Annotated in this window: 49 protein-coding genes (1 of these 49 only partly in view); 31 read left to right on the forward strand and 18 right to left on the reverse strand. The window is 67.7% G+C overall.

The features are described 5' to 3' along the window. Positions 1-1,585 (reverse strand): TonB-dependent receptor plug domain-containing protein (locus V2S85_RS16525; RefSeq protein ID WP_330703940.1); only part of this gene is annotated, 1,585 nt, incomplete at its 3' end. A 197-nt stretch (positions 1,586-1,782) separates the two neighbouring features. On the opposite strand from V2S85_RS16525, the gene V2S85_RS16530 reads away from it, so the two are divergent. The 4 genes from V2S85_RS16530 to V2S85_RS16545 all read left to right on the forward strand — a co-directional run bounded on the left by V2S85_RS16530 (position 1,783) and on the right by V2S85_RS16545 (position 6,400). Further along, positions 1,783-2,631 (forward strand): AraC family transcriptional regulator, encoded by an 849-nt coding sequence (locus V2S85_RS16530; protein WP_330703941.1) that lies wholly within the window; start codon positions 1,783-1,785, stop codon positions 2,629-2,631. A gap of 139 nt (positions 2,632-2,770) precedes the next feature. Then, positions 2,771-4,819, forward strand: coding sequence for a TonB-dependent receptor (locus V2S85_RS16535; RefSeq protein ID WP_330703942.1), 2,049 nt, complete (start codon positions 2,771-2,773; stop codon positions 4,817-4,819). Next, positions 4,816-6,033 carry an MFS transporter gene (locus tag V2S85_RS16540; RefSeq protein ID WP_330703943.1) on the forward strand — a complete coding sequence of 406 codons (1,218 nt, stop codon included), beginning with the start codon at positions 4,816-4,818 and terminating at the stop codon, positions 6,031-6,033. The genes V2S85_RS16535 and V2S85_RS16540 overlap by 4 nt, the downstream gene beginning before the upstream one ends. Further along, a complete protein-coding gene (locus V2S85_RS16545) occupies positions 6,020-6,400 on the forward strand; it encodes a nuclear transport factor 2 family protein (protein WP_330703944.1) in 381 nt (126 codons plus the stop codon). Before V2S85_RS16540 ends, V2S85_RS16545 begins: the two co-directional genes overlap by 14 nt. Positions 6,401-6,487: 87 nt before the next feature. On the opposite strand, the gene V2S85_RS16550 is transcribed toward V2S85_RS16545, so the two are convergent. Both V2S85_RS16550 and V2S85_RS16555 read right to left on the reverse strand, forming a co-directional pair. Beyond that, positions 6,488-7,405 carry a GGDEF domain-containing protein gene (locus tag V2S85_RS16550; protein ID WP_330703945.1) on the reverse strand — a complete coding sequence of 306 codons (918 nt, stop codon included), beginning with the start codon at positions 7,403-7,405 and terminating at the stop codon, positions 6,488-6,490. A 301-nt stretch (positions 7,406-7,706) separates the two neighbouring features. Further along, a complete protein-coding gene (locus tag V2S85_RS16555; protein WP_330703946.1) occupies positions 7,707-8,384 on the reverse strand; it encodes a helix-turn-helix domain-containing protein in 678 nt (225 codons plus the stop codon). Positions 8,385-8,635: 251 nt separating this feature from the next. On the opposite strand from V2S85_RS16555, the gene cobA reads away from it, so the two are divergent. The 5 genes from cobA to V2S85_RS16580 are packed head-to-tail and all read left to right on the forward strand — an operon-like array spanning position 8,636 to position 12,628. Continuing rightward, on the forward strand, positions 8,636-9,427 hold the full coding sequence (gene cobA, locus V2S85_RS16560) for a uroporphyrinogen-III C-methyltransferase (RefSeq protein ID WP_330703947.1): 792 nt from the start codon (positions 8,636-8,638) through the stop codon (positions 9,425-9,427). Continuing rightward, positions 9,424-9,720: a DUF2849 domain-containing protein gene (locus V2S85_RS16565; protein ID WP_069707433.1), complete on the forward strand. Its 297-nt coding sequence runs from the start codon at positions 9,424-9,426 to the stop codon at positions 9,718-9,720. Before cobA ends, V2S85_RS16565 begins: the two co-directional genes overlap by 4 nt. Continuing rightward, complete coding sequence (locus V2S85_RS16570) at positions 9,720-11,354, forward strand: nitrite/sulfite reductase (RefSeq protein WP_330703948.1); 1,635 nt, start codon at positions 9,720-9,722, stop codon at positions 11,352-11,354. The genes V2S85_RS16565 and V2S85_RS16570 overlap by 1 nt, the downstream gene beginning before the upstream one ends. Next, the gene (locus V2S85_RS16575; protein ID WP_330703949.1) at positions 11,347-11,781 is read left to right on the forward strand and encodes a DUF934 domain-containing protein; all 435 of its coding nucleotides are present in this window, start codon (positions 11,347-11,349) and stop codon (positions 11,779-11,781) included. Before V2S85_RS16570 ends, V2S85_RS16575 begins: the two co-directional genes overlap by 8 nt. A 28-nt stretch (positions 11,782-11,809) precedes the next feature. Further along, positions 11,810-12,628: a phosphoadenylyl-sulfate reductase gene (locus V2S85_RS16580; RefSeq protein WP_330703950.1), complete on the forward strand. Its 819-nt coding sequence runs from the start codon at positions 11,810-11,812 to the stop codon at positions 12,626-12,628. Between the two features lie 42 nt (positions 12,629-12,670). Here the strand turns inward: V2S85_RS16580 and V2S85_RS16585 are convergent, their stop codons facing one another. Beyond that, positions 12,671-13,288 carry a hypothetical protein gene (locus tag V2S85_RS16585; protein WP_330703951.1) on the reverse strand — a complete coding sequence of 206 codons (618 nt, stop codon included), beginning with the start codon at positions 13,286-13,288 and terminating at the stop codon, positions 12,671-12,673. Positions 13,289-13,506: 218 nt separating this feature from the next. On the opposite strand from V2S85_RS16585, the gene V2S85_RS16590 reads away from it, so the two are divergent. Continuing rightward, positions 13,507-14,721 carry an MFS transporter gene (locus V2S85_RS16590; protein ID WP_330703952.1) on the forward strand — a complete coding sequence of 405 codons (1,215 nt, stop codon included), beginning with the start codon at positions 13,507-13,509 and terminating at the stop codon, positions 14,719-14,721. Between the two features lie 16 nt (positions 14,722-14,737). On the opposite strand, the gene V2S85_RS16595 is transcribed toward V2S85_RS16590, so the two are convergent. Continuing rightward, entirely contained in the window at positions 14,738-15,286 is a 549-nt protein-coding gene (locus V2S85_RS16595) for a riboflavin biosynthesis protein RibD (protein ID WP_330703953.1), read from the reverse strand. Between the two features lie 188 nt (positions 15,287-15,474). After that, positions 15,475-19,125, reverse strand: coding sequence for a trifunctional transcriptional regulator/proline dehydrogenase/L-glutamate gamma-semialdehyde dehydrogenase (gene putA / locus V2S85_RS16600; protein WP_330703954.1), 3,651 nt, complete (start codon positions 19,123-19,125; stop codon positions 15,475-15,477). A gap of 98 nt (positions 19,126-19,223) precedes the next feature. On the opposite strand from putA, the gene V2S85_RS16605 reads away from it, so the two are divergent. Both V2S85_RS16605 and V2S85_RS16610 read left to right on the forward strand, forming a co-directional pair. Continuing rightward, positions 19,224-19,694 carry an Lrp/AsnC family transcriptional regulator gene (locus V2S85_RS16605; protein ID WP_330703955.1) on the forward strand — a complete coding sequence of 157 codons (471 nt, stop codon included), beginning with the start codon at positions 19,224-19,226 and terminating at the stop codon, positions 19,692-19,694. An 89-nt stretch (positions 19,695-19,783) separates the two neighbouring features. Further along, on the forward strand, positions 19,784-20,593 hold the full coding sequence (locus V2S85_RS16610; protein ID WP_330703956.1) for an SDR family NAD(P)-dependent oxidoreductase: 810 nt from the start codon (positions 19,784-19,786) through the stop codon (positions 20,591-20,593). Between the two features lie 21 nt (positions 20,594-20,614). Here V2S85_RS16610 and V2S85_RS16615 read toward each other — a convergent pair whose 3' ends face one another. Continuing rightward, a complete protein-coding gene (locus V2S85_RS16615; RefSeq protein WP_330703957.1) occupies positions 20,615-21,931 on the reverse strand; it encodes an NAD(P)/FAD-dependent oxidoreductase in 1,317 nt (438 codons plus the stop codon). A 171-nt stretch (positions 21,932-22,102) separates the two neighbouring features. Here V2S85_RS16615 and V2S85_RS16620 point away from each other — a divergent pair, with 171 nt between their 5' ends. The 10 genes from V2S85_RS16620 (at position 22,103) to V2S85_RS16665 (ending at position 32,916) form a co-directional block, all read left to right on the forward strand. Beyond that, a complete protein-coding gene (locus V2S85_RS16620; RefSeq protein WP_330703958.1) occupies positions 22,103-24,532 on the forward strand; it encodes a glucose/quinate/shikimate family membrane-bound PQQ-dependent dehydrogenase in 2,430 nt (809 codons plus the stop codon). A 107-nt stretch (positions 24,533-24,639) separates the two neighbouring features. Continuing rightward, entirely contained in the window at positions 24,640-26,004 is a 1,365-nt protein-coding gene (locus V2S85_RS16625) for a carbohydrate porin (RefSeq protein ID WP_330703959.1), read from the forward strand. A gap of 54 nt (positions 26,005-26,058) precedes the next feature. Next, the gene (locus tag V2S85_RS16630; RefSeq protein ID WP_330703960.1) at positions 26,059-26,676 is read left to right on the forward strand and encodes a TetR/AcrR family transcriptional regulator; all 618 of its coding nucleotides are present in this window, start codon (positions 26,059-26,061) and stop codon (positions 26,674-26,676) included. Between the two features lie 189 nt (positions 26,677-26,865). Then, positions 26,866-27,369 carry a sigma-70 family RNA polymerase sigma factor gene (locus V2S85_RS16635; RefSeq protein ID WP_419198209.1) on the forward strand — a complete coding sequence of 168 codons (504 nt, stop codon included), beginning with the start codon at positions 26,866-26,868 and terminating at the stop codon, positions 27,367-27,369. Next, complete coding sequence (locus V2S85_RS16640) at positions 27,359-28,000, forward strand: NrsF family protein (protein WP_330703962.1); 642 nt, start codon at positions 27,359-27,361, stop codon at positions 27,998-28,000. Before V2S85_RS16635 ends, V2S85_RS16640 begins: the two co-directional genes overlap by 11 nt. 115 nt (positions 28,001-28,115) lie before the next feature. Next, on the forward strand, positions 28,116-28,601 hold the full coding sequence (locus tag V2S85_RS16645) for a hypothetical protein (RefSeq protein ID WP_330703963.1): 486 nt from the start codon (positions 28,116-28,118) through the stop codon (positions 28,599-28,601). Between the two features lie 107 nt (positions 28,602-28,708). Further along, positions 28,709-30,721: a TonB-dependent receptor plug domain-containing protein gene (locus V2S85_RS16650; protein ID WP_330703964.1), complete on the forward strand. Its 2,013-nt coding sequence runs from the start codon at positions 28,709-28,711 to the stop codon at positions 30,719-30,721. Between the two features lie 16 nt (positions 30,722-30,737). Further along, positions 30,738-31,565, forward strand: coding sequence for a TonB family protein (locus V2S85_RS16655; RefSeq protein ID WP_330703965.1), 828 nt, complete (start codon positions 30,738-30,740; stop codon positions 31,563-31,565). 29 nt (positions 31,566-31,594) lie between these two features. Continuing rightward, positions 31,595-32,410 (forward strand): DUF4198 domain-containing protein, encoded by an 816-nt coding sequence (locus V2S85_RS16660; RefSeq protein ID WP_330703966.1) that lies wholly within the window; start codon positions 31,595-31,597, stop codon positions 32,408-32,410. Between the two features lie 26 nt (positions 32,411-32,436). Beyond that, positions 32,437-32,916, forward strand: a complete 480-nt coding sequence (locus tag V2S85_RS16665; protein WP_330703967.1) for an EF-hand domain-containing protein — start codon at positions 32,437-32,439, stop codon at positions 32,914-32,916. 49 nt (positions 32,917-32,965) lie between these two features. Here V2S85_RS16665 and V2S85_RS16670 read toward each other — a convergent pair whose 3' ends face one another. The 6 genes from V2S85_RS16670 to fdhD form a co-directional block, all read right to left on the reverse strand. Then, positions 32,966-33,331, reverse strand: coding sequence for an EthD domain-containing protein (locus V2S85_RS16670; protein WP_330703968.1), 366 nt, complete (start codon positions 33,329-33,331; stop codon positions 32,966-32,968). Positions 33,332-33,406: 75 nt separating this feature from the next. Further along, a complete protein-coding gene (locus V2S85_RS16675) occupies positions 33,407-35,074 on the reverse strand; it encodes a flotillin family protein (RefSeq protein ID WP_330703969.1) in 1,668 nt (555 codons plus the stop codon). 187 nt (positions 35,075-35,261) lie between these two features. Further along, positions 35,262-35,885: a YqiJ family protein gene (locus V2S85_RS16680; RefSeq protein WP_330704043.1), complete on the reverse strand. Its 624-nt coding sequence runs from the start codon at positions 35,883-35,885 to the stop codon at positions 35,262-35,264. Positions 35,886-35,902: 17 nt separating this feature from the next. After that, positions 35,903-36,601 carry a hypothetical protein gene (locus V2S85_RS16685; RefSeq protein WP_330703970.1) on the reverse strand — a complete coding sequence of 233 codons (699 nt, stop codon included), beginning with the start codon at positions 36,599-36,601 and terminating at the stop codon, positions 35,903-35,905. A 6-nt stretch (positions 36,602-36,607) separates the two neighbouring features. Then, positions 36,608-37,828: a toxic anion resistance protein gene (locus tag V2S85_RS16690; RefSeq protein ID WP_330703971.1), complete on the reverse strand. Its 1,221-nt coding sequence runs from the start codon at positions 37,826-37,828 to the stop codon at positions 36,608-36,610. 37 nt (positions 37,829-37,865) lie between these two features. Continuing rightward, positions 37,866-38,738, reverse strand: coding sequence for a formate dehydrogenase accessory sulfurtransferase FdhD (gene fdhD / locus V2S85_RS16695; protein WP_330703972.1), 873 nt, complete (start codon positions 38,736-38,738; stop codon positions 37,866-37,868). Between the two features lie 444 nt (positions 38,739-39,182). On the opposite strand from fdhD, the gene accD reads away from it, so the two are divergent. The 9 genes from accD to V2S85_RS16740 all read left to right on the forward strand — a co-directional run bounded on the left by accD (position 39,183) and on the right by V2S85_RS16740 (position 49,819). Continuing rightward, positions 39,183-40,031 carry an acetyl-CoA carboxylase, carboxyltransferase subunit beta gene (accD, locus tag V2S85_RS16700; RefSeq protein WP_330703973.1) on the forward strand — a complete coding sequence of 283 codons (849 nt, stop codon included), beginning with the start codon at positions 39,183-39,185 and terminating at the stop codon, positions 40,029-40,031. Continuing rightward, entirely contained in the window at positions 40,028-40,489 is a 462-nt protein-coding gene (accB, locus tag V2S85_RS16705) for an acetyl-CoA carboxylase biotin carboxyl carrier protein (protein ID WP_069707424.1), read from the forward strand. The genes accD and accB overlap by 4 nt, the downstream gene beginning before the upstream one ends. Before the next feature lie 13 nt (positions 40,490-40,502). Then, positions 40,503-41,855, forward strand: a complete 1,353-nt coding sequence (accC, locus tag V2S85_RS16710; RefSeq protein WP_330703974.1) for an acetyl-CoA carboxylase biotin carboxylase subunit — start codon at positions 40,503-40,505, stop codon at positions 41,853-41,855. 194 nt (positions 41,856-42,049) lie between these two features. Continuing rightward, positions 42,050-42,997 carry an acetyl-CoA carboxylase carboxyltransferase subunit alpha gene (locus V2S85_RS16715; RefSeq protein ID WP_330704044.1) on the forward strand — a complete coding sequence of 316 codons (948 nt, stop codon included), beginning with the start codon at positions 42,050-42,052 and terminating at the stop codon, positions 42,995-42,997. A gap of 343 nt (positions 42,998-43,340) precedes the next feature. Further along, on the forward strand, positions 43,341-45,968 hold the full coding sequence (locus V2S85_RS16720; protein ID WP_330703975.1) for a DUF1592 domain-containing protein: 2,628 nt from the start codon (positions 43,341-43,343) through the stop codon (positions 45,966-45,968). Then, positions 45,965-47,302 carry a DUF1552 domain-containing protein gene (locus V2S85_RS16725; protein ID WP_330703976.1) on the forward strand — a complete coding sequence of 446 codons (1,338 nt, stop codon included), beginning with the start codon at positions 45,965-45,967 and terminating at the stop codon, positions 47,300-47,302. The genes V2S85_RS16720 and V2S85_RS16725 overlap by 4 nt, the downstream gene beginning before the upstream one ends. Continuing rightward, entirely contained in the window at positions 47,295-48,617 is a 1,323-nt protein-coding gene (locus tag V2S85_RS16730) for an ankyrin repeat domain-containing protein (RefSeq protein ID WP_330703977.1), read from the forward strand. The genes V2S85_RS16725 and V2S85_RS16730 overlap by 8 nt, the downstream gene beginning before the upstream one ends. A gap of 30 nt (positions 48,618-48,647) precedes the next feature. Then, a complete protein-coding gene (locus V2S85_RS16735) occupies positions 48,648-49,124 on the forward strand; it encodes a cytochrome c (RefSeq protein ID WP_330703978.1) in 477 nt (158 codons plus the stop codon). A gap of 8 nt (positions 49,125-49,132) precedes the next feature. Then, positions 49,133-49,819, forward strand: coding sequence for a cytochrome b/b6 domain-containing protein (locus tag V2S85_RS16740; RefSeq protein WP_330703979.1), 687 nt, complete (start codon positions 49,133-49,135; stop codon positions 49,817-49,819). A 132-nt stretch (positions 49,820-49,951) separates the two neighbouring features. On the opposite strand, the gene V2S85_RS16745 is transcribed toward V2S85_RS16740, so the two are convergent. The 5 genes from V2S85_RS16745 to V2S85_RS16765 form a co-directional block, all read right to left on the reverse strand. Then, positions 49,952-51,337 (reverse strand): nucleobase:cation symporter-2 family protein, encoded by a 1,386-nt coding sequence (locus V2S85_RS16745; RefSeq protein WP_330703980.1) that lies wholly within the window; start codon positions 51,335-51,337, stop codon positions 49,952-49,954. A gap of 13 nt (positions 51,338-51,350) precedes the next feature. Then, a complete protein-coding gene (locus V2S85_RS16750; protein WP_330703981.1) occupies positions 51,351-52,706 on the reverse strand; it encodes an 8-oxoguanine deaminase in 1,356 nt (451 codons plus the stop codon). After that, the gene (locus V2S85_RS16755) at positions 52,703-53,809 is read right to left on the reverse strand and encodes a purine nucleoside permease (RefSeq protein ID WP_330703982.1); all 1,107 of its coding nucleotides are present in this window, start codon (positions 53,807-53,809) and stop codon (positions 52,703-52,705) included. Before V2S85_RS16755 ends, V2S85_RS16750 begins: the two co-directional genes overlap by 4 nt. 57 nt (positions 53,810-53,866) lie before the next feature. After that, positions 53,867-56,335 carry a TonB-dependent siderophore receptor gene (locus tag V2S85_RS16760; RefSeq protein ID WP_330703983.1) on the reverse strand — a complete coding sequence of 823 codons (2,469 nt, stop codon included), beginning with the start codon at positions 56,333-56,335 and terminating at the stop codon, positions 53,867-53,869. A 143-nt stretch (positions 56,336-56,478) separates the two neighbouring features. Then, positions 56,479-57,339: the 3' portion of an adenosine deaminase gene (locus V2S85_RS16765; RefSeq protein WP_330703984.1), read on the reverse strand. Its footprint extends 672 nt past the window's final position; 861 of the gene's 1,533 nt are visible here — the last part of the coding sequence; its start codon lies beyond the right edge, outside the window; its stop codon occupies positions 56,479-56,481.

The following is a 57,339-nucleotide window of genomic DNA, read 5'->3' on the forward strand; positions in this document are numbered from 1 at the left end:
GCTCCAGCCAGGTATCCTGGTGCTGCTTGTTGAAGATGTAGTTCAGCGCCGCCGGATCGGTGATCTCCCCCAGCGGGTTGATGGCGACGCAGCTCTTGCCGCTCAGGCTCTCGTACAGCGCCGCCTGCGCGACCGTGGTGGCGTTCAGGTTCGGGTTGCCGGTGGTCCCGTTGCAACCGTAGACCGCCTTGTAGAGCGCCGAGGTCACGAGGCCGGTGGTGTTGAGGCTCTGGTGGAAGCGGCCGTGCGTCCAGGCGACCTCGTAGTCGAGCCAGTCGGTGACCTTGCCCTTGGCGCCCAGCACGAAGCGGCGCACTTCGTTGGTCTGCGAACCCTGGCTGCCGCCCGTCTCGTCGAGGATGCGCCCGACCGTCACGTTGGTCCCCGAATAGAGCGGCTGCAGTTCGGTCGGCAGGCTGGAGACCGGCACGATCAGGCTGGTCGTGAAGTAGGCCGCCTTGGAATAGGGCTGGTGGGTGCGGCCGTAATTGCCCTCGGCATAGAGAGTGAGGCCGTCAGACACCTCGTATTCGCCGCGCAGGTAAGCGACCTGCCGGTCGTTCGCGACCGAGAGCGGGAAGGCGCTGTAGGGCGTGTAGCCCCGGTTAGCGGTGCTTCCGGTCATCACCGCCGCGATGCCGGAGCCATAGACGGTCCCTTGCGCGAAGCTGCTCGCGCTCCCACTGGCATCGAAGTTGTAGAGCTGCCCGTCGCTGGCGCGGGTGGTAATGAGGCCATAGGGCGTGACGTTGGCGTATTCGACCCCGGAGGCGAAGACCTGCGCCGGGTTGGTGCCCCCACGCTGCGCGGCCGAGAGCGCGAGCAGGCCCGGTTCGTTCGACGTGTAGCCACGCGAGTAAATGTTGCCCACACCGCTCGACTTCGCGGCATCCACGCCGAACACGATATGCCCGCGCCCGTCGCCGAACGCGAAGCCGCCCGCCAGGCTGCCCGCATACGTGGCGCCGTCGCCCTCTTCGGTGATGCCGGTCTGGATCGAGCCGGTCAGCTCGGTCATCTTGTTGCGCAGCACGAAGTTGGCGACACCGGCCACCGCGTCCGAGCCATAGGCAGCCGAGGCGCCGCCGGTGACGACGTCCACCCGCTCGACCAGTCCCACCGGGATCATGTTGGAATCGAAGGTGGCGTTGATGTTGGTGCCGACCGTGCGCTTGCCATTGATGAGCACCAGCGTGCGCAGCGGATCGAGACCGCGCAAGTCGAGCAGCGACTGCACGCCGCCCTGCTGGTCCGCCACGCTGCCGCTGCCGGTCGCCGATCGGGTCACGCGGAAGGCGGGTAGCTGGTTGACGACGTCGGCGATCTGCACCGGCGCGCGCTGGGCGATATCGTCGGCGGTCAGCGTCTGCACCGGCGTCGGCGCCGAGAAGTTGGAATTGGACAGGCGCGAGCCGGTGACGATGATGTCCTTGATCGGCGCTTCATCGGCCTGCTGCGCCGGTGCGGCCTCCTCGACCGGGACGGACTGCGCCAAGGCCATCGTCGGCGCGAACGCCATTGCGGCCACCCCCGACATCAACCGCCACGCCAGCCGCTCACGCGAAACGCCAACCAAGGACGCCATCATATCGTCTCCCATCGTCTTCTTGTCTGTTATTCAGGCTATGCAGACGATGTTTGCCCGCTCGCGGCGGCGGGCGGTACTGTTTCCCGCGCCATACCAGCTAAACGCCCAGCGGACGGGATGCCGTATCGATCGAAATTGCAATTGCGACTTATTATCACTAATGCCTCCCGAGGTTCGCATTCTGGAGGCAGGCGATGCAGGTCAACATTCACTCCGCCGGTGTCGCACTTTCTCAGGTGGTCGTACCGGCCGTCGCCGGCGTGGAGTGGCGTTCGGAAGCGACGCCCGGGCTCAGCCTGGGTCTCCTGTCGCAGGGAGACCTCGACTTCCGGCTGCCCGCGGCCCGCTTCAGACGCTTCCGGGGGCCGCTCGGGTTTCTCCTTCGCACCGAGGAGCCGCTGCCGGTGGAACACATGGTCCATTCGAATGGCGACTTGTCCTGCACCCACCTGCATGTCCCGCTCGACACGATCACCGCGAGCCTAGGGACGGGCAAGGCCCTCGACGACTTTCGCATGATGCTGGAAGACCGTGCGAGACTCGACTGCCGGCTCTGGCGCGCAACACCTGGCGCACTGGCCCTTTCCCGTGAGCTTCAACTATGTCCCTATGCCGGGGCCGTTCGGCAGATCTATCTGCATGGCAAGGCCTTCGAGTTCCTCGCCTTCGCGCTCGACGCACTTCAGGAACATGCTCCGGCGCGCTCCGGCGGACTTACCGGCTCGGACGTCGAGCGCCTGCACGCCGCGCGCGACATCCTGCTGGAAGAGTTCGCCGATCCGCCAACACTGGGCGCACTGGCGACCCGCTGCGGCATGAGCGTGACCCGCCTCACCGCGGGATTCCGCCGCCTGTTCGGAAACAGCGTCACCGCCTTTCTGCAGGAACACCGGCTTCAGATCGCCTATGACGGCCTGACCGCCGGACGTATGAACGTATCGCAGGCTGCCTATGCCAGTGGCTATCAGCTCAGTTCGTTCTCTACGATCTTCCTGCGCCGGTTTGGCGTGCGGCCGAGCGCCCTGCGCAAGCGCCACCTCTGACCGCGCCGATCGCGCAAGCCTTCGGGCCGATCGCACAAACCTGCCGCATTGAGCCGTGCCGGCCCCCGGAGGATAGCGTTTGGCACCGAACCTGGAGCCCCAAGACATGTCGTCCCGTCACTTGCCCCCGATTTCGCCGATGACCCTCCACAGCACGGCAGCCCGCGCCGCAGTGGCCGTCACGCTGGCCCTTGCCCTTCCGTCCACCGCCGCCTGGGCCGAAGACGCGGAAGCGCCGGGCTCGGGCCCGATCATCGTGACCGGCAAGGTCGAGGACGTACTGCCGCAGCAACCGGCATCACGCACGCGCATCCAGGCCGACACCATCGAGCAGGCCCGCATCCAGACCGTCCAGGACGTCGCGGCCCTGCTGCCCAATACCCTGCTGGCAGACCAGGGCTCGCCGCGTTTCTCGATCAACACCATGCGCGGCATCGGCAACACCATCCGCAACGACTATTTCAACAGCACCATCGGGCTCTACGTCGATGGCGTGCCGTTGCCGAGCGCGGAGTTCAGCCGCCGCCTCGTGGATGTCGAGAGCATCGATGTCCAGCGCGGCCCTTCCGGAACCACACAGGGGCGCTTCAGCCTCGGCGGCACCATCAACGTGCGCACGAAGCAGCCGACCAACGATTTCGAAGGCGCGATCGAAGGTACCGTCGGCAACCAGGACCAGTTGGGACTGGGCGCCAGCCTGAGCGGCCCGATCGTCAAGGATGCGCTCTACGCCCGCGCCTATGCCGATTACTCGCAAGTCGACGGGTTCATCGACGATGCCGCCGGCAAGAATATCGACGGCCGCAAGAGCTTCAGCACCGGCGGATCGCTGCGCTTCGAGCGCGACCCGTCGCTGCGCGTGACGATTGCCGGGGACTACCAGCGCGATCACGTCGGTGCCTATGCCTTCCTGCCTTACGACGACTACCGCACGCGCGACCTCGCGATCGATGCGCCGAACGACGAACTGCGCCATTCGGGCGGCCTCAGCGGAACGATCGACTACGACATGGGCGGCGCGCGGCTCACTTCCGTCACGGCATGGCGCAAGTACTCGGTCCGCGCCCGGCAGGATCTCGCCTATAGCCCGGACGTGGTGACTTACGGCGGCGGGCACACCGACAGCGACGAGGACGGCTGGCAGGTGAGCCAGGAACTGCGCCTGTCCTCGTCGCAGGACGCCGGGCGGCTGCTGAAGTGGACGATCGGCGCCTATTACCAGTACGACCGGGTCGTCTACGACTACCTGTTCGACATGCCGGCGTTCGGCGCGGCGAGCAACTACGTCTCGCGCTACGATCGCGAGGAGATCGCCGGTTTCGGCGAGATCACCCTGGCGTTGCCGCAAGGCCTCGACCTGACCGCCGGGCTGCGCGTGGCGCACGACACCGACAAGCTCGATGCCAACACCCCGTTCAAGGGCAGCACCGACGCGACGATGCTCACCCCGCGCTTCCAGGCCAGCTGGCACATCGACGCGGAGCGGATGATCTACGCCTCGGCGACGCGCGGGGCGCGCAGTGGCGGCTTCTCGCGCCTCGCCAGCAGTCCGGGAGCGTTCGACCCGGAGTATCTGTGGCAGTACGAAGCAGGCCTGCGCAGCACCTGGCTAGACCGCAAACTGGCCCTGAACGCCACCCTGTTCCGCATCGACTGGACCGACCAGCAGATCACCCAGATCGTCTCCACCGGCGAAAGCCGGACCACCAATGCGGGCAAGTCGCGTAGCCAGGGCGTGGAATTCGAGGCGGTCGCATTCCCCATCCCCGGGCTGGAACTGTCCGGGCGGCTGGGCTTCATCAAAGCCGAGTACGACCGCTACATCGACGCCAGCGGCGTCGACCTTTCCGGCAACCGCATGGTCAACACGCCCTCGATGACGGCCGGGGCCAGCCTCCAGTACCGCACGCCGATCGGCGGCGAGGCGGTGCTGGTGACGCGCTGGGACTACGAGCGGGTCGGCTCGCACTATTTCGACGCAGGGAACAGCCTGCACCAGTCGGCCTACGATCTCGTCAATGCCCGCGTGGGCGTCGAACTGGGCCGGGTGTCGGCCTCGCTGTTCGCGCGCAATCTCTTCGACAAGAAGTACCGCGCTTATGGATTCACCGATAGCTTCGGCTACGATGTCGCCATCGTCGGCCAGCGGCGCCTGGTGGGTGCGACGGTAAAGGTCGCGTTTCAGTGAGCGGGCCAATAGCGGGGCGACCGCGGCTGCTGGCGGGCCTCGGCCTGCTGTACCTGACCCAGGGCCTGCCGATGGGACTGGCCTTCGAGGCCCTCCCGGCGCTCATGAGGCAGGGCGGCCACACACCCGCGACGATCGGTTTCGTCGGGCTGGCGATCCTGCCATGGGCGCTGCGCTTCCTGTGGTCCCCATGGATCGACCGACGAACTTCCGGGCGCGGTCGCGTCTGGCTGGCGGCGATGCAATTCGTCACCGCAGGCCTCTACGCGGCCGTGGCGGCGGCGGGGCATGGAGCCGCCGCCGGTTTCCTCGCCCTGTGCCTGGTCTGCCTCGCCAGCCTGGTTTCGGCCACTCAGAACACAGTGACCGACGCCTATGTCGTACGCGCCCTGCCCCGCGATCTGCTGGGCTGGGTCAACGGGCTGCAGGTCGGCGGCTTTTCTCTCGGCATGCTGCTGGGCGGGGGGCTGGTGCTCGTGACTTACGGCAGCGCGGGTTGGCTCGCGGCCTGGTTGCTGCCCGCAGCCGTGGCCCTCGCCGCCATACCCTTGCTTCCGCGCCAGGGCGAAGCACAGCGCGATGAGCGCGAACGGCAGCGGGGCATCGGCCTCGTCGCCTTCCTCAAGCGCCCCGGCGCCGCGGTCATGCTGTCGCTGGCAGCGACGTTCTACTTCGGCCGGGCATTCGTGGGGGACATGATGAGCGTCGTGCTGGTCGATGCCGGGATGGACATCGCGACCATCGGATCGCTGCGCATCGCTTCCACCGGGGCGATGGCGGCGGGAGCGCTCGTGCTGGCCGGGCCGCTGTTCGCCCGCGTGGAAGTGCGGCGCGCCGCGCCCGTCGCCGGGCTGGGCTGGGCCGCGACGCTGCTCGCCTGGGCCTTGCTGCAGGCCGGGACGATAGCGCCTTCGGCGGCCTTCGTGCTGTCGGTGCTCGACGGACTGCTGGGCGGTATCACTTACGCGGGGTTCCTCACCGTGTTCATGGGATGGGCTTCGCGCAGGCAGGCCGGGACGGACGTGACGACGTTGATGTGTACCGAGAGCCTCAGCAACATCGGTGCGACCATGCTGGGCGGTATCTTCGCCGGGATCGTTGAATTTTCAGTAACTTACCAGATATCGGCGATGCTGATGGGCGGCGCCATGTGCTGGGCCACGTTCGCCTTGCACCGGCAGCGCAGGGTGGAGGCGAGCCATGCCGAGGCGTGAGCGGGTGGAGGGGCTGATCGCCCTGGTGGAGGCCGGCAGGCTGATCGAGGGCCTGGAGAATTTCTATCACGAGGACTGCGTGATGCAGGAAAATTGCGACCCGCCGCGCGTCGGCCTGCACACCAGCCTGGAGCGGCAGCGCCGCAACATCGAGCTGGGGGCCGCGATCGAGGAAATCCGCGCCGCTCAGGTACTTATCGACGGCGAGCAGGTCGCGATCGAATGGCATGCGCAGTGGTCCCTGCCCGACGGCAGCAGCTACCGGGTGGAGGAAGTGGCCCTGCAGCGGTGGCGCGGCGAACATATCGCGGCCGAGCGGTTCTTCTACGATCCCAGGCCACTGGGCCATCTTGCCGAGGTCCATTGAGGCTGCACCGCGTGCACTCAACGGCACCTAACAGCACCACAACACCCCCTCAACCCGTCCGCAAGTCGCCATCGCGCGCCGCTGCGGTCAGCCGACGGCGAGGCGGACGGGCTTCTCCATCTCCAGCCGGTTGCGCCCCTTGGCCTTGGCCACGAACAGCGCCATCTCGGCGCGCTCGATCGTCGAATCGAGGCTGGTGTCGATCCGCGCCACGCTGGCGCTGGCGGTCATCGCGAAGCTGCCGTCGCCCACCGTCTGCTTCAGTTCGGCGAGCGTCGTCACCACCCGGCGGCAGATGCCCTCCGCCTCGGCCGGGGTGACGCGCGGCAGGATCACCGCGAAGCGCTCCGAGCCGATGCGCGAGATGATGTCCTCGGTCCGCAGCATCTCGCGCAGCAGGTCGGCGAAGACCGTCAGCACCTCGTCCCCGGTGCCCTGGCCGTACTGCATGTTGATGGTGCGGAAGAAGTCGATGCTGAACAGCGCCAGGCAACCGTCCATCGTCGCCTGCAGCATGTGCTCCAGCATCGAGATGAACGCGGTGCGGTTGGTCAGCCCGGTCAGCGGATCGGTATAGGTGGCGGTGAACAGCCGCTCGTTCAGCGAGCGCAGTTCGTCGACGTTGCGCATCACGCCCAGCACCCCGTAAGGCGCGCCGTCATGCCGCATCAGCGCGCGCAGGCGGATCTCGAACCAGCGCTTGCGCTCGTCGCGGGTGAGCGCGGGGAACTCGATCCAGTCGATATCCTCGCCGGCCATGGCGCGGGCGTGGGCACGGGAGATCTGCTGCTTGGCCTCCGGAGCCACGAGGTCGAGCAAGTGCGGCCCGCAGATCCCCCCAGCAAGCCCGGACTCCTTGCCGGCGGCATCCCGGTGCCCGAGATCGGCGATGCCCGGCGTCGCATGGACTATGAAACCCTTGGGATCGGTCTTCAGGATCACGTCCGTCGTGCTCTCGGCCAGCATCCCGTAGAGGACCGAGCTTTCCTGGAATGTGAAGTTCATGCCCATGCCGACTGCGTCCCGGTACTGCTTCGACCCACCCTTCGGCGCCCCGGAAGGACACCGCGAATCTGGCCTGCAATCCTTTGAGTAAAACACTCCGACCGTAAAATTAATATCGTTAACCATAGATATTTTGTTAACTACAAATTCTTGTTATTTCGGTTAACTAACTCAACAAACTTGGAGCAATTGATTTATATTCGTTTACCACTTAAATTGTCATCATAGAACAGGAAACGCATGGCCGCACACTTCGGTTGCAGTCATTCCTATATTAACGATGACTTGATGGCGCCCCGCGTTACAGCTCGATCATGATCCGCACTTTGTCGGGCGTGGTCTCCACGGCCGCCGCGATCTGTTCGCGGCATCGCCCGATCAGCTCGGTAAGCCCGGGCACCGTGCGGCTCGGCCGCAGTTCGGCGACTTCCACGCCGAGCGCCTCGGCGATGGCGTCGATGCGTTCCTCGATGGGGCGCGCGCGGCCCTGCTCCCAGGCCCAGACCGTCGGCTTGCTGACCCCGAGCCGGCTGGCGAGTTCGCCCTGCGTGAGCCCGCGCAGCTTGCGCAGCCGGTGCAGCCGCTCGCCCAGGCTCTCGCCGCCGATCGCCCCCGGTCCGGCCGGCGAAGGCGCGGCGGAAATCCCCAGTTCGGTCTGCACCGCGCTGCGCAACTGTGCGGCGCGCAGCGTCGCGCTGGGAATCGGTGTCTCGAAGGCGCAGCCGTAGAGCTTGTCGCTCGCCCACACGACCCGCGCCCGCGACTGCGGCGCCTCGGGCAGGTCGAGGTCGAGCGTCTCGCCGATTTCCAGCTCCACCCGGCTTTCGAGCAGGACGCCGGTCGCGGAGAAATTGTGGAGCGTGACCTGGGTTTCGACGCCCGATTCCAGTGCCCCATGCGTCTCCAGCAGCAATCGGCGACGCTCCGCGCGGGGGCGCCCTGCGGCATCGGTCGCTTCAAAATGGGCCGCAATGGGCATCGCACCACCTCCGTTGGTGAAGCAAACGTCCACTGGTTAGGTTAAGATTCGGTTAGGAGCCGGACTAATGAAGCTCCGGGCGGGCACGTAACTTTCTGCGAACCCGCCTGCCGGCACGCCCGTCTGGCCACCTGGCCGCCTACCAGCGTGTCACCGGAACGCTCGAACCGAGCCGCGTAAAGATCGCCTTACCCCCCGCAAAGCCATTCTGGCTGGCATCGCCGGCCGCCAGAGCCCATCTGCGCCGAACCATGGCACAGAATCGCGCATCCCATCCCCGTCGCACGGGAACGGTCCATCTCGTCGGCGCCGGCCCCGGCGATCCCGACCTGCTGACCCTGCGCGCCGCGCGCCTGCTGATGAGCGCATCGCTGGTGGTCCACGACGGTCTCGTCGATCCCGCGGTCCTGGCGATGGCCCGGCCTACCGCGAAGCTGGTCTCGGTCGCCAAGGCCCGCTCGCGTCACACCATGAAGCAGGAGGACATCAACGCCCTGCTGGTGCGCGAGGCGCTGGCCGGCAACGATGTCGTGCGCCTCAAGGGCGGCGATCCCTTCGTGTTCGGGCGCGGCGGCGAAGAGGCCGAAGCCTGCCACGCGGCGGGCGTCCCGGTCGAGGTCGTGCCCGGCATCTCCTCGGCGCTGGGCGCTTCGGCCGCTGCGCAGATCCCGCTCACTCACCGCGACCATGCCTCGATCGTCAGCTTCGTGGCGGGCCAGTGCAAGGGCCTGTCCGAGCAGGACTGGTCCGGCCTTGCCGGCAAGGGCCGCACGCTGGTGATCTTCATGGGCATCGCCACCGCCGCGCAGATTTCCGAAAAGCTCATCGCCGACGGCCTCGCCCCCGACGTGCCCGTGGCAATTATCGAGAAGGCCACCCGCGCCGACATGCGGGTTCTGCGCGCGCCGCTGGCCGGTCTTGCGCATCTTGTCGAAAGTCAGAAGGTGCAAAGCCCCGCGCTTATCGTTATCGGCTCGGTCGCCGCCAACCATGACTCGGCGGACAACACCATTCGCGCCCTGGCGCTGGAGGCAATGCAGTGAAAATCCTGACGGGCAACGACCTGAAGAGCGGGGCCGTGGTCTGGTGGACCGGCCATGGCTGGTCGCTCGACGTGAACGACAGCGCCGATGTCGGCGACAACGGGGCTGCGATCATCGCACGGGAAGAGGGCGTGCAGAACGTTTTCGCAGCCTATGTCGTCGATGGCGAGAAGACCGATGAAGGCGTGCGCCCCGCGCACATCAAGGAGCGCATTCGCGCCTTCGGGCCGACCGTACGCCTCGACCTGACGCTGAAGCCGTCCGACCCCGCCGCTCTGAACTGGGTGATCTGATGTACAAGTACGACGAATACGACCAGCAGATGGTCGATGTGCGGGTCGAGGAATTCCGCGACCAGGTGCGCCGCCGCGTCTCTGGGGAACTGACCGAGGACCAGTTCAAGCCGCTGCGCCTGCAGAACGGTCTGTACCTCCAGCTCCACGCCTACATGCTGCGCGTGGCGGTGCCATACGGTACGCTGAGCGGCGCTCAGATGCACCTTCTGGGTGACATCGCGGACAAGTACGACCGCGGCTACGGCCATTTCACCACCCGCCAGAACATCCAGTACAACTGGATCAAGCTGGAAGAGACGCCCGACATCCTCGCCGAACTGGCGAAGGTGGAGATGCACGCGATCCAGACCAGCGGCAACTGCATCCGCAACATCAGCTCGGACCAGTTCGCCGGTGCCGCCGCCGACGAGATCATCGATCCGCGTCCTTATGCGGAACTGCTGCGCCAGTGGTCCAGCTTCCACCCGGAATTCCTGGTACTGCCGCGCAAGTTCAAGATCTGCGTGATCGCCTCCGAGACCGACCGCGCGGCGATGCGCCTGCACGACATCGGCATCAAGATGGTGCGTAACGACGCCGGAGAGATCGGCGCGCAGTTCTACGCCGGTGGCGGCATGGGCCGCACCCCGATGATCGCGCCGCTGATCCGCGAGTTCGTGCCGCTGGACCAGCTGATCACCTTCTCCGAAGCGTGCCTGCGCGTCTACAATCGCTACGGCCGCCGCGACAACAAGTACAAGGCGCGCATCAAGATCCTCGTCCATGAACTGGGCCGCGACGAATATGTCCGCCAGGTCGAGGAGGAGTTCGCGCACCTGCTCACCCAGCCGATCGAGCCGCCGCTCGCCGAACTGGAGCGGATCAAGGCACACTTCGTCGATCCCGCCTTCGAAACGGGCCTGTCCGACGATCTGGACCTCACCGATCCCGACTTCCGCCTCTGGGTGGAGCGTAACACCACCGCGCACAAGGTTCCGGGCTACGTCATCGCGACGATCAGCCTCAAGCCTGTCGGCGGCATCCCCGGCGATGCCTCGGCCGACCAGATCCGCCTGATGGCGAAGCTGGGCACCGAATACTCGTTCGACGAGCTGCGCGTCACGCATGCCCAGAACATCGTCCTGCCGCACGTCAGGAAGGCCGACCTCTACACCGTCTGGCAGGCGCTCGACGAAGCGGGCCTCGCCACTGCCAACCTCGACACCGTGGGCGACATTATCGCCTGCCCCGGCCTCGACTACTGCAGCCTTGCCAACGCCCGCTCGATCCCGGTCGCGCAGAAGATCTCCGAGCGCTTCGGTTCGGCGCAGAAGCAGGCCGAGATCGGGGAGCTGAAGCTCAAGATCTCGGGCTGCATCAACGCCTGCGGCCACCACCACGCGGGCCACATCGGCATCCTCGGCGTCGACAAGAAGGGTCTGGAAAACTACCAGCTCCTGTTCGGCGGCAGCGAGGGCGCGGACACCTCGCTCGCCAAGATCATCGGCCCCGGCTTCACCGAGGACGGCGTGGTCGACGCGATCGAAAAGGCCACCGAAGTCTACCTCGCCAACAAGCAGGGCGAGGAGCGCTTCCTCGACACCTATCGCCGCATCGGCATGGACCCGTTCAAGGAGGCCATCTATGGTTGACGTCCAGTTCCGCTTCCGTGACGACGAGGCCGTCAATGACCCCGCCGTCACCGTGGATGCGTTCTCCGAACAGTCGAACGCCACCGCCGTGCGCATCGAGCCGGGCGAGGACGCCCGCGCGCTGCTGCCCTACCTCGACCGGATCGCGCTGGTGGAAGTCAACTTCCCGGCGTGGACCGACGGGCGCGGCTACTCCGCCGCCCGCATCCTGCGTGAAGCCGGTTATGCCGGCGAACTGCGCGGCGTGGGCGATCTTGTGATCGACATGCTGCACCACATGCGCCGCTGCGGCTTCGATGCCTTCGCGCCCGACAAGGCGCTCAATACCACCGATGCGAAGAACACCTTCGAGCGGTGGGACAACGTATACCAGGCCACCGCGATCGACGGCAGGCAGGCCATCTGGGCCAAGCGCCACCCGGCGTAAGCCCCGAAGGGCCAGAAGGGATATCCCTATGTTCCGTACCGAAGCTGAAAACGAAGACCGTATCAGGGACCGCATCGACACTTCCGCCCGGTTCACCGAGGCGGACGCGGTGCGTCTCAACCGCCTGTTTCGCGGCACCGACACGAGCGAGATGCTCGAGACGCTGCTGAAGGAGCGAATGGCGGGCGATGTGGGAATCGTTTCCAGCTTCGGCGCGGAAAGCGCGGTACTGCTCCACCTCGTCGCGAGCGTGGACCCTAGCGTGCCGGTACTGTTCCTGGAAACGGGCAAGCACTTCCCCGAGACGCTGGCCTATCGCGACACCCTGATCGCGCGCCTCGGCCTGACCAACCTGATCAACCTGACGCCCGACGAAGCCGAGATCGCCAAGAAGGACGAGAACGGGTTGCGCTGGTCGTGGGATCCCGACGGCTGCTGCGAGATCCGCAAGGTCAAGCCGCTGGCCAAGGCGCTGGCGCACTACGATGCGTCTTTCACCGGCCGCAAGTCGTTCCAGAACGCGACCCGCTCGCACCTGCCGCGCTTCGAGATCGACACGACGGACGCGCAGGGCCGCCTGAAGATCAACCCGCTGATCGACTGGTCGGCCGAGCGTCTGGCCGCCTACATCGCGGAGCACGAACTGCCCGCGCACCCGCTGGTGGCTGAAGGCTATCCCTCGATCGGCTGCATGCCCTGCACCAGCAAGGTCGCGCCGGGCGAAGACCCGCGCTCTGGCCGCTGGAAGGGCTGGGACAAGACCGAATGCGGCATCCACGTCCCCGGCAGCGAGGACAAGGGCGGCCCCGCGAGCGAACTGCCCCCGGGCTTCGATCCGGTGTTCTGATCCGCGCGCGGTCCCGGACCTGTTCCGGGACTACGCCCGGGCTCACGCCGGATGCGGCATCTTCCTGGGCACGTAGCCCAGCCGCGACATCTCGTGCGGGAGGAAGCCGTGGTCGGTCACCCACAGCGAATCGCGCCTGAGGTCCGGGTCCGACAGCCCCGGAATATAGAGCTGCTTCAACCCGAGCTGCGCCGCAGCCTGCCCATCGAGGTAATCCGTACCCTTGCCCCCCGTCGCCGGCGCCCCCGGCCCTTCGTAGGCCAGCAGCGGACGGATCACCCGGCCCTGGACCACCGTGGTCATCGCCCCCCAGTCGAGCGGCACGCAGCACAGCTGGCGCATCGCCATCGGCACCGAGATCGCGTTGGCATCGGCGTATTTCTCGACGATCCGGTATTGCTCGAACTCCAGCCACCACTCGCCCGCCGCCACCTGATCGACGAACACCGACGAGCCGAAGCGCACCAGCACCGTGCCGAGCCCCAGCTGACGCAGTTGCGGATCGACGATGCCGCCATTGGTAATCATCGCCATCTCGTAGCCCTGGTCGGAGACCACGACATCGGTATAGCGCCGTTCCGGATTGATGCTGGACTTGTATCCGGTCGCCCGGACGCGCGTTTCAGGACGATTGAACCAGTGCTCGTTCGCGAACGACATAGACGTCTTCTCCCATGATCCCGTTGGCCGTCGGCGCAGATCATATTGCTGATCTTGCGTATATTTCCGCGAAGGAAAAATGACGAAGACAGTCATTCGCGCTTCCAGCGATTCTCGGATGGGCGCGTTGGGTGCAAAAATTTCACCACTGCATTGCAGCATTTGCACCATCGGACGGGTGGCTAATTTCCGCCGACATTTCTATTTTGCAATGCAACATGACCCAAGCCCCCATTCCGACTTCCGTGGTGCAGACCCGCGTCACGCATCCTGCGCTCGTCACGCTCGCGCTCGCCATGGGCGCCTTCGCCATCGGCACCACCGAGTTCGCGGCGATGAGCCTCGTCCCGTTCTTCGCCCGCGACCTGGGCCTGACCGAGCCCGAGGCGGGCCATGCGATCAGCGCCTATGCGCTGGGCGTGGTGGTCGGCGCGCCGGTGATCGCGGTGCTCGCCGCCAAGATCGAGCGCCGCCGCCTGCTGATCGGGCTGATGGCGCTGTTCGCCATCGGCAACGGCATCTCGGCGATGGCCGCGAGCTACCCCCTGCTACTGCTGTGCCGGTTCGTGAGCGGACTGCCGCACGGCGCCTATTTCGGCATCGCCGCGCTCGTCGCCGCCTCGATGGTGCCCGCCAACAAGCGCGCGCAGTCGGTGGCGATGGTCATGTCGGGGCTGACCGTGGCGACGATCATCGGCGTGCCGGTCGCCAACTGGCTGGGCCAGGCGCTCGGCTGGCGCAGCGGCTTCGCGGTCGTCTCCGGCCTGGCGATCATCACGATGGTGCTGGTCGCGCTCTACGCGCCGCATCAGCCTGCCGACGAGAGCGCCAGCCCCTTGCGCGAACTGGGCGCACTGCGCCGCCCGCAGGTGCTGCTGACGCTGCTGACCGGCGCGATCGGCTTCGGCGGGCTCTTTTGCGTCTATACTTACGTCGCCTCGACGATGATCGAGGTCACACACGTCTCCGAGAAATGGGTGCCCGCGGTGCTGGCGGTGTTCGGTGTCGGCATGACCGTGGGCAACCTGTTCTGGGCCTGGGTCGCCGACCGCGCGCAGACCCGCGCCGCGATCGCCGCGCTGCTGTTCAGCGCCGCCTCGCTGGCGCTGTTCTCGCTGATGGCGGGCAATGTCTGGACGCTGTCCCTGGTGGTGCTGCTGATCGGCTTCAGCGGCGGCCTCGGCACCATCCTGCAGACGCGGCTGATGGACGTGGCGGGCGATGCGCAGGCCCTGGCGGCCGCCGCGCATCACAGCGCCTTCAACACCGCCAATGCGATCGGCCCGTGGCTGGGCGGCATGGCGATCGCGGCAGGCTGGGGGCTGACCTCGACCGGCTGGATCGGCGCCACGCTGGCGCTGGGCGGCCTTGCGGTGTTCCTGATAACGGTATCGCTCCACAAGCGCGATACGCTGCAGGCGTGCCCCGCCTGAACGCTCGGGCTGGGGGTCAGGCGTCCAGCCGGCGCTCCAGGTGCATGTGGACGGCATCGGCCGTGGTATCGAGTTCGGACACGAAGTAGTCCGCCACGGCGCTGCCTTCCTCGAACAGCGGGGTGCCCTGCCCCAGCGTGCGCGAGACGACGCGCAGCCATATCTCGGGCGCCTCGCCGGAGCGCAGCGCGGCCTTGACCGCGCCCGCCTCGCCCACCACCAGCACGGCCTTGTCACCGGCCGCGAGCCGGGCGGCGGCGAAGGCTTCCCCATATGTCGTCAGGAAGTGGAACTGGCCGCGCGGCGGCACGCCAAGCGGCGCATCGGCAACCACGAAGACCGGCGCCTCGGCCGGATAGGCCTGCGCGATCCAGCCGGCGTCGTCGGACAATTCCAGCGCCCGCCGGCTCATCACCACGGCCCCGCAGGCATGTTCCACGCGGCCCGAGAGGCCGGCCGAACCGCCCGAACCACGAAGCTCGGCGGCGGAAAGCACGCTGCGTCCGCGCGCATCGGCCCAGAAGCCATCGAGGCTGGCGGCCGCATCGACGATCAATCTGCCCATTTTTCCTACTCCCGCCTCCATTCTAATCGAATGCGGTGTGGCCGCAACGAACCAAAGCTTGCACTTTGGGTCGGGTTTCACGGATTCGGGCGGATTGTTGCCCGGATGCGACAGCAGGAGCCGCGCCGTCCGAAAGCGGCGCGACTTTAGGTGAAATTCCAGAGCCTTGGGCCGCTGCCACGCGGCGCCTAGCCGATCATCATCAGGCTCGCGTTGCCGCCGGCCGCCGTCGTGTTCACCGAAACCGAGACTTCCTCCAGCAGCCAGGCGCAATTCGCCCCCGGAACGGCGCCGTCCCAGACATGCACCGGGACGATCGGACCGGGCAGCCCCGCCACCGAGTCGCAGGCTGCCAATACCGCATCCGCGCCGTGCTCGCCCGGCTCGACAAGACAGGCGGCGAAGGGCTCGGCGGGATCGGCGCGCAGGCTGGCGACGATCGCATCGGGCAGGCCGGCGGGCAGGTCCATGCCCTCCACGCTCGCACGGTTGCCGGTCGCCAGCACGGCGGCGATCTGCCCCAGCAGCCCGGCGCGCGTCGCCGGACGCAGCAGGACGTGGCCGCGCGGATGCAGGGCATAGACGTTGCGCTCACCCACCGGGCCGGGCATCAGCATCTCGGTGCCCAGCGCCGAGCACTGGCCCAGCGCGCGCGCTTCGGCGGCGGCCGCCGCTTCTCCCTGCGCGTCCAGCCATTGCGCGAAGACGGTCAGCGCCGCCGGCGCCTTGCCGCTCGCGTCCAGCACTTCGGGCGCACGGCGTACGAGGCGGCCAAGGTAGAGCGGCCCGCCCGCCTTGGGCCCGGTGCCGGAGAGCCCGCGCCCGCCGAAGGGCTGCACGCCGACGATGGCGCCGATGGTGTTGCGGTTGACATAGAGGTTGCCCGCCCTCACCGCGCCGGTCACTTGCGCCACCGTCTCGTCGAGCCGGGTGTGCAGGCCGAAAGTGAGGCCATAGCCGGTGGCGTTGATGCTCTCGACCAGCTTGCCGAGATCGGCCCGCCGGAAGCGCACGACATGCAGGACCGGTCCGAACACCTCGCGTTCGAGCTGGTCGATCCCGGCGATCTCGATGATCGTGGGGGCCACGAAGGTACCGTGCGCCGCGTCCTCTGCCACGCCCGGCTCCACGCGCTCGACGCGGCAGCCTTTGGCCCGCATCGCCTCGACGTGGCGCTCGATATGGCCTTGTGCCTCGGCGGTGATGACCGGGCCGATGTCGACGGCGAGGCGCTCGGGATTGCCGACCTTCAGTTCGGCCAGCGCGCCCTTGAGCATGGCCAGCGTCCGGTCGGCGACGTCTTCCTGCAGGCACAGGACGCGCAGCGCCGAACAGCGCTGGCCGGCGCTGTCGAAGGCGGAGGCGATGACGTCGGCCACCACCTGTTCGGCCAGCGCCGAGCTGTCGACGATCATCGCGTTCTGGCCGCCGGTCTCGGCGATCAGCGGGATCGGCCGGCCCTCGGGCGAAAGGCGGCTCGAAAGCTGGCGCTGGATCATTCGTGCGACTTCGGTGGAGCCGGTGAACATCACCGCCGCCACTTGCGGCGCGGCGACCAGCGCGGCGCCCAGCTCTCCCGCCCCCGGCATGAACTGCAACGCGTCGGCGGGAATGCCCGCCGCATGAAGGATGCGCACCGCTTCGGCGGCGATCAGCGGGGTTTCCTCGGCCGGCTTGGCGAGCACCGGGTTGCCCGCGACCAGCGCAGCGGCCACCTGCCCGGCGAAGATCGCCAGCGGGAAGTTCCAGGGGCTGATGCAGACCACCGGGCCGAGCGGCACCTGCCCGGGCCCGAACGTGTCCCGCGCCTGTTGCGCATAATACCGCAGGAAGTCGATCGCCTCGCGCACTTCGGCGATGGCGTTGGCGGCCGATTTCCCGGCCTCGCGCATGGCAAGGCCCATCAGCGCGCCGATGCCGTCCTGCATCAGGTCGGCGGCGCGTTCCAGCATCGCCGCGCGCTGCGCCACCGGCACCGCGCCCCAGTCCGAAGCGGCGGCGCGGGCGACCGCGGCGGCGGCGTCTTCGGGCGCGGCCTCGATCACGGTGCCGACGACGTCGCGGTGATCGGCGGGGTTGCGCACCGGCAGGCCGGGGCCCTCGACCCGTTCGGGCATCGCGCGCCAGTCCACCGAGGCGGAATCCTGCAGCGCCTGCGCCAGATCGGCCAGCGCGATCTCGTCGGTCAGGTCGATCCCGTCCGAGTTGCGACGGTCGGGGTAGAGCCCGGACGGCAGCGCGATCAGATCGTGCCGCGCGCCCGGACGCTGCCCGGAATCAGCCATGGCGCGGACCATCTCGACGGGGTCCGCTACCATGGTGTCCACCGAAATCGCGGGGTCGGCGATCCGGTTGACGAAAGAGGAATTGGCGCCGTTCTCCAGCAGGCGGCGCACGAGGTAGGCCAGCAGCGTCTCGTGCGTGCCGACCGGCGCATAGATGCGGCACGGGCGGTCGAGCTTGTCCTTGCCGACGACCTGCGAATAGAGCGGCTCGCCCATGCCATGCAGGCACTGGAACTCGTACTGGCCGACCGCGAAGTCCTTGCCCAGGATCCTCGGGGCAAGCTCGTAGATCGTCGCCAGCGACTGCGCGTTGTGCGTCGCGAACTGCGGGAACACCGCGTCCGGCGCGGACAGCAGCTTGCGGGCGCAGGCGACGTAGGAAACGTCGGTGTGGACCTTGCGGGTATAGACCGGGAAATCGGCGAGGCCGTCCACTTGCGCGCGCTTGATCTCGGCGTCCCAGTAGGCGCCCTTGACCAGCCGCACCATGATCCGCCGCCCGGCGCGGCGTGCCAGATCGACGATCCAGTCGATCACGAAGGGGCAGCGCTTGCCATAAGCCTGGATCACGAAGCCCAGCCCGTCCCAGCCCGCCAGATCGGGATCGAGCGCCAGGCCCTCCAGCAGATCGAGCGAAAGTTCGAGGCGGTCGGCTTCCTCGGCATCGATGTTGAAGCCGATGTCGTAGCCCTTCGCCATCAGCGCGAGGGCCTTCACCGCGGGCAGCAGCTCGCCCATCACACGGTCCGCCTGCGCGCGGGCATAGCGCGGATGCAGCGCGGAAAGCTTGATCGAGATGCCCGGGCCCTCATAGATGCCCTTGGCCGCCGACGCCTTGCCGATGGCGTGGATCGCGTTCTCGTAGTCGGCGTAGTAGCGGCGCGCATCGGCGGCGGTGGTCGCCGCCTCGCCCAGCATGTCGTAGCTGTAGCGGAAGCCCTTCGCCTCCAGCTCCTTCGCACGCTTGACTGCCTCGCCGATGGTCTCGCCGGTGACGAACTGCTCGCCCATCATGCGCATCGCAAGGTCCACGCCGCGCCGGATCACCGGCTCGCCCGCGCGCGCCACCAGGCGGGTCAGCGCCGCGCCGAGGCCCTTGTCGTCCACCGAGCCGACCAGCTTGCCGGTCACCACCAGCCCCCAGGTCGCGGCATTGACGAACAGCGACTTGCCACCGCCGAGGTGCGCGTTCCAGTCGCCGTCCGCGATCTTGTCGCGGATCAGGGCGTCGCGGGTGGCGTTGTCGGGGATGCGCAGCAGCGCTTCGGCAAGGCACATCAGCGCCACGCCTTCCTGGCTGGACAATGCGTATTCCTGCACCAGCCCCTCAACGCCAGTGCCCTTGTGATTGGCCCGCAGCGTGGTGACGAGCGCACTCGCGGTCTGCCGTACCCGCGCCTTGAGATCCGCATCCAGCGTCGCCGCATCGAGCAGCGGGGCAAGGCACTCGGCCTCGTCGCGGCGGCGGGCATCGGCGATGGCGCGGCGCAGCGGGGTCATCGGGCTCACGGCGGGGGCGAACCGGGCGAAGGGCGAAAGGGCGGGCGTGGTCATGGGATGATGCTAACCGATTCTCGCTTGTCGATCCGACTTTTGAGAGGCACAGAATAATCCGGTTCGACTTATTTCATGAACAGATTTGGGCACATCGCATGGCAAAGATCGATATTCCGGTCGAACTGGATGAACTGGACCGCAAGATCATCGCGGTTCTGCGGTCCGACGGGCGGATTACCGTCACCGATCTCGCCAAGGCCGTCGGAATGTCGAAGACGCCGTGCCAGGTGCGGTTGCGGCGGCTGACGACAAGCGGGGTGATCCGGGGTTTTCGTGCGGTGGTCGATCCCGCCAGCCTCGGGCTCGACCATGTCGCCTTCGCCGAGGTCAAGCTGTCCGACACCCGCGAGAGCGCGCTGAACGAGTTCAACCGCGCCGTGCGCCGCATTCCCGAGGTGGAGGAATGCCACATGATCGCCAGCAGCTTCGACTACCTGCTCAAGGTGCGCACCGCCGATATCCGCCGCTACCGCGAGGTGCTGGGGGAGAAGATCTCCAGCCTGCCGCATGTCGCCAGCACCTCCACCTTCGTGGCGATGGAAACGGTGAAGGACGCCAGCAGCTGACCGCCTTGGCGATGACATGTGCGCCGGTCTGTCGTTCGGCCGCCCACCGGGCTAGCACCTGAATGAACAGAGCACGTCCAGGAGAGAGCATGACCGCCGGAACCGTCGTCATCACCGGAGCCGCAGGCGGCATGGGCCGCCCCGCCGCGCAGCGCTTCGCCGCGCAGGGCCGTCCGCTCCTGCTGTGCGACCTCGACGCCGGACGGCTCGAAGCGCTGGCCGAAGAACTGCGCCCCGCCGCCGGGACAGTGGACATCCTCGCCGCCGACATCGCCGCCGGGGACTTTCCCGCCCGCATCGTCGCCGCGCTGGACGGCGCCCCGATCTCGGCGCTGGTCCACACCGCCGGGCTCTCGCCGACGATGAGCGACGGCGCGCGCATCTTCTCGGTCAACTACGATGCGACCGAAAGGCTGGTCGCGGGGCTGCTGCCGCACTTCGCCGAAGGGGCATGCGCGGTGCTGATCTCCTCGGTCTCCGCCTACATGCTGGGCGATCCGGCGCTGCTGGAGGCGATCCGCGCGTTCGTGACCACCGGCGAGCGCGGCGGCATCGCCGGCTACATGGACCATCCGGGCATGGCCTATGCGATCTCCAAGCGCGCGGTGATCGGCATCGTCGAGCGCGATGCCCCCCTCTTCGGCGAAAGAGGCCTGCGCATCGCCTCGATCGCGCCGGGCTTCATCGCGACACCCATGGGCAATGCCGAAGCGGAGGCGAACGAACAGTTGCGCGGCCTGATCGGCATGGTTCCCCAGCAGCGCATGGGCCAGGGCGACGAGATCTCCTCGGTCGCGGAATTCCTGTGCTCGCCCGCTGCCTCCTATGTCAGCGGGGTCGATATCCGCGTCGATGGCGGGATCATCGGCCTGCTCAACACCAAAGGCAGCGCGCGGTGAGTTGACTCGCCGGCTTCGCGCTCAATGCAGCTTGAGGCGCGGCCTGACGACGCGGTTGGCGTGACCCACCGCGATCAGCGCCGTGCCCTTGATCCAGCCGTGGATCGCCAGCAGATGCATTCGATAGAGCGACAGGTAGATCATCCGCGCCAGCCGCCCTTCCACCGCCATGCGCCCGCCGACCAGGTTACCCATCAGCGTGCCCACGGTCGAGAACCGGCTGAGCGAGACCAGCGAGCCGCGATCGCGGTAGTCGAACGCGCGTAGCGGGCGCCCGGCCATGATCCGCTTGAGGTTGTCGAACGCGGTCGTCGCCATCTGGTGCGCGGCCTGCGCGCGGGGCGGGACCGGGCGCTCGCGGCCGGGCAGGAGGCAATGGGCGCAGTCGCCCAGCGCGAAGATCCGGGGATCGCTGGCGCTCTGCAAGGTCGGCGTCACCACGACCTGGCCCGAGCGCGCGATCTCCAGCCCGTCGAGCCCCTGCGGGATCGGCCGCGCCTTCACCCCGGCGGCCCAGACCTGCAGGTCGGCGGCGATCAGTTCGCCATCCCCGGTCATCATGCCGTCCGGCCTGCTCTCCACCACCGGCGTCGCGGTGCGGACGCTGACGCCCAGCTTGCGCAGTTCCTCCGTCGCCGCCGCGGCAAGGCTTTCGGGCAAGGCGGGCAGGATGCGCGGCCCGGCCTCGACCAGGGTGACCTCGAGTCGGCTGCGGTCGAAGACTTCCAGCCCGTAGTGGCCGAGGGCGTCCGCCGCGTTGAACAGTTCCGCCGCCAGTTCCACCCCGGTGGCGCCGCCGCCGACGATCGCCACCCGCACCCGCGCATCGCTGGCGGCATCGGCCGACATCGCGCGCGAAACCCGCAGGCACTGGTCCAGCAACCGGTCGCGGAAGCGATCGGCATCGGCCCGCCGGTCAAGGAAGATGCAGTTGTCCGCCACCCCCGGCGTGCCGAAGTCGTTGGTCACCGAACCATAGGCCAGCACGAGGTAATCGTAGCGCAGTTCCTGCGCGCCGACCACCTCGCGCCCGCGATCGTCGCAGATCGGCGCGAGTCGGATACGCTGCGCGGCCCGGTCGATGCCCGCCAGGGAGCCCTTGAAATAGCGATAGCCCCACTTGTGGCAGTGCCCGCGATAACCCACCTCGTCGAGGTTCGCGTCGAGCGATCCGGCGGCCACTTCATGCAGCAGCGGCTTCCAGATATGCGTGCGATTCTCGTCCACCAGGATGATGTCGTGCTGCTTGCGGCCATAGTGCGCGCCCAGCCGGGTGGCGAGTTCAAGGCCGGCGGCGCCGCCACCGACGATCACAATCTGGGTCTTCTGCGTCTTCACGTCTGGTCCTCGATCCGGGGCATCTTGCCCTGCGACAGGTTATGTACTAACTGGTACACACGTTGAGCGGTCCTGTCACCGCCCTGATTTCCGTTGATCCAGGCCGGGCCCGAGTCGTGCGCGATCGCTTTGCACGCCAGGACCGGTGAGAAAAAAAGCAGGAGAAGCCGCGTGTCCGGCACAATTCAAGCGAGCAGTCTGCCGAGCCGGATATGGCTGGCGGTGCTCGGCATCGTCATCTTCGCCGCGGGCCTGTTCTTCGTGATCGCCGGCGCCCGGCTGGTCAGCCTTGGCGGCAGCGTCTACTTCCTGCTCGCCGGCCTGGCCCTGGCCGCTTCCGGCTTCCTGATCGCGCGCCGGCGCCCGGCGGGCGGGATGCTGTTTGGCGCCGTGTTCGCGGCGACCGTGCTGTGGGCGCTGTGGGAAGTCGGCTTCGCGTTCTGGCCCCTGATCTCGCGCCTGCTGGCGCTGGGCGTGGGGATGAGCGTGGTGGCGCTCTCGCTGCCGCTGATGCGCCGCGCGCAGGGCCTCGCCCCGGCATGGCGCCCGGCATTGGCCGTCGCCGCCGTCGTCGGTCTCGGCTCCGCCGCCGGTTTCGCCGCGATGTTCGTGCCGCACCCCACCGTCCCCTTCGCCGGGACCGAGGCCGCGCTGTTCCCCGTCGATCCGGCGCATGAGCAGAAGGACTGGCAGGCCTACGGCAATACCGCCGGCGGCAACCGCTTCGTCGCGCTCGACCAGATCACCCGCGACAACGTGAAGAACCTGCAGGTCGCCTGGACCTACCGCACCGGCGACGTCGCCGAGAGCGACGGCAATGGCGCCGAGGACCAGGACACCCCGCTGCAGGTCGGCGACACCGTCTACATCTGCACCCCGCACAACAACGTCATCGCGCTCGACGCCGACACCGGCCGCGAGAAATGGAAGGCCGAAGTCAACGCCCACGCCTCGGTGTGGATGCGCTGCCGCGGCCTCGCCTACTTCGACGCGCGCGCGCCGATCCGGCAGCCCGACCTGCCCGGCTCCACCCCGGTCAGCGCCGTCACCGTGCCCGAGGGCGCGCCGTGCCAGCGCCGCCTGCTGATGAACACCATCGACGCGCGCCTGATCGCGATCGACGCGGATACCGGCAAGTTCTGCCCCGGCTTCGGCGTCGACGGCGTCGTCGACCTCAAGGCGGGCCTCGGCGACGCGCCCGATCCGCAGTACCAGTTGACCGCCGCGCCGACGCTGGCCGGCACCACCGTCGTCGTCGGCGGGCGCGTGGCGGACAATGTCCAGGTCGACATGCCCGGCGGCGTGATGCGCGGCTTCGACGTCGTCACCGGCAAGCTGCGTTGGGCCTTCGACCCGGGCAACCCGGCGATCACCGGCATGCCCGCCAAGGGCCAGACATATGCCCGCTCGACCCCGAACGTGTGGTCGGCAATGTCGTACGACCCGGCGTCCAACACCGTCTACATGCCGGTGGGCAGCGCCTCGGTCGATCTCTACGGCGTGACCCGCAGCGCGCTCGACCACAAGTACGGCGCCTCGGTCCTCGCGCTCGACGCGACGACCGGCAAGGAGAAATGGCACTACCAGACCGTCCACAACGACTTGTGGGACTTCGACCTGCCGATGCAGCCGAGCCTCGTCGACTTCCCGGTCAAGGGTCGCGGCATGGTGCCGGCCGTCGTCATCGGCACCAAGGCCGGGCAGATCTACGTGCTCGACCGCAGGACCGGCAAGCCGCTCACCAAGGTCGTCGAGACCCCGGTGAAGGCCGCCGACATCCCGAACGAGCCTTATGCGCTGACCCAGCCCAAGTCGGTCGGCATGCCGCAGATCGGCACGCAGACGCTGACCGAGGCCGACATGTGGGGCGCCACCCCGTTCGACCAGTTGATGTGCCGCATCGCCTTCAAGGGCATGCGCTACGAAGGGCTCTACACGGCCCCGGGCACCGACAAGGCGCTGCAGTTCCCGGGTTCGCTCGGCGGCATGAACTGGGGCAGCCTGTCGTTCGACCCGAACACCCGGACCATCTTCGCCAACGACATGCGCCTTGGCCTGTGGGTCCAGATGTTCCCGCAGACGAAGGCCCAGCAGGGCAAGTCCGGCGCGGCGGGCGAGGCCACCAACACCGGCATGGGCAGCGTGCCGATGAAGGGCACGCCCTACTCGGTGACCAAGGACCGGTTCCTCTCGGCTCTGGGCATCCCCTGCCAGGCCCCGCCGTTCGGCACCCTGACGGCGATCGACATGAACACCCACAAGGTAAAGTGGCAGGTTCCCGTCGGCACCGTCGAGGACACCGGCCCGATGGGCATCCGCATGGGCCTGCCGATCCCGATCGGCATGCCGACGCTGGGCGGCACGCTCGCCACGCAGGGCGGCCTCGTCTTCATCGCCGGCACCCAGGACTTCTACTTGCGCGCCTTCGATTCGGGCAGCGGCAAGGAGCTGTGGAAGGGCCGCCTGCCCGTCGGCAGCCAGGGCGGGCCGATGAGCTACAAGTCCGCCAGGACCGGCAAGCAGTACGTCGTCATCACCGCCGGCGGCGCGCGCCAGTCGCCCGAGCGCGGCGACTACGTGATCGCTTACAAGCTGCCCTGACCCCGACGGGAGCGGGCCGGATGCCCGCTCCCCTTCCCGCTATGCCATAAGGACCGATCGGCCCGCCGCACCTTCCGGCGCGGCAGGCCGATCGAGGAGGAGAGGCCATGGGCCACCGCACCGTTTCCCTCGCGACGCTCGCCGGCTGCGCACTGACATTCTCGGCCCCCGCCCTTGCCGATGACGCCGAAGAGGCCGCCGCCGCGCAGGACCGTTCGGCCCAACGCCAGGCCCAACCGCAAGCCGCATCCACCGCGAAGCCGCCGCAGGCACCGCACCCGCGCGACACGCTGACCGGCGACTGGGGTGGTCTGCGCACCACCCTCAAGGACGCCGGCATCAGCATCCGGGCCGACTACGTCTCCGAGACGTTCTCCGCCGTCGATGGCGGGCAACGGCGCGGCACCGCCTATACGCAGCAGATCCGCGCGGGCGCCGACTTCGACATGGACAAGATCGCCGGCATTGCCGGCGGCGCGATCCACGTCACCATCAACGACCGTCGCGGCATCGGCATCTCGTCCGACTTCGTGGGCAACCGCCTGCCCATCCAGGAGGCCGCCGGCGGCCCCTATGCCCGCCTCGGCGAATTGTCGTGGGAGCAGAACCTCGATGGCGGCCGACTGAACCTGCGGGTCGGCTTCTTCGCGATGGGCAACGACCTGGGCGGCCTGGCGATCGGCTGCAACCTGGTCAACGCGGCCTTCTGCGCCCACCCGCTTTCGGAAAGCGGCAACACAGGCTGGTACAACTACCCGAACGCGCGCTGGGGCGCTGCGGTGCGCTACAAGCTGCGCCCGGACCTGATCGTGCGCACGGGCGTCTACCAGGTGAACCCCGAGCTTGGTCTGGAAAGGAACGCGTTCAAGCCTTTCGCCGGCAAGACCACCGGGGTGCTGCTGCCGATCGAGCTGGAGTACGATCCGGGCACCACGCCGGGAAGCCACGTGATGCCCGGCCATTACAAGGTGGGCTTCTACTTCGATACCGCGAACGCCGCGCGGCAGGGACGCACCGGACAAGTCGGCAGCCGCTTCGGCGGCTATGTGCTGGGCGACCAGATGATCCTGCGCGATCGCGGCGGCGACGGCACGCGGGGCCTGTCGATCTTCGGCCACTTCACCGCCAATCCCGAGCAGTCGGCGCAGATCACCCGCTGGTACGCGGTGGGCCTGCTCAAGCTCGGCACGTTCGCCGGGCGCGATGCCGATACGGTGGCGCTCGGCGTCATCCATGCGCAAGTGAACGAGCGCCTGCGCGCGGCTCATGCGGAGGCGGAAGCGGAAATCGGCGACGGCTACACCGCCCTGCCCGAAGGCGAGACCGCGATCGAGCTGAGCTACGGCGTGCAGGTCGCCCGCTGGCTGAACATCCGGCCGGACGTGCAGTACATCATCGATCCCGGCGCCTTCTCGCAGCGCCATACCCACGATGCGCTGGCGCTGGGCGTGCAGGTCAAGATGCAGATCTGATCGCGACAAAAGGAATTGCCCGCCCCGTGCCTCCCCGGCCATAGGACGCAAGACATGCAGGATCAGGGCTTTACCGAACGCAACCGGCGCGACATCGTCGCCGTCGCCACCTCCCACTTCGCCGACAAGGGCTTCGCCGGCGCCCGCGTGGACGAGATCGCCGCGGCGACGGCAACCTCGAAGCGGATGATCTACTACCACTTCGGCAGCAAGGAAGGCCTCTACCGCGCCGTCCTGACCGAGGCCTATCGCGGCATCCGCTCGGCCGAACTCGACGCCGGGCTGGACGAGCTGCCGCCGCTGCAGGCGCTGGAACGGCTGACGGCGCTGACATTCGACTATCACTTCCACCACCCCGAACTCGTCCGGCTGGTGATGGACGAGAACATGCGCCGCGCGCCCCATGTCGGCAGCGTGGTGGAAGCGCAGAACGAGATGGTGCTCCCCGGCACCCGCGCCCTGATCGAGCGGGGCGTCGCCGACGGCAGCTTCCGGGCGGGCATCGACGCGGTGGACCTGCACATGACGATCAGCGCGCTGGCCTTCTACTTCGTCTCCAACCGCTATACCTTCGCGACGATCTTCAAGGCCGACACCACCAGCGAAGCCGCCGCCGCGCGCCGGCGCGAACAGGTGGTCGAGACCGTCACCGCCTATTGCCGCGCGGCGTGAACCCGCGCCCGCGACGATCGAGCGGGCATCGGATAAAAATTTCGGGCGGCATGTGACTTGCCGGGCGTTTCGGTCGAATAGACCATCATGCGCCTGCACCCTCTCCTCACGCTGATCCAGCGCCCCTCGCCCCGGGGCGAGGGGCAGGCGCGCGCCCGGCCCTCCCCTTGCGCGGAGTGGGACCGGCTGATGATCGCCGCGCAGGATGGCCATGGCGGTGCCTACCGCCGCCTGCTGGGCGAACTGGCGCCGTGGCTGCAGCGCTACTTCGAGCGCCGCCTGCCGCCGGGCGAAGTCGACGATGCGGTGCAGGAAACGCTGCTGGCGGTCCACCGGCGGCGGCACACTTACGATCCGGCCTATCCCCTGCGCGCCTGGCTGGCGGCGATCGCCAAGCGCAAGTGGATCGATCAGTTGCGCGGCATCGGCCGCCGTCCGACCGACGCGCTGCCGGACGACCTGGCGATCAGCGATCACGAGGCGATGGTGACCAGCGCCACCGTGCTGGCCAGCCTGCTGGAGCAGCTGCGCCCGGCGCAGGCCCAGGTGATCGCCCTCGTCAAGCTGCAGGGATACACCATCGAGGACGCCTCGCACGAGACCGGGCTGTCCGCCTCCGCAGTCAAGATGAACATCCACCGCGGCCTCGCCCGCCTGACCGCATTCATAGAGAAGACCGACGATGTCGAGTGACGCCCTGATCCGCCGCCTGTCCGCCGATCTCGCCCCGGTGCGACGGCGTAGCGCCTGGCGCGACGCGGCGATCGTGATCGCGGCCTGCATGCTCGAGATCGCGCTGTTCCGGGCGCTGGGACTGATGCGGCCGGACATGGGGCAGGCGATCGGATCTGCCTACATGCAATGGAAGCTGGGCGGCCTCGTCCTGCTGGCCGGGGTAAGCTGCGCCGCCGCGATCCGCTCTTTCGCGCCCACCGCATCGTCCCGCGCCGGCCTTTCCGTCGCCATCGCGCTCGCGGGCGGGCTGGCGGTCGCCGGCCTGTTCATCGCCCCCGCCGGCGCGCACGGCGATGCGCTGCTGGAGCGGCTCTCGCCGCTGCACGGGATGCTGTGCGCCTTGTCCATCCTGGTCGTCTCGCTGCCGGTCATGGGCATCCTCGCCCTGCTGATGCGGCGCGGCGCCCCCACGCATCAGGAGCGCAGTGCCCTCGCCTGCGGACTTGCCGCAGGCGCCTGCGGCGCCCTGGTCTTCGCCTTCTGCTGCCCTGCCAACGACCCGCTCTACGTCATCGTCTGGTATGCCGCCGCCTGCCTCGGGGTCACCGCCATGGGCCGCTGGCTGCTGGCCCAGCGGTTCAGACTCTGAGCCGGTCCAGGCTCCAAGCCGCTTTCCACACCCGGTCCCCGCACGACCCCTCCTCGCGAAGGGGCAGCGGATCCGCGCGCCCACGCCGCGCCATCATCACGAGAAGGATGCACAGATGTTCGGAATATCGCCCTTGGGATGGATTCACACGATCGGCAGCCTGCCGGCCATTCCAGCCGCCGCCTGCATGATCCTGCGCCATGGCCGGATCACACCCCGCAACTGGCTCGGCAAGGTATACTTCCTTTCGATGCTGCTGGGGGCCACCACGGTCTTCCTGGTCGCCCACCAGCCGATCAGCTACGGCATCGGCACGGCGACGATCGTGCTGCTGCTGGCGGGCTATGGCGTCGCCGCCCTGCCCCTGCCGCGATCGCTGACCATCTATCCGGAAACCATCCTGCTGAGCGTGACGGCCTTCCTGTTGATGGTGCCGACCGTCTCGGAAATCCTGCGCCGCGTGCCGGACGGGCATCCGCTGGTGACCGACCTGAAATCGCCGGTTCTGCTGGGCGCGCAGGGCTTCCTGCTGGCCGCGCTGATCGTCGGCGTGACAGCCCAGATCATCCACCTGCGGCGCCGCCCGCCTGTGGGCGCGTAATAACCGAACCGCCGTCTGTTACAAAAAAACACTTTACCCCGGAGCGTCATCGCGTATTCCCCGACCCGCTAATGCAACCGACTCGCATTAGCACAAGGGGAATAGTCATGCTTCGTAGTTTTGCCGCCCGCGCGCTCGGCGGCGCATCCGCTGTCGCTTTCCTGGCCGCCGTCCCGGCCGCCGCGCAGGATCAGTCGCAGGACGCCGCGACCGGGAAGGAAGCGCAGGAGAAGGGCGCCGAGGGCAACTTCCTGGGCACCATCGACATCGGCGAGAGCGCCCGCGCGATCCGCACCGACACCGCCACGCCGATCACCGTGGTCGGACGTGAGGAGATCGAGGATCGCCAGGCCTCGACCATCGCCGAGCTGCTGGATTCGGTGCCCGGCGTCACCCTTATCAACGGCTCGACGCCGATCGGCTCGGGCATCAACATCCGCGGCTTCGGCGCCAACGGCACGTATGGCACCGACCAGAAGGTCGCCTTCGTGGTCGATGGCGCGACCACCGGTTCCGAGGAAATCTACCGCGTCGGCACCCAGCTGTTCACCGATCCGCTGCTCTACAAGCAGGCGCAGGTGATCCGCGGCACGGTCGGCAGCTTCGAATGGGGCTCGGGCATCATCGGCGGCGTCGTGCTGCTGGAGACCAACGATGCGTCCACCGTCCTGCACGGCAAGACCGGCATCACCGCCAGCCAGACGGTATCCGGCCAGACCAACGGCAACGGCTTCGCCACGTCCACCACCGTCGCGGCGATGCCGACCGAACAGTTCGAGTTCCTGGCGAACTACACCTGGCGCACGCAGAGCACGCAGCAGGACGGCCACGGCGACGACATCGGCAACAGCAAGTTCGACCTGCCCGGCTTCCTGGTGAAGGGCGCGTTCCACTTCGGTGCCGACAACGCCCACACCATCGCCGCCAGCTTCAACCAGACCACCACCAGCGACCGCGACGTGCCCTACGACAGCTTCGGCACCACCGCCGGGGTATTCGGCAACGTCGACCGCGACACCAAGAGCCAGGTACTGACGGTGTCCTACGCCTACGATCCGGTCGACAATGACGCGGTCAACCTCCAGTTGCTCTACACTTACGCCAACCAGGAGATCGACCAGAGCGCGGTCGGCACCCCGATCTCGGCCGTGCTCGACGCCGACCACCGCTACGAAACCTCCAAGATCACGCTGAAGAACGCGGCGCTGTTCACCACCGGCCCGATCCGCCACAACCTGCACTTCGGCGTCGAGTACATCCACAAGAAGCGCGCCGACGCCAGCAGCGCGCCGGGCGGCACCGACAATCGCATGGCCGCCTTCGCGGTGGACGAGATCGGCCTGTTCCAGGGCTTCACGCTGAGCCCGGCGATCCGCTGGGAAACCTCGAACATCAAGTCCAACCGCACCGGCACGCCGGTATCCTACAACAACCAGGCCTGGATGGGCGGCGTCTCGGCCCGCTACGAGCTGCCGTTCGGCCTCGCCGCCTTCGGCAGCTGGGCACGCACCCGCAACCTGCCGATCATCGACGACCTCGACAACGCCACCTACATGAACCAGCCGGAAAAGAGCCGCACCTGGGAAGCCGGCGGCTCGTTCGACCGCACCGACCTGCTCGGCCGGGGCGACCATCTGGCGATCAAGGTCAACTACTACGACACCCAGATGACCGACAACACGTCCTATTCTGGCGTGAGCGAGGTCTATCTCGACGGCTTCGAGATCGAGGCGTCCTACGCCACGACGAGCGGGCTCTACTTCGATTTCAACGCCACCATTCCCGATGGCGAGCGCCTGCGCACCACCGGCGTGATCGACGACTGGACCAACCTGCCGCAGAAGACCTACATGCTCTCGGCCGGCAAGCGCTTCGGCAAGCTGCTGGACGTGCGCTGGGAAACCACGCTCGCCGAAGACCTCGACATCAACGGCACCGAGCACGAGGGCTTCGACGTCCACAACCTGCGCGCCACGATCAAGCCAAGCGGCGGCATCTTCGAGAACGTCGCGCTGCGCCTGAGCGTGGAGAACATCTTCGACACCTACTACCAGTCCGCCTTGTCGACGCGGCCCGCGACCGGCCGCAACTTCAAGGCCGCTCTCTCGAAGATGTTCTGAGGGGGGAGAGGTGGCCATGGCATCCTGGATGGGCTGGCTGCAGCCGGGGCAGGGCTGGCGTGCCTCCACTTTTTCGAGAGTGGACCTCAATGCCATGGCCGCCTCGATCGGCGCGCATGCGCTGGTCGCGGCGCTGCTCGCAATGACCTGGACCGAAGCGACGCTGGTGGAGGGCGGCACCCGCGCGTCCCTCGTCAGCATCGACCTGTCCATGCGCGAAGGCGGCCCCGGTCCCAGGCCGCAGCCTTCCGCCACGCCCGAAAGACCGCAGGAACGCGCTTCCGCCAAACCGGTTGAAGCACCTTCCCAGGTCGCCATGGCCGAGCCGCAGGCGCGTCCTTCGCCGCAGCCCGTCCCTTCCCCCGCCGCGCAGGCGGGCGGCGGGGGAGCGGGCCGCACCGGCGACGGCACCGCGGCCAGCACCACGCGCGCGATGCCCGTGGCCCGGCTGATACCCGCACAAGCCGTCGTCGCCCCGGCTGCGGCGAGCGGCCCGCAGTCCCGCATGGCGGAAAACGCGGCCGAAACCCCGGCCAGGGGATCGGGCGGCAGCGGCGGCGGCCGCACTGACCAGGCCGGCAATTCCGCCGTCGGCAACTTCAACGGCCGCGTCTACCAGCACCTCCAGCGCTACCGGCGCGGCAACACGATCGGCGCGGGCGCGGTCCTCGTCGGCTTCACCGTCGAACCCAACGGAGCGGCCAGGGCGATCCATGTCGCACGCGGTTCGGGCTCGTCCCGCTTCGACGCCGAAGCGCTGCAGCTGGTGCGCCGCGCCGCGCCCTTCCCGCGCCCGCCGGACGGCGCCGCGCACAGCTTCACGTTCGAGATCACCGGGCAATGACCCCCGAATTCACGAGGAAAACCGTAGCCATGGCCAGTCCCACATCGTTCCGCCGGATCGCCGCGCTGCTCTGCGCCGCCGCATCCGCCACCGCCCTCGGCATCGCGCCGGGCGCCGCGCTCGCGCATACGTCCTATCTCCTGCCCAAGGTCTTCGCGGCCAATACGGAGAAGATGGTGACGATCGAATCCGCCTTCGCGGAGACGTTCTTCCGCCCCGAAGTCCCCGTCGATTCCAGCGACTACCACGTCGTCCTGCCCGACGGATCGCGCGGCAGCTTCCAGTCGATCACCCCGCTCAAGCAGCTGGTGATCCTCGAAAGCCCGATCGAGGCGGAGGGCACGTATCGCTTCACCACCGGCGTCAGGCTCGGCCGCGTGGGCAAGAGCGCGCTGGTCGGCGGCGAGTGGCGTCCGGTCCACGGCGAGGCGCCCAAGGACGCCGCGCAAGTCCGCACCAGCCAGACCGAGACCGTCGCCGACGTCTACGTGACCAAGAAGCAGCCCACCCGCGCGCCCGTGGACGTGGCGATCGGGCGGCTGCGCATCCAGCCGGTCACGCATCCCAGCGAACTCTACCTCGACACGCCCTTCGCGCTGACGGTACTGTTCGACGGCAAGCCGATGGCCGGGCAGGAGCTGGTTCTCGACCGGGGCGGCGCCGACTACGAGGAAGCGGTCGACCACCGCGTCGTCAGGACCGACGCGCAGGGCAAGGCCGTGCTGCGTTTCCAGCGCCCCGGCGTCTACGTGCTGATGACCCGGCACCGCGCCGATGCGCCGCCGGGATCAGGCACGGACGAGCGCAGCTACACCACTTCGCTCACCTTCCAGGTGGAAGAGTGACCCGAACTTACGCAACGGAGAAGACCATGACCAAGACCCTCATCTACGCCGGCCTGGCACTCGCCCTCGCAAGCCCGCAGGCCGCCTTCGCGCAGGACGCCGCCGGCGACCATGCCGGCCACACCGAAACCGAACGCCGGGTCGCGCCGGGCCACGGCAAGGACGCCTTCGTGCGCGAGAACGACACCGACCACGACGGCCGCGTCACCGCCGCGGAATTCGCCGCCGCCCGTGCCGCCAAGTACAAGACCTTCGACCTCGACGGCGACGGCAAGGTCAGCGAGGCGGAGTATGTAGGCGAGTTCACGGCCCGCTTCGGCAAGGACGCCGCCGTGCCGGAAGGCCAGCTCAAGCAGGCTCACGTCCGCTTCGGGGTGCTCGACACCGACAAGGACGGCAACCTGACGCTGGCCGAATTCAACGCCTCGGGCGAGCGCATGTTCGAAAAGCTCGATACCAATGGCGACGGCGTCGTCGATGCCAAGGACAGCTCCGGGTCGTACTGACCGGGCCGGGCGCCCCCTGCGCGGACCCGTCCGCGCAGGGGTGCCGCCATCAGCCTTCGCCCACTCCGGCACTCTCGCACTCCACCACGGTGGCGATGCGGAAGGAGGACCGGTCGAACAGGGCCTTCTCGTCCGCGACGATCTCCGCCGGCATCAGGCTGGTGGTGATGTAGCCGAGCGCCGCGCGGTAGATCGCCTCGTCCTCGAACCACAGTTCGGTGATGACGTCGGGTCCGTCAAGGAAAGCGCCGGTCTCGGGATGCGGCTGCGGATCGATGTAGCGCCGCAAGTAGCGCCTCACCCCGCGCGAATATCGCTGGGCGAGCGGGGCATGCCGGGTCTCGTAATATTCGCGGAACGCCTCGACCGTGAGGTCGGGGCGCCGCTTCATGAACAGCAGGATCTTGTATGCCATGCCCGCCTCTCCCTGGTCGCGCCGGGAGAAGCGATAGCATGACGCAAGCACCGGGGCCCGCCGCCCCGGCGATCCCTATTTCGCCGGCTTCGGCCGATAGACCCCATTCTCGCCCGCCGCCGGTTCAACCGCCCCCGCCACCATCGTCGCCAGCGAGGCACCGTCGAGGCCGAGTTCCTTCATCAACCCGTCGATCACGGGGGCCTGCGCACGATAGGCAAGCGCGGCGCTGACCGCATCGTTGGCGAGGTTGCCCGAACCACCTGCTGCCGAGGCGCCGCCGCCCGAACCGCCCTTCTGGGTGAGTCCATCGACCTGCACGATCTTGATCGAATCGATCGCCTCCAGCGGCCGCACGCTCTCGCGCACGACTTCGGGCAGCACTTTCAGGAGCGCCATCTTCATCTGCAGCGAGATCTGGTCGCTGCTCAGGAGGTTGGCCGCCTCGTTGATGGCGCGCTGGCCTGCCGCCTCGACCTCGAAGCGCACGCGCGCCGCATCGGCCCGCAGCTTCTCCGCCTCGGCCTCGCCCTCGGCCTCGACGCGGACGGCCTCGGCGCGGTTGGTAGCGGCGGCCTTCTCGGCCTCGGCCTGGACCTTGACCGAGATCGCCTGGCGCTCGGCTTCCTTGCTGGCCTCGATCAGTTCGATGCGCTTGGCGCGCTCGGCCACTTCGGTCTCGCGGCTGGTGGTCACCTGTTCCTCGGCGGCGACCGCCTTGGCGCGTGCGGCGTCGGCCTCGGACTTGGCCTGGCTTTCTTCGCGACTCTTGTTCTGGACCGCGATCTGCTGCTCCTGACGGGCGAGTTCGACCGCCTGGGCCTGCGCGATGCGCGCTTCCTGGATAGCCCGGTCCGCCTCGATCTGGCGGGCATCGACCTGCTGCTTGGCGAGGATGCGCGCCTCGTCGGCCTCACGCCCGCGCGCGGCCTGCTCGCGGCCGATCTCCGCCGCCTGCTCGGCGCGGCGCATCTCGACCTCGCGTTCCTGCTCCAGCCTGGCGAATTCGTTCTCGCGCTGGATCGAGAAGGTCTGGCGCGCGGCTTCGAGGTTCTTCGTCTCGATCTGAACGCGGGTTTCCTGCTCGATGTCGTTGCGCGCCTTCTTGCGCAGTTCGATCTGCTCGGTCAGCTTGGTCAAGCCCTCGGCGTCGAACGCGTTGTTGGCGTTGAAGTGCTCGATCGATGTCTGGTCGAGCCCGGTCAGCGACACCGATTCCAGCTCCAGCCCGTTCATCGCGAGGTCGGAGGAGGAAACCTGCTGCACCTTCTGCACGAAGTCCGCACGCTGTTCGTGCAACTGGTTCATCGTCATCCCTGCCGCGACCGAGCGCAGCGCATCGACGAACTTGCCCTCGACCAGTTCCTTGAGCGCCTCCGGGTGCATGGTGCGCTGGCCCAGCGTCTGCGCGGCCATGGCGATGGCTCCGGCATCGGGGCGCACACGCACGTAGAACTCCGCCTTCACGTCGATCCGCAGGCGATCGAGCGTGATGAGCGCATCCTGGTTCTTGCGCTCTACCGCGAGCCGCACGGTGTTCATGTTGACCGGCATCGTCTCGTGGAACACCGGCAGGACCAGCGCGCCGCCGTTCATCACCACCTTCTCGCCGCCGAAGCCGGTGCGCACGAAGCCGATCTCCTTGGTCGCGCGCTTGTAGAGCCGCGCGATCATGAGGGTGAGCGCCAGCAGCACGAACAGCGCGATGCCGGCGATGATGGCGATGCCGACAAGATCCTGCATTTTAGTGATTCCCCCAGATTGTAGTCGTCCCTGGCGATGCTAGCCCGGGATCGTGACGGGGCAAGGAAAACCGGGATTAAAATCGAGTGCACCGTGTCCGGCGGGGGCTTCGACAAGCTCAGCCTGAGCGGTGTTTAGAGCAGGTCTTCCATTCCCGCTCAGGCTGAGCTTGTCGAAGCCCCAGCCGTCACAACCGCGGCAGGTAATGATCCCCGCGCGCGATGGCCTTGAACAGTTCGCCCTCGCGGCGCACCAGCAGCACCTTTTCGCCCTGGACGAAGCGCTGGCCCTCATTGTCGGGCTCGACCATGACGTGATGCGGGTGGCCGTGGTGATCCACCACCCGCCCCCGCGCCGGGGAGCCTTGCGTGGCAGTGCCGATGACGATTTCCGCCTCGCGCCCGACCAGCAGCATGACATCGATCGCGGTCGTCTCGTCACGCGGCATGATGCGTCCCAGCGGACGCGCAACGGCGCCGGTCAGCGGGAGCGACACCAAGGCGGCGAGCGGGCCCATGATCCACGCGGTCAGCGGATGGCCGGTCAGCGCAATCAGCAGTTCCTGCCCCAGCAGCCCGGTCAGCCCGAACACGATCAACAGCAGCATCAGCCACATCAGAAACGGCACCCGGCCGAGCCCGACGAACGACAGCAGCCCGGCGTCGAGCGAGACGTGGCCGCCATGCGCATCGATGTCGAAGTCGGTATCGCCGCCGATCAGATCGCCCGCGCCGACAACCTGCAGCAGGGCCAGCATCAGCATGAGCGCCAGCGCCACCGAGAACGGCAGGCTTTCCGCGCGGGTCAGCATCTCGATCACGCCCGGGGTCATTCCTCGCCCTGGTACTTCACTTCGAGGAAGCGCCCGCGCGTCGCCAGCGCATCGACGTCGTTGCGGGACAAGTCCTCGCTCATCGCCTCGATCTGGTCGGCGATGACGCACAGCCCGTCGACCAGTTGCTCGGACGGTGAAGTGCCGCCGGAACCCGCCCTCCCGCGCAGCTGCGCGGGGATGCGGGTGTAGCTGTCGACCATCCCCGGCAAATGTTCGGTCAGCAGCTTGCGCACCTCGCGCGCGGCAGGGCCACGCTCGTCGAGCACCGCCAGTTGCGGGGACAGCTGTTCCAGCCGCACGCCGATCATGTCGATCGCATCGACGGCGGCATTGGGCAGCGCCTTGCGCCGGCCTTCCAGCCACAGTTCGGTGGCGCCGGCCAGCTCGGGCAGGCTGGCCGCGTTCATGTCCTCGACATGGGTGCGCGGGCTGGCCGGAAAGATCGAGAGCACCACGAAGACCGCCAGCCCCAGCAGCACCGTCAGCAGCGTCGCCAGGAACGAGACGCCGCCCAGCGCCAGCGCCGCGACCAGCCCGGCGATGTAGATACCCGCCATCGCCAGGAAGGCGCGGCGCAGGCGGCGCATGCGAAAGCGCCACTGCTCCTTGCGGGCGTTGTAGATGCGTGCGGCGCGCTGGCGCCGGGCGGCGCGCACCACGTCCTGCGATACGCGGGAAGGAACCTGGGCCATCGTCGCTTAGTCCAGCGCCTCCAGCAGCGACTTCGCGCCGGTACCCCCAGCCCCGCCTTCTGTCACCGCCAGCCCCTCGGACTGGCCCTGTGCGCGGGCGACGTAGGCCTTGGACTTGCCGATCTCCCCTTCGAGCGAGGTGATCGTCTGCTTCATCGAATCAAGCGCCTTCACCTTGAAGGTGTCGATCGAATCCATCGTGTCGTAGATGTTCTGGAACGCGCGGCTCAGCGTCTCCAGCGGGATCGTCGAGTTCGCAGCCTGCTCGTGGATGCGCGCGGTGTTGTCCTTGAGCATCTGGCCGGTGGCGTCGATGATGTTGGCGGTCGTCGTGTTGAGCGCGGTGATCTGTTCGAGCACCAGCTTCTGGTTCGCCATCGCCTGCGCCACCGTCACCGCCGTGCGCAGCGCGCCGACCGTGGTGGTCGAGGCGCGATCGACGCCCTTCACCAGCTCGACGTTGTTCTTCTTGACCAGATCGAGCGCGAGGTAGCCCTGTACCGACACCGCCATCTGAGTCAGCAGATCCTGCGTGCGCTGGCGTACGTAGAACAGCGCGCTCTCCCGCACCGCCTTGGCCTTGGCGGGATCGGTGTGGTCGAGGTCGTTGGCCTTGTCCTCCAGCGCCTGGTCGAGCGCGCGGGACATGTAGATCATCTGCTCCAGCTTGCCCATCGCGGCCCAGAGGTTCTGCCGCTCCACGTCGATGGCGGCATTGTCCATCAGCAGTTCGTCCTTGCCGCCCTGAAGCCGCGCGAGGATCGCGCTGATGTGCCCTTGCGCGCTGGTATAGCCGTCGAAGTAGTTGCGCAGCTTGGAGCCGAACGGGATCACCCCGAACAGCTTGCGCGGCGCCATGAGGTTGCCCTTCCGGCTGGGGTCAAGGTCTTCCACCGTGCGGCGCAATTCGGCAAGGTCGGCGCCCACGCCCGCATCCTTGTCCATCGCCCGCACCGGGCGGTCGAGGAAGCGGTTGGAATGGCCCGAGGCCTCGGCAATCTCCTTGCGGCCCATGCTGGTCAGCTGGTCCACCCGGCGGCCGAATTCGGGCGAGGCGGCATCCTGCGCGACGAGATCGTCGACGAACTCGGCAACACGCACCTGCAGCTTGCTCTTCGCCTCGTCGCCTACGGGGACGAGGCCGGCGGCCCGCTCGGGCTGGACCACCGGCACGGGGTCGGGCGGGGTCAGCTTGAGTTCGCCAGCAGTTTCGGTGGCCGTGGCCATGCAGTAATCCTCGTGAAAAACCCGGTTGTCCGCGAACCTATGTTCGCTCCGCCCTGTCTGCAAGGATAACCGGCCTCTCGCCTTCGACGAACCGTTGATCGGGATCGACCATGAGCATGGAATCCCCGCGCGCTACCACCGCCAGCCTGAGCCCCGCCGCCAGTGCGCGGCGCACCGCGAGGTCGCTCGGCGCCGAGATCGTCACCAGTAGCGGGCACCCGGCGCGCACGGTCTTCTCGACCAGTTCGTAGGAACAGCGCGAGGTCATGACGATGAACCCCAGCGACGGATCGACGCACTGTCCGCCATTGGCCCGCGCCAGCGCGCCGACCAGCTTGTCGAGCGCGTTATGCCGCCCGACATCCTCGCGCAGGGCCACGAGCCGCCCTTCCTCGTCGCAGAACGCGGCGGCATGGGTGGCGCGGGTGTGGCGGCCGAGTTCCTGCCCCGCCGCCAGCGCGCCGAGCGCCCTGTGGATCGCCTGCGGACTCGCCTGCGATGCCCGAGGCAACGGCGGCAGCGAGCGCAACGCCGCTTCCACGCCCTCGATGCCGCAGATGCCGCAGGAACTGTCGCCCACCCGCCGCCGGGCGCGCTCCAGGATCGGGCCAAGGCGCTCGGCCGGCAGGTTGACACGCGCGACGTAGCCCGTCCCCCACTGCGCATCCTCGGTTCGATGGACCGCAACTTCGCCGACTTCGTGCGCCTCTGCGAGCCCCTCGGCCATCAGGAAGCCGGTGACGAAGTCCTCCAGCGCCAGCGGAGTCGCCATCATCACGGCATAGGCAATGCCGTTGGTCTCGATCGCGACGGGCGCCTCGATGGGGACGGAAAGCTCGAAAGGCTCGCCCGGCTCGTCGCCATAAGCGTTGCGATGGGCAGCGACGGGAATGGAGCCGGGGGTGGTCAATCGCAGTTCCTCGTCATCCCGGCGCAGGGCGGCATTTATGCCTGGCTTTGCGCCGGAGCGCCGCCGATGACCACATCTAAAGACCGCCCACGGTCCAGGATCAAGTCCGGGATGACGAAAACCACTCCTTTCCGCTTAGGGAAAGCGTATGAATACGATTGCAGGGCGGGAGTGGCGTCAACGCCGATAACGCCCGGTTTTCGTATCCAATCTGCGCCGTCATATCGCCGCCCCGCTACGCCCCGGCGATGCTCGTACCGCGCAGTTGCCCACAGGTCCGGGCGAATTGGCTTGCGACCCTCACGCGGATTCCTCTAATGGGCGCGCCTCGTACGGCTCCGGCGTTCTTCCGGGTCGCCGCCGTACGCGCACGAGACGCGCCGAAACAAAGGGGAAAAGGCCAGTCTCGAAGGCCCTTTTCCACGAAGATTGGTACGAAATCGAATGAGTTGGCTCGACAAAGTCCGAAATTCCATATCGAGCCTCGCCAAGCGCGATACGCCCGATGACCTCTGGATGAAGTGCGCCAGCTGCGGCGAGATGCTCTTCATCAAGGAATTCGAGGCCAATCTTTCGGTCTGCCCGAAGTGCGAGCACCATGGCCGCATCGGCGCCAAGGCCCGCTTCGACCTGCTGCTGGACACCGGCTACACCGTCCTGCCGACCCCCAAGGTTCCCGAGAACCCTCTGAATTTCCGCGATACCAAGAAGTATCCCGACCGCCTCAAGGCCGCCCGCGCCGCCAACCCCTATCCCGATGCGCTGACCAACGCCTTTGGCGCCGTGAACGGCGCCAAGGCCGTGCTGGGCGTGCAGGACTTCAAATTCATGGGCGGCTCGATGGGCATGGCCGTGGGCGAAGCCTTCGTCGCCGGTGCCGAGAAGGCGATCGCCGAGAACTGCGCCTACGTCATCGTCACCGCTGCGGGCGGCGCGCGCATGCAGGAGGGCATCCTGTCCCTCATGCAGATGCCCAAGACCACCGTTGCCACCCGCCGCCTTGCCGCAGCGGGCCTGCCCTACATCGTCGTCCTGACCGATCCCACCACCGGCGGCGTCACCGCCAGCTACGCCATGCTCGGCGATGTGCAGATCGCCGAACCCGGCGCGCTCATCGGCTTTGCCGGCCAGCGCGTGATCCAGGATACGATCCGAGAAAAACTCCCCGACGGCTTCCAGCGCGCCGAGTACCTCCATGCCCACGGCATGGTCGACATGGTGGTCCACCGCAAGGACCTGAAAGACACACTGGCAACGCTGCTCGGTTATCTTGCACGAAAGGAAGTCGCGTGAATATCGATAGCGCCCTGGTACGCGAGCTCGCAGAGCTGCTGGCCGACACCGGCCTGACCGAGATCGAGGTCGAGGACGGCGATCGCAAGATCCGCGTCTCGCGCCAGATGGTCCAGCAGATGGCCGCCAGCCTGCCGCCGATGGGCTATGCTCCGGCGCCTGCCGCTGCCGCCGCGCCGGTTGCCGCCGCCGCAGAGGCCGCGCCCGTCGCTGCCGCCGCGCCGGTCGATGCCGTGAAGTCGCCGATGGTCGGCACCGTCTACCTCGCCGCAGAGCCGGGCGCGCCCGACTTCATCTCGGTCGGCAAGACCGTGAAGCAGGGCGACGTGCTCCTCATCGTCGAGGCCATGAAGGTCATGAACCAGATCGTCGCGCCCAAGGCGGGCACCGTCACCGCGATCCTCGTCGACAACCAGCAGCCGGTCGAATACGACCAGCCGCTCGTCGTGATCGGCTGAGAGCGGGACTGACATGGCCATCAAGCGCCTCCTGATTGCCAACCGCGGCGAAATCGCGCTGCGCATCCACCGTGCCGCGCACGAGATGGGCATCGAGACCGTCGCGGTCCACTCGACCGCCGACGCCGACGCGATGCACGTGCGCCTGGCAGACCACGCGGTCTGCATCGGCCCGCCCGCCGCGAAGGACAGCTACCTCAACGTCGCCGCCATCATCTCGGCCGCCGAGATCACGCAGGCCGACGCCGTGCATCCCGGCTACGGCTTCCTCTCCGAGAACGCCCGCTTCGCCGAGATCGTCGAGGCGCACGGCCTGAAGTGGGTCGGCCCCAAGCCCGAGCACATCCGCACGATGGGCGACAAGGTCGAGGCCAAGCGCACAGCAGGCGCGCTCGGCCTTCCGCTGGTCCCGGGTTCGGACGGCGCGATCGAGGACTTCGACGAGGCGCGCGCGCTGGCCGAGACGATCGGCTACCCGGTCATCATCAAGGCCGCTTCGGGCGGTGGTGGTCGCGGCATGAAGGTCGTGAACAGCCCTGAGGAACTGGAAAGCCAGATGGGCCAGGCCCGTTCGGAGGCCAAGGCGGCCTTCGGTGACGCCACGGTCTACATGGAAAAGTACCTCGGCAACCCGCGCCATATCGAATTCCAGGTGTTCGGCGACGGCAACGGCGAAGCGGTGCACCTCGGCGAGCGCGACTGCTCGCTCCAGCGCCGCCACCAGAAGGTGCTGGAAGAGGCCCCCTCGCCCGTCATCACGCCGGAAGAGCGCGACCGCATGGGGGGCATCGTCTCGAAGGCGATGGCCGACATGGCCTATCGCGGCGCGGGCACGATCGAGTTCCTCTGGGAAAACGGCGAGTTCTACTTCATCGAGATGAACACCCGCCTGCAGGTGGAGCATCCGGTGACCGAGGCCATCACCGGCGTCGATCTGGTGCGCGAACAGATCCGCATCGCCGACGGCCAGCCGCTCTCGTTCAAGCAGCACGAGATCGAGTTCAAGGGCCACGCCATCGAGTGCCGCATCAACGCGGAAGACCCGTGGAACTTCACCCCCTCGCCGGGTCAGGTCACGGGCTACCACGCGGCAGGCGGCATGAACGTGCGCGTCGATTCCGGGCTCTACGCCGGCTATCGTATCCCGCCGTACTACGATTCGATGATCGGCAAGCTGATCGTCTCTGGCCGCAGCCGCAACGGCGCGATCATGCGCCTGAAGCGCGCGCTGGGCGAGATGGTGATCGACGGTGTGAAGACCTCGATCCCGCTGCATCAGGCACTGCTCGAGGACCCCGAGTTCAACTCGGGCGACTACACGATCAAGTGGCTGGAAGACTGGCTGGCGAAGCGCGCCGCCGACTGAAGTATCGGTATGGGGCAGACCCAACGCTAGCCCCATACCACCGCGTCACCCTGAACTTGTTTCAGGGTCCATCGTGCCGATCAGGCCGCCGTGTGAACGGCGAAATGGACCCTGAAACAAGTTCAGGGTGACGAGTGAGTAAAGGCATTGTGGTATCGGTCGCACACAGCGCCGACGACACGGACTGGAAGAGCATGATTTCGTTCCTCGATTTTGAAAAGCCGATCGCCGAGCTGGAAGCGCGCATCGCCGAACTGCGCGCCACCGCCGACGGCAGCGACCTCGACATCGAGAGCGAGATCGACAAGCTCGCCAAGAAAAGCTCCGGCATGCTGGAGGCGACCTACGCGAAGCTGACCCCGTGGCAGAAGACGCAGGTGGCGCGCCACCCGCAGCGCCCGCACTTCGTCGATTACCTGCGCCTGATCTTCACCGATTTCGTCGCGCTGGGCGGTGACCGCCTCTACGGTGAGGACGCCGCGATCATCGGCGGCCTCGCCACGCTGGATGGCCGCAAGGTCATGGTCATCGGCCACGAAAAGGGCCACGACACGACCACCCGCATCAAGCACAACTTCGGCATGGCCAAGCCCGAAGGCTACCGCAAGGCGATCCGCCTGATGGAAATGGCCAGCAAGTTCGGCCTGCCGGTCGTCACGCTGGTCGACACCGCAGGTGCCTTCCCCGGCGTCGAGGCCGAGGAACGCGGCCAGGCCGAAGCCATCGCCCGCTCGACCGAGGCCTGTCTTGCCCTCGGCGTGCCGATGGTGGCGGTGATCGTGGGCGAAGGCGGCTCGGGCGGCGCGGTGGCGATCGCCGCCGCCAACACCGTGCTGATGCTGGAGCACTCGGTCTACTCGGTGATCTCGCCCGAGGGCGCATCCTCGATCCTGTGGCGCACGCCCGACAAGGCTGCGGATGCGGCGACCGCGATGAAGGTCACGGCGCAGGACCTGCTGGGTCTCAAGGTCATCGACGGCATCGTCCCCGAACCGCTGGGTGGCGCGCACCGCGACCCCGCCGCCACCGCTCGCGCACTGGCCGATGCGGTTGGCCGCGAACTCGATGCGCTGAGCCGCCGTTCGCGCGCTGAGTTGGTCCGCCAGCGCGAAGACCGCTTCCTGGCGATCGGTTCGCTCTGAACATCCGTCGTCCCGGACTTGATCCGGGACCGCTGGCCTGAGCAGCACGGCTGTCGGCTTGGACTGCAGGGGCTTCGACAAGCTCAGCCTGACCCTTCGACAAGCTCAGGGTGAGCGGAGGTAGCGCAGTATCTCAATCCCGCTCAGGCTGAGCTTGTCGAAGCCCCCCGCGTGTCCCCGAACGCCCCCGCTCCAATTTCTCGCACGCCATGTCCGATTAATGCTGTTGGACCGCAACACCCCCAACCGATAACCCGTCCGCCCAACAGGACCCGTTTCGGCGGGACAGGGCGTGCCGGAAACCCGCGAAAACGCGGGCCCGGCCATGGGGTCGGAAACATCGATGAGCCTTCTCGGGCGACACAACCTCGGCAGGACGACGCTCGCGCTGAGCGCACTCGTCACCGCCGCCACCGTCTACGCTGCAACTCAGGACGCCGCGCCAGACCAGACGCCCGGCTTCGCCGCGATGACCCCGCAGCAGGCCGCGAACTTCGTCGAGCCGATGCTGGGCGAATACTGCTCACGCTGCCACAACGACATCGACAACATCGCCGACCTCTCGGTGGAAGACCTGCACGCCGACGACATCCGCACCGGCAAGCACGCCGACGAATGGGAGAAAATCCTGCGCCGCGTCGCCGCCGGAGAAATGCCGCCCCACGGCAAGACGCAGCCCTCGGCGCAGATGCGCGCCGCCTTCGTGAACTGGCTCGACACCTCGCGCGCGGGCTACCTCGCCGCCAATCCCGACCCCGGCCGCCCGGCGCTGCGCCGCCTCAACCGCATGGAATACGCCAATGCGGTGCGCGACTTGCTCGCGCTCGACGTCGATTTCAGCCGCGAACTGCCTGCCGACAACTCCGGCTTCGGCTTCGACAACATCGCCGACGTGCTCTCCGTCTCGCCCACGCTGATGGAGCGCTACGTCGCGGTGGCGGGCAAGGTGGGCCGCATGGCCACCGGCCTCACTTCCCGGCGCGAGGTGGTGACGACGTGGCAGGTGCCCAAGGACGGGTCGGTCCAGAACTCGGGCGTTCCGGCGTATAACGAGCGGGCGGACGCGATGCTGCCGCTGGCCTCGCGCGGCGGCTATGCCCAGCGCTACTATGCCCGTTACGACGGCCAGTACGACGTTTCGGCCTGGCTCAACGCCAACACCAACAACGAAACCGACCGTCTGGCCGAGGACAAAGTCACCGCCCGCGTGCCGATGAAGGCGGGCTCGCACCTCGTGGCGCTGTCCTTCCGCCGCACCATCGCCCCGTCCGAGGCGGTGCAGGTGCTGCGCAACGACACCGACAAGGTGCCGCTGCCCCTCGACAAGCCGCAGATGCTTCCCCTCGACGTCTGGGTGGACGGCAAGCTGGCGAAGACGCTCAGCGTGCCCAGCTACCGCATGCACCAGCGCTACTCGCAGCAGAACTTCCCGCGCGACGTTCTGCAGGTGGACGTGGCAGGCCCGTTCGATGCTGCAGGCGTGCCCGATACCCCGAGCCGCCGCGCCGTGTTCCTCTGCCGCCCGAAGAAGGCCAGCGAGGAAGCGGCCTGCGCGACCAAGATCATCACCACCCTCGCGCGCCGTGCCTGGCGCCGCCCGGTCGGCGGCTTCGACGTCGCTCCGCTGCTGCGCATCTACGCCGAGGAGCGCAAGGCCTCGGACTTCGAGCATGGCATCGAGGCGGCGCTGGAAGCCGTGCTCGTCTCGCCCGAATTCCTCTTCGTGGTGGAACGCGATCCGCAAGGCGCGATGCCCGGCAGCGTCAACCGCGTCTCCGACCTCGAACTGGCGACGCGCCTGTCGCTGTTCCTGTGGAGTTCGATCCCCGACGACCGGCTGCTGACCCTCGCCGAGCAACGCAAACTGGCCCAGCCCGCCGTGCTGAACGCCGAGATCGCCCGCATGCTCGCCGATCCGCGCGCGAAGGCGTTGACGACGAACTTCGCGGGTCAATGGCTCTACCTGCGCAACCTCGACCAGCAGCGCCCCGACACCGAGGTGTTCCCGAAGTTCGACGTGCGCCTGAAATCCGCGATGGCGACCGAGACGGAGATGTTCTTCGCCGACGTGCTGCGCGGCGATCGCCCGGTGCTGGATTTCATCAGCGCCGACTACACCTTCCTCAACCAGCGCCTGGCCGAGCATTACGGCATCCCCGGCGTCTCCGGCCCCGCCTTCCGCCGCGTGGCGCTGCGGCCCGAATGGCATCGCGGCGGGCTGCTGGGGCAGGCCAGCGTGCTGACCGTCACCTCTTACGGCAACCACACCAGCGTGGTGAAGCGCGGCAAATGGATTCTGGAAAACATGCTCGCCGCCGCGCCGCCCCCCCCGCCGCCGGACGTGCCCGCGCTCAAGACCAGCCACGACGGCCGCCTGCTCACCGCGCGCCAGCAGCTCGAACTGCACCGCGCCAATCCGACGTGCGCCGCCTGCCATGTCAAGATGGACCCGATGGGCTTCTCGCTGGAGAACTTCGACGCGGTCGGCCAGTGGCGCACGGTCGATGCAGGCCAGCCCATCGACACGATCGCGACGATGCCCGACGGCTTCAAATTCGACGGCCTCACCGGGCTCCAGCAAGTGCTGATGGACCGCAAGGACGAGTTCACCCGGGCCTTCACCGAGCGGCTGATGACGTATGCGGTGGCGCGCGGCCTCTCGGCCAACGACATGCCCACGGTGCGCGCGATCGCCTCACAGGCGGCAGCGGACCAGTACCGCATCCAGACCATCGTACGCGGGATCGCGCAGAGCCCCGCCTTCACCCTGCGCCGCGTGCCGCAGCCGTTCAAGGCGGCCTATGGCCAGACCCCGCGCCTGACCCTTCGACAAGCTCAGGGTGAGCGGGGGTGGGGTTATGTCTCTGGCAAAAGCGCTCTCAATTCCGCTCAGGCTGCGCTTGTCGAAGCCCCGTCGGCAAGGCCCGCCGCCCTGTCTCTGATCGCCACTCCCCGGAAGGCCCTGAAATGAGAGTGATCCGCCCCGCCCTCTCGCGCCGCACCGTGCTGCGCGGTGCCGGTGCCGCCATGGCGCTGCCCTTCCTCGAAGCCATGATGCCGAGCGCGAAGGCCGCCGACCTCGCCTCACGGCCGAAGCGGCTTCAGGTGTTCTACTCCCCCAACGGCATGACGATGCCGGACTTCCTGCCCACCGCGACAGGGGCCGATTACGTCCTGCCCTCCTCGCTCCAGCCCCTCGCGCCCCATCGTGAACAGATCGCCGTCATCTCCGGCCTCGGCCATCCGCAGGCCGCTGCCATGGGCGATCGTCCCGCAGGCCACGGCCGCTCGTGCCCCGCCTTCCTGACCGGCGCACACGCCAAGCAGACCGAAGGGCCGGACATCCGCGCAGGCGTATCGATGGACCAGGTCTTCGCGCAGCATCTGGGCGATGCCACCCCGCTCGCCTCGTTGGAGCTGGGGATCGACACAGCCAGCCTGCTCGGTTCGTGCGACATCAACTACTCCTGCGCCTATACCAACGGCATCTCGTGGCTCACCCCCACGGTGCCGCTGCCGGTCGAGGCCAACCCGCGCGCCGTGTTCGAGCGCCTGTTTGGCGATGGCGACACCGATGAAGCAGGCCGCCTCGCCCAGCTGCGCCGCCAGTCCTCGATCCTCGACTTCGTGATGGACGACACCCGCCGCCTCTCCGGCCAGCTCGGCATGGAGGACAAGCGCAAGCTCGACGAATACCTCGACGCCACCCGCGCCATCGAAAAGCGCATCCAGCGCAGCGCCAGTTCGCCCGCCACCACGCAGGCGGCGAACCTTCAGCAACCGGCAGGCATCCCCGACGACTTCGCCGAGCATGTGAAGCTGATGATCGACCTGCAGGTGCTCGCCATGCAGGCGGACATCACCCGCGTCGGCACGTTCATGATCGGGCGCGAGCTGTCGAACCGCACCTACCCCGAGATCGGCGTCCCGGATTCGCACCACATGCTCAGCCACCACGGCAACAACCCGGACAAGATGGCACAACTGGCGAAGATCAACCGCTATCACATGGAATTCTTCGCCTACTACCTCCAGAAGATGAAGGACACGCGCGACGGCGACGCCTCACTGCTGGACCGCACGCTTGTAATCCGTGGCTCCGCCTTCGGCGATTCCAACGAGCACGACTACATGGACCTGCCGGTCATCGTCGCGGGCGGGCTGGTGAAGGGCGGGCGCCATACCCGCGTTGAAAAGGGCACCACCATGTCCAACCTTATGCTGGCGGGCCTGCAGACGCTGGGCGTGCCCACAACGAAGTTCGGCGACAGCACCGGCCCCTTGCGGGAGTTGGCCGATGCGTGAGGGCGCGGTGCTCGCCGCACTGGCCTGCCTTATCGCCACCCCCGCGCAGGCCGATACCTTGGCCGATGCCCTCGCCACCGCCGATCCCGTCACCGTCGAGGCCGCGCTCAAGGCGGGTGCGGATGCGAACGCGCCGCTGCTCTATGGCGAAAGCCCGCTCGCCCGCGCCATCGAGACGCAGGATCCCGCGCTGGTCGCTGTCCTCCTCGCGCACGGCGCAAAGCCGAATGTCGCCGACGCCGAAAGCCTCACCCCCCTCTCCCTCGCCTGCGAGCGCGGTAGTGCGGCCATCGTCGGGCAACTGCTCGATGCCCGCGCCGACGTGCGCAAGGCCGGGCCTGACGGCGTCCCCCCGCTCGCGGTCTGTGCGCGCTATTCGGGCGCAGAGACCGTCACGCGGATGCTGGCGAAAGGTGCGAAAGCCGACAGCCTCGACACGCGCGGACAGACGCCGCTGATGTGGGCCGCCTCCGCCGGAAACCTCGGCGCCATTGCCGCGCTGCTCAAGGCAGGCGCGAAGGTGAACCGGATCACGGCGGAAGGCTTCACCCCGCTGTTCTTCGCCATCGCCAGCGGATCGGGCGAGGCGACCCGCGCCCTGCTGGATGCGAAGGCCGACGCCGCCCATCGCGGGCCGGAGAACACCAGCGCCCTGCAACTGGCGCTCTACCAGAACAACTGGCGCGCCGCCGAAATGCTGGCACCGCTCGGGTTCGACCTCGCCGAGCGCGACCGCAACGGACAACAACCGCTCCACGTTGCGGCGACTGGCGGTGACACCGCGCTGATCGACATCGTGCTGGCGAAGGGCGCGGACGTGAACGGCCTCACCGGCCCGTCGCGAATCAAGTGGGTGACCGAGGCGAACTTCGGGGTCGCCCCGGCCCCGGTGCCGCCCACCCCGCCGCTGTTTCTCGCGGCGCAGGCCGGGCAGGTGGAGGCGATGAAGCGCCTCGTCGCGGGCGGAGCGAACCCGTCGTTCGTCGCCGAGAACGGCGTCAACGTCGTGCTCGCCGCCGCTTCGGGCCACAGCGCGGCGGCGCTGGAGGAAGCGCTGGCGCTCTCCCCGAATGCCAACGTCGCCGATGCCAAGGGCACCACGCCGCTGCATCTGGTGATCGGCGGCGGCATGCACGACGAACTCGGCGCGATGCTCAAGGTACTCGCCGCGCACGGCGCCAAGCCGACCCTCGCCAATGCCCGGGGCACCACGCCGGCGCAGATGGTCGAAGGCGGACTTGCGACCGTAAAAGCAGTCTACGATCAAGTCTTTGGCGAAACCGGCGCGCCCGTGTTAGCCAATGCCCGGCCCTGAATCACAACAAACCGACAGGATCGATCAACCATGACGCTTTCCAAGCACTTCTCGCGTGCCATCCTCGGCATGTCCGCCGCCGCCGTGGCGGTGAGCGCGACGATGGCCATCGCCGCCTCGCCCGCCCAGACCGCGATCACCACCCGCCAGGCCAATTTCAAGAAGATGGGCGGCGCGATGAAAGTCCTGAAGGACCAACTCGCCAGCGGCACCATCGACAAGGCCGCCGCCGTCGCCGCCGCGAAGACGCTCGCCGCCACCGGCCGCGCGCAAGGCCCGCTGTTCCCGAGCGGCTCGGGCGCCTCGGCCGGCATCAAGACCGACGCCCTGCCCGCCGTGTGGAGCAACCGCGCCGCCTTCGACGGCGCCATGAAGGCCTATATCGCGCAGGCCGACAAGCTGGTCGCCGCTGCAGGCACCGGCAACGCCGCCGCGATCGGCGCGCAGTTCAAGGCGGTGGGTGGCACCTGCGGCGCCTGCCACAAGCAGTTCCGCGCCGACGACTGAGGCCGACGATGACCCGTTCCACCACCCGTGTCTGGGACCCGACCGTCCGCCTGTTCCACTGGCTGCTGGTCGCGCTCATCGCCTTTTCGTGGTGGAGCGGGGAGCAGCATGACCTCGAACGCCATCGCCTGTCGGGCTACGCCATCCTCGCGCTGATCGTGTTTCGCGTCTACTGGGGCTTCTTCGGGCCCCGGACCGCGCGCTTCTCCGGTTTCGTACGCGGTCCCGGCGCGGTCGTCGCCTATCTCAAGGGCATCGGCAGCCGCCGCGCGCACCATGCCGACGGGCACAATCCGCTCGGCGGGTGGAGCGTGATCGCCATGCTGCTGGCGGTCGGCGCGATGGTGACGGCGGGGCTGTTCTCCAGCGATATCGACATGCTCTATGACGGGCCGCTGGCGACGTACCTCGATTTCGACCAGTCCTCGGCGGCGTCAGACTGGCATTCGGCGATCTTCAACGTGATCCTCGCGCTGGTGGCGCTGCATGTGGTGGCGGTCGTGTTCTACCTCGTGTGGAAGCGCCAGAACCTCGTGCGCCCTATGGTGACCGGCAAGCGTCCGGTGGCCGAGGGCGAGGCGGCGTCGGATCTCAAGTGGTCGCCGGTTCGCGCGGTGATCGGGATCGTCATCGCGGTGGCTTTCGCCTGGGCCGTCTCCACCGGGTTCCAGTTCGGGAATGCTCCGGCGTATTGACGGCAACCCGTCATCCCGGCGCATGCCGGGACCGCGGGGAAATCTTGAGGCGATAGCTCTCGCCGGGGAACCCTGACGTGAAGGCGTACCTAAAGACGGCCCACGGACCCGGCATGCGCCGGGATGACGGGTTCAGCCGGCGGTCCTGCCCGGCACCAGCAGGTTCAGCAGCACCGCCGTCACCGCCGCCGGCAGCACGCCCGATCCCAGCAGCATGCGTGCCGTCTCCGGCAGGTGCTGCAGCGCTTCGGGCTCCAACTGCAGGCCCAACGCCAGCGAGAGCGAGACGCCAAAGATCAGCATGTTGCGCTGGCTCCACTCGACCCCCGCCAGCATCGAGGTCGCCGCCGAGGCGACCATGCCGAACATCACGATCACGCCGCCGCCCAGCACTTCGATGGGAATGGTGGTGATGACCGCGCCGACCTTGGGCAGCAGTCCGCAGGCGATCAGGAACAGCGCACCGATCGTCACGACATGGCGGCTCATCACCCCGGTGATGGCAATCAGGCCGACGTTCTGGCTGAAGGTGGTGTTGGGCATCGCCCCGAACACCGCCGCCAGCGCCGTACCCACGCCGTCCGCCGCGACCGCGCCCTGAAGCTCGCGGTCGGTGGCGGGACGCCCGGCATTGCCCTCGCAGATGGCATCGACATCGCCGATGGTCTCGATCGAGGAGACGAAGCCGGTCAGGCAGAAGCCGAGGATGGCCGAGGCGGATACCGCGAAGCCGAAGTGGAACGGCATCGGCACCATCACCAGCCCCGCCGCGCCGACGGCGGAGAAGTCGATCCGCCCCATCGCCAGCGCCACGCCGTAACCCGCCAGCAGACCGATCAGCACGGCGGCAGTGGACCAGATGCCGCGCCCGAAGAAGTTCAGCCCCAACGTCACCACCACGACCACGCCCGCCAGTAGCCAGCTCTGCCAGGCGCCGAACGCGGGCGTGCCGACGGCAGGAACGCCGCCCGCCGCATACTGGATGCCGATCCGCATCAGCGATAGCCCGATCATCAGCACGACGAGCCCGGTAATGAGCGGGGGCAGCGCGAAACGGATGCGGCCGACGAACATGCTGAGGAAAGCGTGCAGGATGCCCCCGAACAACGCCGCCGTGGTCAGCGCCGCCATCGCCGCGACGCCGTGCCCGGCGACGATCGGGATCATCACCGGGATATAGGCGAAGCTGGTCCCCTGCACGAGCGGCAGCCGCGCGCCGACGGGCCCGAAGCCGATCGTCTGCATCAGCGTGGCGATCCCGGCGAACAGCATCGCCATCTGGATCATGTAGACCATCTCGGAGGTATCACCCGATCCGAACCCGAAGCCCGCAGCACCGGCGACGATGATCGCAGGCGTCATGTTGCTGACGAACATCGCCAGCACATGCTGGATACCCAGCGGCACGGCGGTGGCCCAGCCGGGGAACCAATCCGGGTCGCGCGCCTCGGCGCCGCTCATCCCGGCGGGCGGCGGGGCGTGTTCGATTGCGATCTCCGGGGCGATGAGCGCGGTCATCCGGGTCTCCTTTTCAGGCAAAAGTCATCAAGCGGTCGAGCGAGCGGCGGGCATTGGCGAGCACTTCGGCGCGTTTGACCTGAACGAGATCGCCATCACGCACCACGGCGCGGCCCTCGACGAAAACATCGCGCGCCTGCACCGGCGGGGCGAGCACCAGACCGGCGACCTTGTCCCAGGCGCCGGTGGAGGCGACGTCCGCCATGTCCCACACCGCGAAGTCGGCGCGCTTGCCTAGTTCCAGCGATCCCACGTCGCTGCGGCCCAGCACTTTCGCGCCGCCGCGCGTGGCGAGGCGCAGCGCCTCGCGCGGGTCGAAGCGGTCGGCGCCGTTCGTCACGCGCTGCAGCAGCATGGCCTGCCGCGCCTCGTTCAGCAGGTGGCCGGAATCGTTCGAGGCGGAGCCATCGACACCAAGGCCCAATGGCACCCCCGCGTCGACCATCGCCCGCACCGGCGCGATGCCCGAGCCGAGACGGCAGTTGGAGCACGGGCAATGCGCGATCCCCGTGCCGGTCCGCGCGAACAGGTCGATCTCGGCGGCGTCGAGCTGGACGCAATGCGCGTGCCATACGTCCGGGCCGACCCAGCCGAGGTCTTGCGCATACTGGCCCGGCCTGCAACCGAAGCGCTCCATCGAGAAGGCGACATCGTCGGCATCTTCGGCCAGGTGGGTATGCAGCATCACGCCCTTGTCGCGCGCCAGCAGCGCCGCCTCGCGCATGAGGTCGGTGCTGACCGAGAACGGCGAGCACGGCGCCACCGCCACCCGCAGCATCGCGCCCTCGGATGCGTCGTGGTAGCGGTCGATGACGCGGATCGTATCGGCGAGGATCGCATCCTCGTCCTCGACGACGCTGTCGGGCGGAAGGCCCCCCTTGCTTTCCCCCACGCTCATGCTGCCGCGCGTGGCGTGGAAACGCAGGCCGATCCCTTGCGCGGCGTCGATCGAATCGTCGAGCCGCACGCCGTCGGGAAACAGGTAGTGGTGGTCGCTGCTCATCGTGCAGCCGGACAGCGCCAGCTCGGCCAGCCCCAGCTGCGTCGCCGCGAAGACGTCCTCGGCGGTGTACCGCGCCCAGATCGGGTAGAGCCGCTTGAGCCAGCCGAACAGCGAGACGTTGATCGCTCCCGGCAGCGCGCGGGTGAGGCTCTGGTACAAGTGGTGGTGCGTGTTGACGAGCCCGGGGGTGACGACGCAGCCCGTGGCGTCGATCACCTCGTCCGCATCCTCGGCGAGCGGGGCCAGTTCGGTACTGGTCCCCACCGCGAGGATGACGCCGTCCCGCCACGCCATCGCGCCATCGGCGATCTCGCGGGCCGCATCGTCCATGCAGACGAGCACGTCGGCATGGCGCAGCAGCTTCACGGCGTCGCGTCCTTGTAGCGATCCCAGTGGCCGAGCAGTTCGTCCACCACCTTCGAGCCCACCGTGTAGAGGTTCTCCACCGAGGCTTCGAGGCCCGCATACCCCTCGTTCTCGCGCAGCAGGTAGGTCGCCGCATCGGTGCCCGGCGGGGGCATCGTGAAGTTGGAACCGGCACGCACCACCAGCACGCGGTCGCGGTCGGCGCGGCCGATGTTGTCGAGGTAGGTCATCGCCTGCATGACGCCGGTGTCCTCCATGGCAGAGGTCACGAATTCGCCCTTGCCGCCGCTCCAGTAGCGGACCCAGTCGTTGGCCCAGTCAGTGAGCTTCTCGCCGTGCCAGAAGGTCATCGCCGAAAGCGTATCGCCCTCCAGCACGAAGGGCGGTTCCTGTGCGTGGGGGTAATCGGTGAACTTCGCGCGCTCGGCGGCGATGGCCGGGCTATCAGGCAGCTCGATGTCCTTGGTGAGATCGTAGGCCCATTTTTCGAGGCTGGGATTGACCTGGTAGACTTCGCCGCCCGACGGGTCCGGCTTGCCCTTCATGTCGTTCGGGCCCTTGGTGTTGCGCGGGAAATAGCCGCTCTTCCAGTCGGCCGGGATTTCGCGCGCATCGATCTCGTGCGCGAGGTCGCCATCGACGACATAGCGCGCCCAGGCGACCGAACCGATCGAGGCGTCCTCCGGGTCGATCCCGGCGATGCCCGCCACCAGCCAGTAGCTCTGCGACAGGTTGAAACGCGCATCCAGGCCCAGCGCCATGATCGCGGAAGTGGACCGCGCGGTGCCGATGCCGGTGACGACGCCGAGCACCTGCGTCTCGGGGTTGTAGTACAAGTCGTGGAAGCTCTGCGGGAAGGGAATGCGCTGGGTCAGGCTGCGGCGCGCCTTCCACAGCTGGAACTCGCCCGCGACGTCGCCCTCGTCCTTGCCGATCTCGAACAGCGAGACGATCACCACCTTAACCGGCAGCGGATGGTCGCAGGGAGCGCCGGGATCGCAGTCGGCGACAGCGGAGGCGGGCGCGGGCTCGGCGGCGAATGCGGGAACGGCCACGGACAGGAGAGCGCCCGCCATGACTGTCGCGAGCGTCGGGAAGCGCATGGGAAACCTTTCAGTAAACGGGGGCGCCGGCAATACCGGCACCCCCTCTCGGTGAAATCAGAACTTGTAAGTGACCGAGCCCTGGAAGCTGCGCGGCAGTTCCGGAAGCACGATCGTGGCGCCGAAGATGTCCGGGAAGTTCGCCCGGAAGTACTTCTCGTTGGTGGCGTTCTTGACCACCGCACGCAGCAGCCACGGACCGGTCTCGTACGATACCGAGACGTCGAGCTTGGTATAGCCCGGCAACTTGATCGACTGGTACTGGCCCGAATAAGTCGAATCGACCTTCACCACGCTGGCGGCAACGGCGAGGCCCATGTCGAAGGCGTACGTGCCCGTCAGCGAGTACAGGTTGGTCGGGATACCTGCGCGGCGCGACGTGCTGCCGGTGATCGGGTAGGAGCCCTGCAACTGCCCACCGAACCACAGCGACTGGTCGGTGATGTTGGTCAGATCGCCCGCACCGTAGAAACCGAAAAGCGATCCGGTGGTGGCCGCGGTGATGTTGGTCACCTTGGTGCGGGTGTAGGCGCCTGTCAGCAGCAGGTGATCGTCCACCGACCAGCGCGCCTCGGCTTCGAGGCCCTTGGTCTTCACCGCCTGGTTCACGGTGATCGACTGGCGGTTGTAGTCGGTACGCTCCTGCTGGTAGACTGAAACGGCAGCGTAGAGGCGGTCATCCAGGAACGATCCCTTGATGCCGGCTTCCTTCAGCTTCGTGGCCGAGATGAAGGTCTTGTCGGCGATCGCCTCCGCGTAGACTTCGGCGCCCTGGCCCACGATCATCGTCGACTGGCGCGAGATCGTGACATAGGGAATGATGCCGAAGGGCAGCTTGTACGAGGCGCTGGCCGTCCACGACCATGCACCGTCGCTGCCGCTGGCCGATGTCACGTCCGGCTGCGTTTCGGGCAGCATGTACTGGGTCAGGTAGTGCGACTTCGCCTTGATGTGATCGTAGCGCGCGCCCGCGGTGATATCGAGGCCAAAGGCGAAGTCGAGATCGACGAGACCGGCCAGCGAGGTGTCGGTATAGCTACCCTTGACGTAATTCGAGTAGCCGCAGTCGGATGCCGCACCGGCCTGGCTGAAGTCGCACTTGGTGGACAGCAGGCGGTTCGACGCCGGGGTATATCCCTGGGTCAAATCGACGCGGTTGAAGTATTCGAACGTGAAGTCGTCAGCGTGCTCGAAGTTGGTGTACCGGATCGAGGGCGAGACCTGGACCGAGAACTTGCCTGCATCGGTTTCCAGATCGTACTGCGCGACGATCTTGTTCTCGAACGTGTAGGAATCGTGGAACTGCGAGAAGCCATAGGCATTCTCGTTGATGTTCTCGTAGCTGTCGTAGAACATCTGGTTCTTGATCTGGAACGGGCCGTCGTCCTTGAAGATCAGGTCGGCGTAGAGCGTTGTGGCCTTGTTATCGAGGCGGTCGTTCTCGCCGGTCAGGGTCTTCTTGCGGCTCAGCTTGGCGGTGCCGACGTTCTGGAGGGCCAGTTCCGGATAGGCGCTGGTGAGGCATGCATCAGTGAACGCTTCCGGCGTGGCGCTGCCGCCGCCGCACCCGTAAGTGCCGTAGACCGCAAGGCTGCCGACCTGGCTGCGGATCTCGCCCGCCGACATGACGCCGTCCCCGTTCGAGTCGAGCGACTGGGCATTGCCGGTGATGTAGGTGCCGTTGTCGATCAGATCCTGCGTCACGCGGTTCCAGCCGCCGTTCTGCACGCCGCGATAGTTCTGGTACATGCCCCCGAACTCGAGCCGCAGGTTGGGCGTGATGTCGGTGTCGAACGAGGCCTGCAGGACGTCGTTGCGGGTCGAGACGTTGTCGTAGTAGCTGCCCGAATCCTCGATCTCGGCGAAGACGCTGTAGCCGAATTCCTGCGTTCCCAGCTTGCCGGGACCACGGATCTCGGCCTTGAGGTCGTTCTTCGACCAGCTGCCGCCGGTGTAGGTGATCTCACCCTCGGGCGACGACAGGTACGAACCGCCCTGCGCGCGCGCGGACTTGGGCACGAAGTTCATGTAGCCGCCGGTCTTCGACGGGCCGAAGATCGGCGAGGACGGACCACGCACGATGTCGATGCGCTCCGATGCGCCGATCGGGGTCGGGTAGTTGCCCGGGTTGTCGAGGCGGCGCATGCCGCGATAGTAGACTTCGCCCGGAGTACCGCGAATATCGAGCGCACCGCCGACGCCGAAGAACGAGTTGGTGAACGTACCCGGCGCCTGCGCGACGAGGTCGTAGATGTCGGTGATGCCGAAGCGTTCCATCTGCTCCGCGCTGATCGACGAGGCCGAGCGCGGCGTTTCCACCAGCGTCTTGTCGAAGCCGAAGACGGTGCCGACGTTCTCGATCGGCAGTGCGCCGAGCGAGCCGGTGACGACGATGTCCTTGCCGTCCTCTCCGGTCTCATCCGCGGCGGCCTGCGCGAAGGCCGGGCTCGTCATGGCAGTGCAGCACAGCAGCGCAGCGGCGGCAAATGCCGACTTGCGCGTCGTGTAACGGATCATATCCCTCATGGTATGCCCCCTTGTTCGGCGGAAAAACGGCCCATGCCGCCCGCCGTGTGGTGTGTGTCCCTCCTCTCCCGCACTTCACTTGGCAGTCTGCATCCGGTGCGCCGTTGCTTGACGGTCACATCCGCGATCGCGACGGGGGATCTCTAGTCCCCTGCCGCTCCCTGTCCGTTCTTGAACCGGTCGAGCGAATGCTCGAACCGGTCGAAATTGATCTCCAGCTTCGCCTGCAGGCGCGCCTTCTCGCTGCCCGAGAGGAAGGCCTTGCAGGCGCTCGACGAGAGCCCCCCGGCGCACGGCGGCACGACGGCGGCATAGCGCCGGTCCGCCCACAGGCTCGCGCCGGGCATGAAGGCATATTCCAGGCTGTTTCGCGCCATGTCCTTGAGGTCGGCGTAATGCAGGCCCTGCTGCTGCACGGCCCGGACATGCTCGTTGGTCATGTCCGAGCGCAGCACGCCCTCGTCGTCGGTGGAGAGCATCACCGGCACCCCCATCGCACGGTAGAGGTGCAGCGGATGCACTCCGCCCTCGACGCCGAGGATGACGGCGTTGCTGGTAAGGTTGATCTCCACCCCGATCCCCTCGCGCGCCATGCGTGCCAGCGTCTCGGGAGCGGCGGTCTCGTAGGCGATGTCGACGCCGTGGCCGATCCGCCTGGCCCCCGACGCCACGGCGCGGCCGATGTGGCTTTCGAGATCCCTGGGCGGCACCAGGCCGAGCGCCAGCTCACCCGCGTGCATCGTCACCTTCACCCCGGGGTACTTGCCCTCCAGGAACCGGAACATCGCCATGTGCAGGTCGTAGTCGCGCAGCGCGACCGGATCGTCCTCGGGCATCACGATGTTGACGCCGACGAAGCGCGGATCACGGTGGGCGAGCGCGAAGCCCGCCAGCAGCGAACGCCACACCACCTGCGGGGGCAGGCCGCGCATGCCCGAGAAGATGTAGCGCACCGCCACGTCGCAGCCGGGATCGGCCTGCGCCGTCCCGCAGGCAAGGCGCTG

Origin of the sequence: Novosphingobium resinovorum (assembly GCF_036352595.1) — a bacterium.
Classification (GTDB): Bacteria; Pseudomonadota; Alphaproteobacteria; order Sphingomonadales; family Sphingomonadaceae; genus Novosphingobium; species Novosphingobium resinovorum_B.

What these genes read in the sequence shown, in the direction of transcription:
- V2S85_RS16725 (WP_330703976.1), top strand. Translation starts at nt 45,965, where the DNA reads ATGAGAGTGATCCGCCCCGCCCTCTCGCGCCGCACCGTGCTGCGCGGT.
- accC (WP_330703974.1), top strand. Translation starts at nt 40,503, where the DNA reads ATGGCCATCAAGCGCCTCCTGATTGCCAACCGCGGCGAAATCGCGCTG.
- V2S85_RS16650 (WP_330703964.1), top strand. Translation starts at nt 28,709, where the DNA reads ATGCTTCGTAGTTTTGCCGCCCGCGCGCTCGGCGGCGCATCCGCTGTC.
- V2S85_RS16670 (WP_330703968.1), bottom strand. Translation starts at nt 33,331, where the DNA reads ATGGCATACAAGATCCTGCTGTTCATGAAGCGGCGCCCCGACCTCACG.
- V2S85_RS16660 (WP_330703966.1), top strand. Translation starts at nt 31,595, where the DNA reads ATGGCCAGTCCCACATCGTTCCGCCGGATCGCCGCGCTGCTCTGCGCC.
- V2S85_RS16580 (WP_330703950.1), top strand. Translation starts at nt 11,810, where the DNA reads ATGTTCCGTACCGAAGCTGAAAACGAAGACCGTATCAGGGACCGCATC.
- V2S85_RS16760 (WP_330703983.1), bottom strand. Translation starts at nt 56,335, where the DNA reads ATGAGGGATATGATCCGTTACACGACGCGCAAGTCGGCATTTGCCGCC.
- accD (WP_330703973.1), top strand. Translation starts at nt 39,183, where the DNA reads ATGAGTTGGCTCGACAAAGTCCGAAATTCCATATCGAGCCTCGCCAAG.
- V2S85_RS16630 (WP_330703960.1), top strand. Translation starts at nt 26,059, where the DNA reads ATGCAGGATCAGGGCTTTACCGAACGCAACCGGCGCGACATCGTCGCC.
- V2S85_RS16590 (WP_330703952.1), top strand. Translation starts at nt 13,507, where the DNA reads ATGACCCAAGCCCCCATTCCGACTTCCGTGGTGCAGACCCGCGTCACG.
- V2S85_RS16605 (WP_330703955.1), top strand. Translation starts at nt 19,224, where the DNA reads ATGGCAAAGATCGATATTCCGGTCGAACTGGATGAACTGGACCGCAAG.
- V2S85_RS16635 (WP_419198209.1), top strand. Translation starts at nt 26,866, where the DNA reads ATGATCGCCGCGCAGGATGGCCATGGCGGTGCCTACCGCCGCCTGCTG.
- V2S85_RS16730 (WP_330703977.1), top strand. Translation starts at nt 47,295, where the DNA reads ATGCGTGAGGGCGCGGTGCTCGCCGCACTGGCCTGCCTTATCGCCACC.
- V2S85_RS16745 (WP_330703980.1), bottom strand. Translation starts at nt 51,337, where the DNA reads ATGACCGCGCTCATCGCCCCGGAGATCGCAATCGAACACGCCCCGCCG.
- V2S85_RS16610 (WP_330703956.1), top strand. Translation starts at nt 19,784, where the DNA reads ATGACCGCCGGAACCGTCGTCATCACCGGAGCCGCAGGCGGCATGGGC.
- V2S85_RS16535 (WP_330703942.1), top strand. Translation starts at nt 2,771, where the DNA reads ATGACCCTCCACAGCACGGCAGCCCGCGCCGCAGTGGCCGTCACGCTG.
- V2S85_RS16720 (WP_330703975.1), top strand. Translation starts at nt 43,341, where the DNA reads ATGAGCCTTCTCGGGCGACACAACCTCGGCAGGACGACGCTCGCGCTG.
- V2S85_RS16550 (WP_330703945.1), bottom strand. Translation starts at nt 7,405, where the DNA reads ATGAACTTCACATTCCAGGAAAGCTCGGTCCTCTACGGGATGCTGGCC.
- V2S85_RS16595 (WP_330703953.1), bottom strand. Translation starts at nt 15,286, where the DNA reads ATGGGCAGATTGATCGTCGATGCGGCCGCCAGCCTCGATGGCTTCTGG.
- V2S85_RS16555 (WP_330703946.1), bottom strand. Translation starts at nt 8,384, where the DNA reads ATGCCCATTGCGGCCCATTTTGAAGCGACCGATGCCGCAGGGCGCCCC.
- V2S85_RS16585 (WP_330703951.1), bottom strand. Translation starts at nt 13,288, where the DNA reads ATGTCGTTCGCGAACGAGCACTGGTTCAATCGTCCTGAAACGCGCGTC.
- V2S85_RS16715 (WP_330704044.1), top strand. Translation starts at nt 42,050, where the DNA reads ATGATTTCGTTCCTCGATTTTGAAAAGCCGATCGCCGAGCTGGAAGCG.
- V2S85_RS16655 (WP_330703965.1), top strand. Translation starts at nt 30,738, where the DNA reads ATGGCATCCTGGATGGGCTGGCTGCAGCCGGGGCAGGGCTGGCGTGCC.
- V2S85_RS16545 (WP_330703944.1), top strand. Translation starts at nt 6,020, where the DNA reads ATGCCGAGGCGTGAGCGGGTGGAGGGGCTGATCGCCCTGGTGGAGGCC.
- V2S85_RS16575 (WP_330703949.1), top strand. Translation starts at nt 11,347, where the DNA reads ATGGTTGACGTCCAGTTCCGCTTCCGTGACGACGAGGCCGTCAATGAC.
- V2S85_RS16755 (WP_330703982.1), bottom strand. Translation starts at nt 53,809, where the DNA reads ATGCGCTTCCCGACGCTCGCGACAGTCATGGCGGGCGCTCTCCTGTCC.
- putA (WP_330703954.1), bottom strand. Translation starts at nt 19,125, where the DNA reads ATGACCACGCCCGCCCTTTCGCCCTTCGCCCGGTTCGCCCCCGCCGTG.
- V2S85_RS16665 (WP_330703967.1), top strand. Translation starts at nt 32,437, where the DNA reads ATGACCAAGACCCTCATCTACGCCGGCCTGGCACTCGCCCTCGCAAGC.
- cobA (WP_330703947.1), top strand. Translation starts at nt 8,636, where the DNA reads ATGGCACAGAATCGCGCATCCCATCCCCGTCGCACGGGAACGGTCCAT.
- V2S85_RS16640 (WP_330703962.1), top strand. Translation starts at nt 27,359, where the DNA reads ATGTCGAGTGACGCCCTGATCCGCCGCCTGTCCGCCGATCTCGCCCCG.
- V2S85_RS16570 (WP_330703948.1), top strand. Translation starts at nt 9,720, where the DNA reads ATGTACAAGTACGACGAATACGACCAGCAGATGGTCGATGTGCGGGTC.
- V2S85_RS16625 (WP_330703959.1), top strand. Translation starts at nt 24,640, where the DNA reads ATGGGCCACCGCACCGTTTCCCTCGCGACGCTCGCCGGCTGCGCACTG.
- V2S85_RS16685 (WP_330703970.1), bottom strand. Translation starts at nt 36,601, where the DNA reads ATGGCCCAGGTTCCTTCCCGCGTATCGCAGGACGTGGTGCGCGCCGCC.
- V2S85_RS16680 (WP_330704043.1), bottom strand. Translation starts at nt 35,885, where the DNA reads ATGCTGACCCGCGCGGAAAGCCTGCCGTTCTCGGTGGCGCTGGCGCTC.
- V2S85_RS16530 (WP_330703941.1), top strand. Translation starts at nt 1,783, where the DNA reads ATGCAGGTCAACATTCACTCCGCCGGTGTCGCACTTTCTCAGGTGGTC.
- V2S85_RS16675 (WP_330703969.1), bottom strand. Translation starts at nt 35,074, where the DNA reads ATGCAGGATCTTGTCGGCATCGCCATCATCGCCGGCATCGCGCTGTTC.
- V2S85_RS16690 (WP_330703971.1), bottom strand. Translation starts at nt 37,828, where the DNA reads ATGGCCACGGCCACCGAAACTGCTGGCGAACTCAAGCTGACCCCGCCC.
- V2S85_RS16740 (WP_330703979.1), top strand. Translation starts at nt 49,133, where the DNA reads ATGACCCGTTCCACCACCCGTGTCTGGGACCCGACCGTCCGCCTGTTC.
- V2S85_RS16645 (WP_330703963.1), top strand. Translation starts at nt 28,116, where the DNA reads ATGTTCGGAATATCGCCCTTGGGATGGATTCACACGATCGGCAGCCTG.
- V2S85_RS16735 (WP_330703978.1), top strand. Translation starts at nt 48,648, where the DNA reads ATGACGCTTTCCAAGCACTTCTCGCGTGCCATCCTCGGCATGTCCGCC.